Below are 57,671 nucleotides of genomic sequence, written 5' to 3'. Positions count from 1 at the left end.
TGGTCTTCGTGCAACTGGCGCGCGCCAGCCCAGTCGCCCTGCCCAGCCACGATATCGGCCAGCATGTCACGCGTGGCCAGCGTGGCGGCATGGTCACCGCCCAGGCGACGCTCCTGCACCTGCAGCACGGCAGCGAGCAGGCGCCGCGCGCCTTCCAGGTCGCCTTCACGCCCCAGCGCCTGCGCCAGGGCCAGCTTGCTGCGCAAGGTGTCGCCATGCTCGGCGCCAAACAGGCGCTCGCGCGCCGCCACCACCGTGCCCAGCACTTGCTGCACCTGCGCCAGCAGGCCCATGCGCAGCAAGGTGGCGGCGCGGCCATCCATCGCCTCCAGGGTCAGCGGATGCTCGCCGCCCAGCTGGCGCGCGTACGTTGCCAGCACCGTATCCTGCAGCAGCAGCGCCGCCGCCAGCTCTCCCTGCAGCAACAGGGTTTGCGCCAGACAGGCCCGGGCGGCCAGGGTATCAGGATGCTCGCTGCCCAGCACGCGCTCGCGCACATCGAGCACGTCCTCTTCCAGAAAGCGGGCTTCATCGAGCTTGCCCAGCTGGCGCAGCAGGCGCGCCATGCCGCTCTTGCTCTCCAGGCTGTCGGGATGCTCTTCGCCCAGCAGCCGTACGCGGATATCGACGCTCTGGCGAAAGGCATCGAGCGCCTGCGCGCTGCGCCCGTCCTTGCGATACAGCTCGCCCAGGCGGGCCAGGTCGCGCGCCAGCGGCAGGGCCACGGCGCGGCCAGGTTCGAACAGCAAGGCCTGGCGCGCTTCGCCGATGGCGCCCAGCAAGGCGATTTCACGGCTCGATTGCCATGGGAAATAGCCGCCCGTCAGCCAGTGCAAGAAGGCTTCGAAGGTGCGCGTGAGGGAAAAACGGTCGCCGCCCTGGTCGATGCGCACGGCCAGTTGTTCGCCATAGGCGAAGGTTTTCGTCTGCTGCAGCTGGACTTCGTCGAAATAGCTGTCGAGGGCAATCTGCGACAAACCGTAAGAGGTGCGCAGCAGGCGCTCGAACATGGGCTGGAAGCCGGCGATGCCCTTGTGCGCGTCGCCGCGACGCCACTCGGCGCGCTGCGCCCCGTCGCCCATTTCTATACGCGAGGGCAAGGGGTACATCAGCAGCGGACGCTGTTCATCTTCATGGCTGCGGCGGTACTCGATCGCCCGCGTAACGAGTGCATCGACGCCTTCCAGGCTTTGCCGGTTAGGCGTAAAGACCACCACCAGCTTTTTCGGCAGCAAGGTGGTGCAGATGCCGGCGCTGTCCGTGCGGCCCGTGCGCGAATCGACCAGCACATAGCGGAAATGCTGGGCCAGGGTATCGGCGAAGCAGCGGAACAGGGCCGGACAGGCGTCGAACAACTGGTCCCAGCGCATCTGCGCCAGACGTTCGCTGTAGCTGGCATCGAAGCGCCCCGCGCGCATCAGGTACAGCGGGCTGCCCTGATCGACGCGCACCACGTATTGCTGCCAGTCGATGGCGTCGAGCACGCGCTGCGCCAGCGCCGCATCCTCGCGCCCAGCGTCCTGCCCGCCGGCGCGCGCGCCCGCCGTTTCCAGGCTGATGCGCTCGATCTGCTGGCGGCACGCCTCGAAGAACTCGAGCACGCCCGGTCGTTCCTCGTGCTGCTCGAAGTAATGGTGCAGGCCAGGCGCCTCCATGTCCCAGTCCAGCATCAGCACGGGCACGCTGGCGTTCTCGCGCCGCGCCAGCAGGACGGCGATGTTCGACAAGGCCATCGTGCGGCCAGTGCCGCCCTTGTAGGAATAGAAGGTGACGACTTCGCCAGGGGCGCTCAAAGGTGGCAGGGAGAGGCGTTGGCATTCCATGTCAGGACCTTTTACATGATTAACGTGGAAAGTGGGGAGGCGGAATGGCGCGCCATTCCGGTGGAATATCGGGTAACACGAAACGGCTGCAATCGTGGCCGGGCGGCGTGGATCGCTTCAGCAGGTGGTAATGCGTGGCGATGCGCTGCACGATGCGTTCGATGTCGGGCAGGTATTGCGGATTCGACTTCAGGTCGCCGCTGGCCAGCGTATAGCCGGAGAAATCGACGTACAGGCCCGACTCCGTGATTTGCGGCGGCAGGCCGTCCGGATGGCGCGTCATGATGATGGGGATGATAAGGTGGCTGGGCAGTTCATACCAGGCGCGCCGCTCCTGTTCAATTAGTTGCATGGCGGCAAACTCGCACCGCGTGTAGCCGTGCGCTTCATATTTGGGCGTGTACAGCACGATCATGCAGACGCTCTGGCACATGGCACGCGCCACGCGCAAGTCGATATCGTCACCGCCGCCCAGTTGCTCGCTGTCGATGAACAGCACTTCCTCACGGTCGAGGTGAGGCTCCAGATAGCAAGCCAGCGCCTCGATGAGATCATTCTTGAACTTGTTCATGAACGCATATTGGCCGTGTGCATAGCTCAAGAAACAGCCGTAGCGGATCTCCATGGCATCCCCCTGTTCCCCGTGCGGCCCTGCCATCGCCGCGCCTTCATCCTGCAAGGCATGCGCTCACTGTAGACCGCCCGGCAACAAGCCTGTTTGCGCTGGCGCAAAACTATGTCTGGCGTCCTGGACATATGGAAAAAGCCAGAAACTGGCGCGATCACGCCCATTATTAGCATGGCAGGCGCGCAGGCAAGCGCCGCGCAAGAAACGCCAGAGGCTTGATAACAAAGGAAAATAAGCCGGCGCGCTGATGGCGCCGGCAAGCAGGACTTAAGCGCCCTTGGCGGGCAGGTTGCGGAAGAACTCCACCACTTCGGCGGTATCGCGCGTGCGCTTGAACGGTGGCAGGCTTTGCCAGATGCGCTTGCCGTACGGCTTGGAAATGAGGCGTGGATCGCAAATCATCAGCACGCCCCGGTCACCCTCGTCGCGGATCAGACGGCCTGCGCCCTGCTTCAGGTTGATGATGGCTTCTGGCAGGGAATGATGCATGAAGCCGTTCTTGCCCTGCTTTTCCATTACTTCGATGCGCGCGGCCAGCACGGGATCGTCGGGCGGCGCGAACGGCAGCTTGTCGATGATCACGAGCGACAAGGCATCGCCGCGCACGTCGACGCCTTCCCAGAAACTCTGGCTGCCGATCAGCACGCCATTGCCGGCGGCGCGGAACTGGTCCAGCAATTCCGTGCGGCCCTTGTCGCCCTGCACGAACAGGGGAAAGTTCAGACCCCGCTGCTTGAATTCATCGGCCAGACGCTCGGCTGCGCGCTTGACGGCGCGCAAGGTGGTGCACAGGAAGAAGGTGCGTCCGCCCGCCGCCTCGATGATGGGCAGGGCGCAGTCGATGACGGCATCCGTGTAGCCCAGCGAATTGGGCTGCGGCAGGTTTTGCGGCACGAACAGCAAGCCCTGCTGGCCATAGTCGAAGGGGCTCGGCCAGGTGTGCGACGGTTCGCCCGTCAAGCCCATCTGTTCCGAAAAATGCTTGAAATCGTTCTTCACGGCCAGGGTGGCGGACGTGAAAATCCAGCTGCGCGGCGTGCCTTCGCGCTGGTTGTTGAAGATCGGTGCGATCGACAATGGTGTTTTATGCAACTGCAAGGAGCTGGAAAACGCTTCCACCCAAAACACGGCCTCTTCTCCAGCCGCCACTTTCGCCTTCGGATCGAACTTCCAGCCGCTCAGCTGCTGCGCCAGCTCGACGCCCCGCACCCGGCACTGCTCCAGGGTTTCTGCCCGTTCCGCCTGGGTTTCCAGCACGGCCACCATGCCGTCGAGCTCATCTTTGAGAGTGTCGAGCGCGGGAAAGAAGTCGCTCGACGGGGCGATCTGCGGCAGGGACAGGCGAACGATATCCTGCGGAAACGTCAGGCGCAGGTCGCGCGCCGCTTTTTCCACCACCGTGACGGTCTTGGCCCAGTCGATGCCGCGCGCATGCGCCAGGCCCTCGGCCAGCACGTCGCGGCACAGTTCCAATATTTGCGACGTCGACACCGTGTTGCCAAAGAACAAAGTGGCCGTATCGGGCAGCTGGTGTGCTTCATCGAAGATGATGGTGTTGGCCGACGGCAGCAATTCGGCCACGCCCGTGTCCTTCAGGGCCACGTCGGCGAAGAACAAGTGATGGTTGACCACCACCACGTCGGCCTGCTGCGCTTCCTTGCGGGCCTTCATGACAAAACAATCCTGGTAATACTGGCACTCGGCGCCCATGCAGGTGTCGCGCGTGGACGTCACCAGATTCCAGATCATGGCGTTTTCCGGCACCTTGGCCAGTTCGGCCTTGTCGCCGGAGCTGGTCATCTTGATGAAGCGCGAGATTTCGCGCAAATGCCCCACGTCGTCGCGCGAAGTCATGCGCCCGTTCTGCAGGGTGCGTTCCAAATGATAGTGACAGACGTAGTTCGAGCGGCCCTTCAGCAAGGCCACGGAGACGGGCGCCTGCAGCGCGGCGCGCACGGTGGGGATATCGCGCAGAAATAACTGGTCCTGCAAGTTCTTCGTACCGGTAGACACGATGGTCTTGCCGCCCCACATCAGGGCCGGCACCAGGTAGGCGAAGGTTTTACCGGTACCCGTGCCCGCCTCGGCGATCAGGGTGGTCTGGCTGTCGATAGCGTGGGCGATCGCCTTGGCCATTTCGGTTTGCGAACGGCGCGGCTTGTAGCTGCCCACGGCGGGACCGAGCGGGCCGCCGGCGCCGAACAGGCGCTCGATGTCGGCATCGTGCTTGCCAGGCGCGGCCTGGACTTCGGCTGGCAGACTGGCTTGCAGATCGGCAGGCTGGCCATCTGGGCTTGCGGGCAATAAATTGTGATCGGTCAAAATATACTTAGGTGAAGGCTGGACTGGACGCTACTGGCGCCCCTCAGGCGGGAACGTCGGGCACCAACTGCATTTTCAGCAAGGTGATGTGATCCTTCAATTGCAATTTGCGCTTTTTCAGGCGGCGTAACTGCAGTTCGTCATGGTGACCATCGAGTATCAGCAACTCGATGACGGCATCGAGGTCACGGTGCTCCACGTTGAGTTCAATCAGGCGCCGCTCTATATGCTGTGCATCGCTCATGTGTTGCGTTCCAGGCAGTGTTAGTAACAGGCGCGCGCAGCGTACGCAGGCAGCCATTGACGCCGGCATCACCGGCAAGTGTGTAGTTTAACCTGCCGCGCGCGTTAGGGCACGCCATTTCCGGCATCCCCATGCACGGCGGTCTTAATTGGCAGGCGGCACAGGCACAGCAGCGGCCGGCTTGCTGGCAGCATCCGCGGCTGCCTTGGCAGCCTTGGCCTGCGCTTCGGCCTGGCGCTCGGCCAGGCGTTGCGCTACGCGTTTCTGGCGCGCCACGGCGTCAGCCTGCTTGCGCGCATAGTCTGCCTCGCGGGCCGCGCGGCGTGGCGCTTCGGCGGCGTCGGCGGCAGCCTGTCTCGCCACCTTCGCCGCTTGCTCAGCCTCGCGCTCGGCAACACTCTTGCCTTCCGGCTTGGGCGGCGCCGGCTCGGGTGCGACGACCCTCACAGGCTTGGGCATGGCCGCAGCCCGCTTCTCGGCGTCGAGACGCGCATCTTCCTGCGTCCTGGCCAGGTCGATATCGCGCAGGCGCACGGACTCGGCCCGCTTGAAGTAGTTCGCTTCCGCGTCGACGGCGCGCAAGCGCACCAGGATCAGGCGGCGCTTTTCCTTCGCCTTGTCCAGGCAGTTATTCACGAAAAACTTGTCGTAGCACTCCAATTCGCGCACGGCAAACTCAGCTTCCGCCGCCTCGCGCTCGCTGGCTGACTGCTTCAGCTTGGCGTCCGCTTCTTCCACCGACAGGGTGGCGGGCACCTGCGGTGCGCCGACCTCATCCAATGCCGCAGCACCCTGGTGCGCGCAGGCGGACAATGCCAGCACCAGGCCCAGCGCCGCTCCCAGCTTGTATAGTGTATTTGCCATCATGTTCATTATCCCTGCCTCAGACGATCGCGTCGGCCGCGCCGCGCTGTTCTTTTTCCATGTATTCGCGCGATTGCATCTCGATGATACGCGAAACGGTGCGGTGAAACTCGTTGGCCAGCATGCCGTTCGTGTACAGCTCATCAGGCGCCACTTCGGCCGACATGATCAGCTTAACTTTTTGATCATAAAACACGTCGATCAGCCAGGTAAAGCGGCGCGCTTCGGACGACTGCGCCGCCGACATGGCCGGTATGCCGGACAGTATCACCGTATGGAAGCGGCTGGCGATTTCCAGGTAATCATTTTGCGAGCGGGGGCCGCCGCACAGTGTAGCGAAATCGAACCAGATGATGCCGCCGGCGCGGCGCAGGCAGTGGATTTCGCGGCTTTCGATGCGGATGCGCGCGTCTTCGTCGGCCGTCTCGGCGATGCGCGCATAGGCATCGCGCAAAGCCTTGTCGGTGGCCGCACCCAGCGGCGTATAGTAACTTTCCACCTGCTCCAGCGCGCGGCCGCGGTAATCGACGCCCGCGTCGACGTTCATCACGTCGAGCTTGTCCTTGAGCAGCGCGATGGTCGGCAGCATGCGGTCGCGGTGCAGGCCGTCCGGATACAGCAGGTCCGGATCGTAATTCGAGGTCATGATGAAGGACACGCCATTGGCGAACAGGGCCGACAGCAGGTTGTACAGGATCATCGCGTCGGCGATGTCGGAAACGTGGAATTCATCGAAACAGATCAAGCGGTATTTCTTGGCGATGCGCTTGGCCACCTCATCCAACGGGTCGGCCACGCCTTTCAATTCATCGAGCTGCTGGTGCACGCCGCGCATGAATTCGTGGAAGTGCAAGCGCGTCTTGCGCACCAGGGGCACGACCGAATAAAAACTGTCCATCAGGAACGATTTGCCGCGCCCCACCCCACCCCACATGTACACGCCTTTCGGCACGGCAGGACGGTTGAGCAGGCGCTTGAAGGTACTCGAGCGCTGGCCCTTGTAAGCCACCCACTCGTCATAGCACAGCTGCAGGCGGTCGACCGCGCGCCGCTGGGCGGCATCGGCCTTGAAATCGCGCTTCTGCAACGCGTGCTGGTAAAACTCTTCAACGTTCATGGGATTCGATTCAACAGGGATTCTTGACATAGCGCAAACGGGCCGGCAAGGCAGAAACTGCTTTGCCGGCCCGCTGCGAAGTACCGTAGCGCTTAGAAGTTCAGCGTACGCTTATCGACCGCCAGTGCCGCTTCCTTGGTCGCTTCCGACAAGGATGGGTGAGCGTGGCAGATGCGCGCGATGTCTTCGGCCGACGCCTTGAATTCCATCGCCACGACGGCTTCGGAAATCAGTTCGGACGCCATCGGGCCGACGATGTGCACGCCGAGGATTTCATCGGTGGTCGCATCGGCCAGGAATTTCACCATACCCGATGTGTCGCCCAGTGCGCGCGCACGGCCGTTGGCCATGAACGGGAAGGTGCCGGCCTTGTAGGCGATACCTTCCGCCTTCAGGGTTTGCTCGGTCTTGCCGACCCACGCGATTTCCGGCGAGGTGTAAATCACCCACGGAATCGTGTTGAAGTTGGTGTGACCGTGCTGGCCAGCGATACGCTCGGCCACGGCAACGCCTTCTTCTTCCGCCTTGTGCGCCAGCATCGGGCCGCGTACGACGTCGCCCACTGCCCACACGTTCGGCAGGTTGGTCTTGCAATCGCCGTCGACGGCGATGAAGCCGCGTTCGTCGAGCTGCAGGCCTACCTTATCGGCACCCAGGCCATTCGTGTTCGGCGTACGGCCGATCGAAATGATCAGTTTGTCGAACACGGCTTTTTGCGCTTCGCCCTTGGCGTCCACGAATTCCACGGTGACGTCTTTCTTGCCTGGCGTGATCGCACCGATCTTGCAACCGAGGTTGATCTTCAAGCCTTGCTTGGTGAACAGCTTCGACGCTTCCTTGGCGATCTGCTCGTCGACGGCACCCAGGAAGACCGGCAGGCCTTCCAGCACGGTGACGTCGGAACCCAGGCGGCGCCAGACGCTGCCCATTTCCAGACCGATCACACCGGCACCGATGACGCCCAGCTTGGCTGGTACGGCGTCGATGGCCAGTGCGCCCGTGTTCGACAGGATCAGTTTCTCGTCGAATGGTGCGCCCGGCAGTTCGCGTGCGTTCGAACCCGTGGCGATGACCACGTGCTTGGCCGTCAAGGTTTCGTTGGCTTCGCCCGTCACGCTGATGTCATACGTGCCAGCGGCGGCGGCAGCGAAAGCGGCGCGGCCGTGGAAGAAGGCGATCTTGTTCTTCTTGAACAGGTACAGGATGCCGTCGTTGTTTTGCTTGACGACGGTGTCCTTGCGCTTGAGCATCTGGCCCAGGTTCAGTTTCAGGCCGGCGACGTCGATGCCGTGCTCGGCGAAGCTGTGGCCCGCATGTTCGAAATGCTCGGACGATTGCAGCAGCGCTTTCGAAGGGATGCAGCCGACGTTGGTGCAGGTACCGCCAGGAGCGGCGCCGCCCTTGGCGTTCGACCACTCGTCGACGCAGGCGACGGAAAAGCCCAGCTGGGCTGCGCGGATGGCGGCGATGTAGCCGCCAGGGCCCGCACCGATGACAACTACGTCAAATTGTTTAGTACTCATGTTTTGTTATTCCAATCTCTTCGTCTGGTACGAAAATCCACAATAGAAGGTAAATCACCACGCCGAAGCCGAAGGTCAATGTAAACAGGACGAAGACGAGGCGCCAGATCCACGCTTCCATGCCGGAAGCGCGGCCCAGGCCACCACAGACGCCACCGAGCCAGCGGTCGTTGCGCGAGCGGCGCAGGCGGCTGAATTCCTGCACCAGGTCGTTCGCCGGACCGGAGCCGGATGGGCTGTCCGATTTATCCAGGTTGATATTGCCCAGGAGCTTGGCTTTCGCTTGCGCGAATTCCGCGTCGCTCAGGGCGCCCGCCAGGTGCAACTCGTGCAGACGCTTGATTTCTTCAGAGACGTTCATAGGAATCCTCTTTCATTGAGATCAGCCAGCTGCGTCTTCTGGCAAGGGTTATCAGCTACATTGCCCCGGCGGCGACGCCGGGGTGCTACAGTGCTTACAGGTCCAGCAGCAGGCGTGCAGGATCTTCCAGCGCTTCTTTCATCGCCACCAGACCCAGGACAGCTTCGCGGCCGTCGATGATGCGGTGGTCGTAGGACATGGCCAGGTAGTTCATCGGACGTACCACGATCTGGCCGTTTTCGACAACAGCGCGGTCCTTGGTCGCATGCACGCCCAGGATGGCCGATTGTGGCGGGTTGATGATCGGGGTCGACAGCATGGAGCCGAAGGTGCCGCCGTTCGAGATGGAGAACGTGCCGCCCGTCAGGTCGTCCAGGGTCAGCTTGCCTTCCTTGGCTTTCGCACCGAATTCACCGATTTTTTTCTCGATGTCGGCGATCGACAGCTGGTCCGCATTGCGGATGATAGGCACGACCAGGCCACGTGGCGAACCGACAGCGATACCGATATCGAAGTAGCCGTGGTAGACGATGTCGTTGCCATCAACGGAGGCATTGATGATCGGGTATTTTTTCAGGGCGGCGACGGCGGCCTTGACGAAGAAGGACATGAAGCCCAGCTTGACGCCGTGCTCTTTCTCGAACTTGTCCTTGTACTTGTTGCGCAGGTCGATGACCGGCTGCATGTTCACTTCATTGAACGTGGTCAGGATGGCGTTCGTCGATTGCGATTGCAGCAGGCGCTCGGCGATACGCGCGCGCAGGCGGCTCATCGGCACGCGCTCTTCCGGACGGTCGCCCAGGCTCGCAGCCGATGGCGTGGCAACTTGCTGCAGCGCTGGCTTGGCAGCGGCTGGCGCCAGTGGCGCGACAGCTGGCTTGGCGGAAGCGGCCAGGGCGTCGCCCTTGGTCACGCGGCCATCTTTGCCGGAACCGGCGACGTCGCCAGCGGACAGGCCTTTTTCCGACAGGATCTTGGCGGCGGCAGGCATGGCGACATCGCCTTTGCTTGCAGCAGCTGGGGCGGACGCGGTAGCGGCGTCTTGCGCGGCGGCAGCCAGGGCTGGCGCAGGAACAGCGGATACTTCCATCGGGCTGACCTTGGCCGAGCCGTCGGTGTCGATGATGGCGATGACTTCGCCGGCGACGACGGTAGCGCCGTCAGCCTTGATGATCTGCACGATCACGCCAGCGGCGGGCGCCGGCAGTTCCAGCACCACTTTGTCGGTTTCGATATCGATCATGTTTTCGTCGCGCGCGACTGGCTCGCCGACTTTCTTGTGCCATGCGAGCAGGGTCGCTTCTGCTACCGATTCCGACAACTGGGGAACTTTGACTTCGATTTGTGCCATGTAAAACTCCGTTTATTTTGTTATTGCGGCGCCGCCTCTGCGTAGCAAGGGCGGCGCTCCGTCACGATGTATGCGAACAAGCGCCATGCATAGACATGGCGCCCGCTATCCTGCCAATTACTTGGTCAGGATAAAACCCTTCAGCTTCGAGAATGCCGTTTCCAGCAGATCTTTTTGCTGGGCGTAGTGCTTGTCATAGTAACCGACAGCAGGCGACGCCGAAGCAGGACGGCCGGCGTAAGCCAGACGCTGACCCGATTCCAGGCCTTCGAAGATGTTGTGCTGGATCTGGAACCAGGCGCCCTGGTTTTGCGGCTCGTCCTGCGTCCAGACGACTTCGACCAGGTTCGGGAACTTCTTCAGTTCAGCAGCGAACGACTTGTGCGGGAACGGATACAGCTGTTCCAGGCGCACGATGGCCGTGTCGGTCTGGCCACGGGTCTTGCGTGCGTTGACCAGGTCGTAGTAGACCTTGCCCGAGCAGGCGACGACGCGCTTGACTTTCTTGGCGTCGATTTTGTCGTCGACTTCGCCGATGACGGTCTGGAAACCGCCCTTGGCCAGGTCGGTCAGCGGCGAACCGGCATCCTTGTTGCGCAACAGCGACTTCGGCGTCAGGATGACCAGCGGCTTGCGGAACTGGCGCACCATCTGGCGGCGCAGCAAATGGAAGATCTGCGAAGCCGTCGTCGGCTGCACCACTTGCATGTTGTTGTCTGCGCACAGCTGCAGGAAACGCTCGGGACGCGCGGACGAGTGCTCAGGACCCTGGCCTTCGTAACCGTGCGGCAGCATCATGACCAGGCCCGAAGCGCGGCCCCACTTCACTTCGCCGGAGCTGATGAATTGGTCGATCACCACTTGCGCGCCGTTGGCGAAGTCGCCGAACTGGGCTTCCCAGATCGTCAAGGTGTTCGGTTCAGCGGTCGAGTAGCCGTATTCGAAGGCCAGTACGGCTTCTTCGGACAGCACCGAGTCGATGACGGTGAACGGCGCCTGGTTGTCCGAGACGTTTTGCAGCGGAATGTAGGTACCTGCATCCCAGCGCTCGCGGTTCTGGTCATGCAACACGGCGTGGCGGTGCACGAAGGTGCCGCGGCCGGCGTCCTGGCCCGTCAGGCGGATGGCGTAGCCGGACGATACCAGCGATGCGTAGGCCAGGTGTTCGCCCATGCCCCAGTCCAGATTCATTTCGCCACGGCCCATGGTGCCACGGTCGCCCAGCACTTTTTCAACCAGCGAGTGGACCTTGAAGTCTTCCGGCACGGTGGTGATGCGGGTAGCCAGACGTTTCAGTTCCGTCATCGGCACGGCGGTGTCGGCCGAATCGGTCCATTTCTTGTTCAGGAACGGCAGCCAGTCGACGGCGTACTTGTTCTTGAAGTTCGAGATGACCGGATCGACGGTATGCTTGCCGGCGTCCATGGCGTCGCGGAAAGCGGCCACCATCTTGTCGCCGCCATCGGCAGGGATCACGCCTTGCGCTACCAGCTTGTCCGCGTACAGCTTGCGGGTACCTGGATGCTGGCCGATCTTCTTGTACATCAGTGGCTGCGTCAGTGCCGGCGTATCTTGCTCGTTGTGGCCAAGTTTACGGTAGCAGATGATGTCGAGGACGATGTCCTTCTTGAATTCCATGCGGTAGTCGAGCGCAATCTGCGTCGCCAGCACCACGGCTTCGGGATCATCGGCATTGATGTGCAGGACCGGTGCTTCGATCATCTTGACGACGTCCGAGCAGTACAGGGTCGAGCGTGCATCGCGCGGGTCCGAGGTGGTGAAACCGATCTGGTTGTTGATCACGATATGCACAGTGCCGCCCGTATGGTAGCCACGGGTTTGCGCCAGATTCAGCGTTTCCATCACGACACCCTGGCCGGCGAAAGCAGCATCGCCGTGCACCAGGATAGGCAGCACTTGCGCGCCCTGCGCGTCGCCGCGGCGATCCATGCGGGCCTTGACGGAACCTTCGACCACAGGGTTGACGATTTCCAGGTGCGACGGATTGAACGCCAGCGACAGGTGGACCGGGCCGCCTGCGGTGGAGATGTCCGACGAGAAGCCTTGATGGTACTTCACGTCGCCGGCAGGCAGGTCGTCGCCATGCTTGCCTTCGAATTCTTCGAACAGTTCCTGCGGCGCCTTGCCCAGGGTGTTCACCAGCACGTTCAGGCGGCCGCGGTGGGCCATGCCGATAACGATTTCCTGCACGCCTTTTTCGCCGGCGCGCTGAATGGTTTCATCCATCGAGGCGATGAAGGTTTCGCCGCCTTCCAGGGAGAAGCGCTTCTGGCCCACGTAACGGGTGTGCAGATAGCGTTCCAGGCCTTCCGCCGCGGTCAGGCGGTCGAGGATGTGGATTTTTTTCTCTGGGGTGAAATTCGGGGTGGAGCGGATCGATTCCAGCTTCTCTTGCAACCAGCGCTTTTCGGCCGGATCGGAGATGTACATGAATTCGGCACCGATCGAACGCGTGTAGGTGTCGCGCAGATAGTTCAGCAGATCGCGCAGGGTGGCGGTCTCGGGGCCAAAATAGGTATTGCTGATGTTGAACACGGTGTCCATGTCCGCGTCGGTGAAACCGTAGAAGCTCGGCTCGAGCTCAGGGATCATCGGACGTTCCTGGCGTTGCAGTGGATCCAGATTGGCCCAGTGCGAACCGAGGTAGCGGTAAGCGGCGATCAGTTGCGTTGCAGCAACACGTTTGCGGCCCATTTCAGCATCGAAGGAAGCGGTCACCGTACGGATCGGACCTGCTTTTGCGCGCTCGGCGAACGAGGCGACGACGGAGGCATGCGCCACGTCAGGCTTGTTGCTGCCATCGACTGCAGGCACATGCTGCATAGCGTCGAAATAGGCGCGCCAGTTATCCGGCACCGAGCCTGGATTGTTCAGATACGCCTCGTACAGGTCTTCCACGTACGGAGCATTCCCACCGAACAGGTAGGAGTTGGTCGTTAATTGCTGCATATATTGCTCACCTTTCTTCGCGCTTCGCGAGGAATTAGCGGGTTAATCTAACCTTCCGCGACACGGCCTGACCGGTTAGCGGATTGCACATCAAGTTGTGGGGAAGGGCTTTTTTATTGCACCAGCATTCTGCATACCGTCATTTAGAATAGCACGCGGTATTGTAACGCAACAACCACTAGTTGAATTTTATTTGGCAAGCAAATGTAAGCCGTGTTGTTGATTTTCCCGGGCTTGCAGCCCGTTTCTGTTGCGCTTAAGCGATTCCGCCGCCAGCACCGGCGCGACGCTGGCGCGCAAGTGGTCTGACTGATAACGGCGGCGCCCCGATGGCCGCCAGCCAATCGGCATCGCCCGCAAACCACTCCACCAGGAAGTCGAGCATGGTGCGCAGCAGGGGCGACATGTGCTGGCGCGAGGTATAGATGCCGTAGATACCCATATCTTGCGGCACATAAGCAGGCAGCAGCTCCACCAGCTGTCCGCTGGCGATCAGCGGTGCGGCCGAATAGCGCGGCTGCATGGCGATGCCCGCCCCCGCCACCGTCGCCACCAGCAGGACCAGCGATTCATTTGCCGACAGGCGGCCACTGACGGGGACAGTGAGCGCTTCCCCGTCGTGCGTGAATTGCCACAGGCTCTTGCCAAAATACGTATACGTCAGACAATTATGCAGGGCCAGGTCTTCCGCCCGGCGCGGCGTGCCGTGCGCAGCCAGATACGATGGTGCGGCGCACACCACCGACGCGCAACTGGCCAGCTGGCGCGCGATCAGATTCGGCTCGAGCGCGTTCGTGATGCGGATCGCCAGGTCGATGCGCTGCTCCACCAGGTTGACGGCGCGGTTCTCCATCTGCAGGTCGACGGCGGCGCGCGGGTAGCGCCGCAGGTAAGCGGTCACTGCGCCAGCGAGCGCCGTCTGCGCCAGCGATTGCGAACAGGTGATGCGCAGCAAGCCATGTGGCGTATCGAGGCCTTCGGGCGAGGTGACGGCCATGGCGCCGGCCACTTCCAGAATCTGCCGGCAGCGCGCCAGGGTAGCCTCGCCTGCGTCCGTCAAGCTCAAACGGCGTGTGGTGCGATGCAGCAGACGCGCTCCCGCCCACTGCTCCATCTCGGCCAGGTAGCGCGTCACCATGGCGCGCGACATATCGAGCGCCTCGCTGGCGGCCACCATGCTGCCCCGTTCGGCGATAGCGACAAATACTTGTGCGGCGGTGATGCGGTCCATGCGGGCACTCCCTTGATTCGTTCGATCCATGCAACTAAGTATTGCAATCTACCCTATTTCTCGCGCCTGGTCGAAAGGATAATATGCGGGAGAGTATCCAATGCAGAAAGAACAATATGCTTGCACGTGCAGCCCTCTCCTTCCGCGCGCTGGACACCTTCCAGCTGGAGGTGCTTGGATGCGCACCGTCCACTTCCCTGCTGCTGAGTGGCGCGGACGACGCCATCCTCGTCAACACCCAGTTCCTGCGCGACGATGCGGCGCAGTTAGCGCACACCATCGCCGCCAGCGGCAAGCGCCTCACCACCATCTATATCAGCACCGCCGACCCGCAAGCCTATTTCGGCCTGGGCGTGCTGCAGGCAGCCTTTCCGGATGCCCACATCCTCGCCAGCGGCACCACGGTCGAGGCGATCCGCCGCCAGGCCGGTGCCAGGGTCGCCCACTGGGGCGGCATCCTCAAGCACAATGCGCCGCGCTGCATCGTCCTGCCCCGGCCCTATGATGGCACCAGCCTGCAACTCGAAGGGCGGCAAGTCGCACTGCACCACCTGGAAGCAGCGCTGGACTGAGCCTGGACCAGCTGCCTTACAAGGCAGCCAGGAAGCGCTCATACTCTTGCGCGCTGCGCGCCAGCCGCTCGCCATAGCCCGCTTCCTTCGGTCCGTCTTCCGCACCGTAGAAGGCAAAGAAGCGGCGGTTGTCGGCGCCGATATACGCCAGGGTGACATCGAACGGCGCCAGCAACTGCGCCAGGGTAACGTTCCACTTGCCTTGCTGCGTAAAGTCTTCCTGCCGGATGCCAGCCGTGACGGCCAGCGCCACCTTGCGGCCCTGGAAGGCATCGCCGCCGGTGCCGTAGGCCCAGCCATACGCCAGCACGTCATCGAGCCACCGCTTCAGCAAGGGCGGGCAGTTGAACCAGTACAGGGGAAACTGCAAGACCACATGGGCGTGCGCTTCCACCAGCGCCTGCTCCCGCGCCACATCGATATTCCCGTCCGGATAAGCCTGCTGCACGTCGTGGATGGTGTAGCGGTCGGGATACTGCGCCAACTCCTGCAGCCAGCGCTTGTTCGCCACCGAAGTATCGATGGAAGGATGGAAGACGATAACGAGGGTTTTCTTCATGCTGCTTTCCTGAGTAAGGGATGGATGCACCGGCCCTGCCTTCCAAGGAAAGCAGGCAAGCCGGTACCCTGCCCCGTGGCGCGCAGCATGTGGCCGCGCGCCTCCAGAGGCAGAAACAGCATAGCCATAGTGAGTACTTATAACAAGTACGCACATTAACTGCCTATACAGTAAGAAAAGTAAGTAACGTAGACGTTAGAAAGTAGCCTGCCATCCACATCCGGATCAGACTGGCTGGTGCCGCTCACCCCACTCGCACAAGGTATGGAGCACGGGGATCAGCGAGGCGCCCTTGCTTGAGAGGGAGTATTCGACCTTGGGCGGCACTTGGGGATACTCCTTGCGGATGATCAGCGCATCGGCCTCGAGCTCCTTCAGGACGACGCTGAGGGTCTTGAAGGCGATGCCACCGAGATGGCGCTTGAGTTCGTTATGCCGCAGCACCGTGTTTTCCGCGAGCGCGTACAGGATCAGCATTTTGTATTTGCCACCGATCAGCGACAAAGTGTAGCCAAATGCCGTATCGCCCAGGGCAACGCCGCTGGGGGCGCATGTTTCTTCGTTCATCGCGTTGTGCTTCTCGGTTCTCAGGGTTGAGCCTCACAGCCTAGCAGCTTTGCGTTGCGTCAGCCATGCCAGGCGCATATAAAAAAAAGCGAGCCATCAGGCTCGCTTTTTTGCGCCGGGCAGCAAAGCCCGGCAGGAACAATACGCGGTAACTTAAGCGCGCTTGTCCAGTGGCAGTACTTCGCGGGTCGTCGAACCGACGAACAGCTGACGCGGACGGCCGATTTTCTGTTCCGGATCGGCGATCATTTCGTTCCACTGGGCGATCCAGCCGATGGTGCGGGCCATGGCGAAGATACCGGTGAACAGCGACACAGGGATGCCCAGCGCCGATTGCACGATACCCGAGTAGAAGTCGACGTTCGGGTACAGTTTGCGCGAAACGAAGTAGTCGTCGTTCAGTGCAATCTTTTCCAGTTCCATCGCCAGCTTGAACAGCGGGTCGTCTTGCAGGCCCAGCTCTTGCAGCACTTCGTAGCAGGTTTCACGCATCAGCTTGGCGCGTGGATCGAAGTTCTTGTACACGCGGTGGCCAAAGCCCATCAGCTTGACGCCGGAGTTCTTGTCCTTGACTTGCTCGATGAAGGCAGGGATGTTCTCGACGGTGCCGATTTCCTTCAGCATGTTGAGTGCCGCTTCGTTGGCGCCGCCGTGAGCAGGGCCCCACAGGCAGGCGATACCGGCAGCGATACAGGCGAACGGATTGGCGCCCGACGAACCGGCCAGGCGGACGGTCGAGGTCGATGCGTTTTGCTCGTGATCTGCATGCAGGATCAGGATGCGGTCCAGGGCGCGCACCAGCACGTCGTTGACCTTGTACTCTTCGCACGGGTTGGCGAACATCATGTGCATGAAGTTGGCGCTGTACGACAGGTCGTTGCGTGGGTACACAAACGGCTGGCCGACCGAGTACTTGTAGGTCATGGCGACCAGGGTTGGCATCTTGGCGATCAGGCGAATGGCCGACACTTCGCGGTGACGCGGGTCGTTGATGTCCAGCGAATCATGGTAGAACGATGCCAGCGCGCCGACGGTGCCCACCAGGACCGACATCGGATGCGCATCGCGGCGGAAGCCACGGAAGAAGAATTGCATCTGTTCGTGCACCATCGTGTGCTTGGTGACGGTGTCGACGAACTTGGCTTTCTGCGCCGCGTTCGGCAGTTCGCCGTTCAGCAGGAGGTAGCACGATTCCATGAAGTCGGCGTTGACGGCCAACTGTTCGATCGGGTAACCACGGTACAGCAGCTCGCCCTTGTCGCCGTCGATATAGGTGATCGACGAGTTGCAGGCGGCCGTCGACATAAAGCCTGGGTCGTAGGTGAACTTGCCGCTACCGGCGTACAGTTTGCGGATGTCGATGACGTCCGGGCCAACCGTGCCTTTGTAGATTGGAAATTCAAGCGATGGGCTGCCATCGGAGAACGACAGGGTAGCTTTTGTGTCAGAGATATTCATGGGCTCTTCCTTCTCGGGAGTGAGTCGAAATTAAAATCAAAAATTCTGGCTGCAATTCGCACAGCAATTCGGCAGTGCTACAGCGCGCCACTCGCACCGTTTGCAATATATCGCCCAGGCGTCTAGGCAATGCGCAGTCGTTGCAGCAGTGCGCGCACATGCGGCAGATCGACTTCGCCTTCCGGCTCTTTACGGGCCAGTACCAGATCCATTAACGCATTGTCCGATAAATCCAGCAAACGCGTCAGCGCGTCAACTTCTTCATCGGTCAATTCGGTTTCATACGCATCGAGAAAACGGGTCAGGATAATGTCGTTTTCCAGCAGGCCACGGCGTGAACGCCAGCGCAGGCGGGCGCGGTTGGCCGGGTCGGCCTGATGCGAGGACAAAATTGATTCTGTCATTTGGTTTACCACTTTACGTGTGCCTTGCGGCACGGTGCTGCTATGCAGGCGCCGCCCGCAGGCAAGAGAGGATACCCTCTTCCCGCAAACGGCGCCCGGCGGACGCGATCAGACGAATCAGATCGCGCGGCGGACCATCAATTCCTTGATCTTGCCGATCGCCTTGTTCGGGTTCAACCCTTTCGGGCAGACGTCGACGCAGTTCATGATCGAATGGCAGCGGAACAGGCGGTACGGGTCTTCCAGGTTGTCCAGACGCGCACCGGTGGCTTCGTCGCGCGAATCGGCGATGAAGCGGTAGGCTTGCAGCAGACCGGCCGGGCCGACGAATTTGTCCGGATTCCACCAGAACGACGGGCACGACGTGGAGCAGCAAGCGCACAGGATGCACTCGTACAGGCCATCGAGTTCTTCGCGCTGTTCCGGCGACTGCAGGCGCTCTTTTTCAGGCGGGATCGAATCGTTGATCAGGAAAGGCTTGATCGAATCGTATTGCTTGAAAAATTGCGTCATGTCGACGATCAAATCGCGAATGACTGGCAGACCTGGCAACGGACGCAGCACGATAGGCTCGGACAGCTCGTTCAGGTTGGTGGTGCATGCCAGGCCGTTCTTGCCGTTGATGTTCATCGCGTCCGAACCGCACACGCCTTCGCGGCACGAGCGGCGCAGGGCCAGCGAGTCATCGACGTCCGCCTTGATGCGCTGCAGTGCGTCGAGCAGCATCTTGTCGGTGTCTTTCAGTTCGACCGTCAGGTCTTGCATGTACGGCTTGGCATCCTGGTCAGGATCGTAGCGGTAGATTTTGAATTTAAGAGTGCGTGCCATGGTATAGCCTTAGAAAGTACGTGGTTTCGGTTTGAAGGTATCAACCGTCAGCGGCTTGGTCACGACAGGCTTGTATTCCAGTCGGTTGCCTTCCGAATACCACAGAGTGTGCTTCATCCAGTTGTCGTCGTCACGTTGCGGATAGTCATCCTGGGCGTGGGCGCCGCGCGATTCCTTGCGGGCTGCTGCCGAAACGATGGTCGCTTTCGCCGTTTCGATCAGGTTGTCCAGTTCCAGCGCTTCCACACGAGCCGTGTTGAAGACCATCGATTTATCCTTGAAGGAGACGTGCTTGCGGCGCTCGTCGAGCTTCATGATTTCTTCGACGCCCTTGTTCAGCATCTCGTCGGTACGGAACACGCCACAGTACTTCTGCATCGTTGCGCGGATGTCGTTCGCCACGCCCTGCACGGTTTCCGTGCCGGTCGAGTTTTCCAGGCGCGCCAGGCGGCCCATGGCAAATTCGGCAGCATCGGCTGGCAAAGGCTTGTTTTCCTTGGCTTTCAGGCCACTGTTGACGATGTGGTTGCCGGCCGCGCGGCCGAAGACCACCAGGTCGAGCAGCGAGTTCGTGCCCAGGCGGTTGGCGCCGTGCACCGACACGCAGGCGCATTCGCCGATTGCGTACAGGCCGTTGACGACCTTGGCCGAATTATCCGGACCGGTCGGGGTGACGACCTGGCCGTGGATGTTCGTTGGAATGCCGCCCATCTGGTAGTGAATCGTCGGCACGACAGGAATCGGTTCTTTGGTGGCATCGACGTTGGCGAACTTGTGGCCGATTTCCAGGATCGACGGCAGGCGCTTGGCGATGGTATCGGCGCCGATATGGCGCAGGTCCAGCATCACGTGGTCCTTGTTCGGACCGCAGCCGCGGCCTTCTTTGATTTCCTGGTCCATCGACCGCGATACGAAGTCGCGCGGCGCCAGATCCTTCAGGGTCGGCGCATAGCGCTCCATGAAGCGTTCGCCTTCGCTATTGATCAGGATGCCGCCTTCGCCGCGCACGCCTTCGGTGATCAATACGCCCGCGCCGGCCACGCCGGTCGGGTGGAACTGCCAGAATTCCATGTCTTGCAGTGGCAGGCCGGCACGTGCCGCCATGCCCATGCCGTCACCGGTGTTGATGAAGGCATTCGTCGACGCGGCGAAGATACGGCCTGCGCCGCCCGTTGCCATGACCGTCGTCTTTGCTTCCAGGATCATGCATTCGCCGGTTTCCATTTCCAGCGCGACTACACCGATCACGTCGCCTTCGGCGTCGCGGATCAGGTCGAGTGCCATCCATTCGACGAAGAAGTGCGTACGGGCGCGCACGTTGCGCTGGTACAGGGTGTGCAACAGGGCGTGACCGGTACGGTCGGCCGCTGCGCAAGCGCGCTGCACCGGCTTTTCGCCGAAGTGGGCCGTGTGGCCGCCGAAAGGACGCTGATAGATGGTGCCGTCAGGGTTGCGGTCGAATGGCATGCCGAAGTGTTCCAGTTCGTACACGACCTTCGGTGCTTCGCGGCACATGAATTCGATGGCATCCTGGTCGCCCAGATAGTCGCCACCCTTGACGGTGTCGAACATGTGCCAGAACCAGTTGTCTTCCGCCATGTTGCCGAGCGACGCGCCGATACCGCCCTGCGCCGCAACGGTGTGCGAGCGGGTCGGGAAAACTTTCGACAGGACTGCGACGTTCAGGCCGGCTTCAGCCAGCTGCAACGACGCGCGCATGCCGGAACCGCCGGCGCCAACGATTACCGCATCAAAGCGGCGGGTAGGAATTGCAGATTTATATGCTGCCACGATTACACACTCCAGAGTATCTGCACCGTCCAAGCGGCACAAGCGATCAACCACAGCATGGTGGCAATTTGCAGCGTCAAACGGAGGCCAGCGCTTTTCACGTAGTCCATCCAGATATCGCGTACGCCAACCCATGCGTGGTAAAACAGGGCAACGAAAGTCACCAGGCTGAACAATTTAAACCACTGCTGTGCGAACAGACCGGCCCAGCCTTCATAGCTGAAGTTACTACCGGTAAGGAAGGAAATCAGCAGGATGGCCACATAGGCCACCATGACGATGGCGGTGACGCGTTGCGCCAGCCAGTCGCGCAAGCCGTAATGGGCACCAACGACGAGGCGTTTCGGTCCGATGTTATTGTCTGCCATTAAAATACTCCAAACAGTTTCAAAGCGACCAGGGCCGTCAGCACCAGGCTGACAACCAGCACGGACGTCGCGGTCTTGCGTGCCGAATCTTTTTCGATAGCAACGTGGACATCCATGAACAGGTGGCGGATGCCGGCGCAGAAGTGGTGCAGGAAGGCCCAGACCAGAGCCAGGGTGATCAGCTTGACGAACCAGTGCGATGCGATGCCCTGGAAGTAAGCGTAGGACATCTCGGAACGCAAGCTCTGTTCCAGCATGTACAGGATGCAGGGCAGCAGGGCGAAAATGATAAAGCCGCTGATGCGATGCAGGATCGAGACGATGGCGCCGACAGCCATGCGGTAGTTCGACAATTCGGTAACATGAATGTTACGGAATTCCGGCCGTTCTTTTTTTGGTACTTCTCTTACGGCTTCAGACATAACAAAAACCTCCCCTTGATAACTTAAATATTGAAGCGAAGCCGCGATTTTCGCCTATTTTCGCAACCCACACCAATATCTATTGTTGCATATAACCAAAATGGTTTTTTACTACAAAATATCGCGCTACTTTCCGTAGTTCATGTAATTTAATTACAGAATCGCCGGCAAAGCACGGCCCGCCGAGGCGGGCCGTGCTTTAGCTGCGCTTTCTGCTGTCTCCGTTGCCCGCCTTGCGGCAGGCATCTTGCAAGCGATGCACTTCAGCCCTGCTGCTTGTGCGGACGCCCGCGGGCGCCCCGCCGCTTCAGCTGAGTTCATTCTGATAATGATGACGACTGGTCAGGTACAAGCCCCGGCGCAGTTCGACCGGCTTGTCGCCGTAGGTAAACGACACGCGCTCGGAACTGAGCAAAGGCGTGCCAAGGTCGATATTCAAGAGCTGCGCGGCACCGGCATCGGCGCACACGGCGCGGATCTGCTCGGACGCGCGTATCATGCGCGTGCCAAATTCCGTTTCAAACAGGCCATACATCGGGCCCTTGTATTCCACCAGGCGCTCGGCCGTCAGACCTTTGAAGATCAGGCCGGGCAACCACAGCTCCTCGACGATGGTCGGCACGCCGTCGAAATACTGCACGCGCTTGATGAAGATGACGGCATCGCCGGACTTCAGATCCATCAGGCGCGCCACGTCGGCGGGCGCGCGCACGCGCTTGACTTCGATGAACTTGCTTTCGGGATAGTGCGGCACGCCTTCGTCCGGCACCAGGCGCAGGAAGCGGAAATGCGCGCGCGCCTCATGGTGGGTGGAAACAAAAGTGCCCTTGCCCTGGCGACGCATGACGAGGTTCTCGGCCGCCAGTTCGTCGATGGCCTTGCGCACCGTACCCTGGCTGACCTTGAAACGCCCTGCCAGCTCGACTTCGCTGGGAATCAGCTCGCCCGGCTTCCATTCGCCAGATTGCAGGCTCTGCGTAATGAGCGCCTTGATCTGCTGGTACAGGGGGCTGAAGGTGGGAGAAGGGCTGGCAACGGGCATCGCCGTCGCAGTGGTATTGCTGCTGGCCACTACGGTGACTGGCGTGCCGGCAGGTACGGCGCCGGGCGTGGCCGGGGAGCTCGCGGTCGGACTGACCGCCCCGCTTGCAGCAGTGGCATTGTTGGTCAGATTGGACGAGGCGGAATTCATAGTCCGACATTTCAACACAAATCACTGCCCGCGTCCAGTAAAACACTCGTAGTTATCTGTCTTATATAAGACATAAGATATGATTGACAGATGCAGATCAGGGGCCTAAACTGCCTTCGATAAAACTTGTGAACCACCGTTTTATGTTGTCGGCCAGCCACTCTGGCCTCGTGCAGCACGAGCGTGACGGCAGCGTACACCAGCAATTCGGTGGCGCGTGCCGGTTTTGGTATCATTATAGTTTTTCCGGATAAGCGTAAGCCCAGCTTCAAGCCCGTTTTCTTTCCCATTTTTGGAGATTCATCATGGCTAAAACCCCAATGCGTGTTGCAGTGACCGGCGCCGCCGGCCAGATCGGCTACGCCCTGTTGTTCCGCATCGCCAATGGCGACATGCTCGGCAAAGACCAGCCTGTCATCTTGCAACTGCTTGAAATCCCGGACGAAAAAGCCCAGAAGGCGCTCAAGGGCGTAATGATGGAAATCGACGACTGCGCCTTCCCGCTGCTGACGGAAATGACCGCCCACTCCGATCCGCTGACCGCATTCAAGGATGTCGACGTAGCCGTACTGGTTGGCGCGCGTCCACGCGGCCCAGGCATGGAACGCAAGGACCTGCTGGAAGCGAACGCACAGATCTTCACGGTGCAAGGCAAGGCGCTCGACGCCGTCGCCTCGCGCAATGTCAAAGTCCTGGTGGTCGGCAACCCTGCCAACACCAACGCTTACATCGCCATGAAATCGGCACCGTCGCTGCCGGCGAAAAACTTCACCGCCATGCTGCGCCTGGACCACAACCGCGCGCTGTCGCAAGTCGCTGCCAAGACCGGCACCGCCGTGAAAGACATCGAGAAGCTGACCGTATGGGGCAACCACTCGCCAACCATGTACGCCGACTACCGCTTCGCCACTGTGAACGGCAAGGCCGTCAAGGACCTGATCAACGACCAGGAATGGAACGCCAACACCTTCCTGCCGACCGTCGGCAAGCGCGGCGCAGCCATCATCGAAGCGCGTGGCCTGTCGTCGGCAGCGTCGGCAGCGAACGCAGCTATCGACCACATCCATGACTGGATGCTGGGCACGGCTGGCAAGTGGACCACCATGGGCGTTCCTTCGGATGGCTCGTATGGCATCCCTGAAGGCACCGTGTTCGGCTTCCCGGTCACCACCGACAACGGTGAGTACACCATCGTTCAAGGCCTGGAAATCGATGCATTCTCGCAAGAGCGCATCAACCTGACCCTGAAAGAACTGACCGAAGAGCGCGAAGGCGTGAAACACCTGCTGGCATAAATCCAGTATTGGCGGCGCGGCCTGAGCGCCGCCCGCCAAGAAGGCCGCCCCGCGAGATTCGCGGCGCGGCTGTTTTATCAAGTAGTTTTTACCTGCAGAAATGCCTTAAGCATGCACCCTTCCGAGGTTTTATTCCAAGGCAAACGCCAGCCGCTGTTGCTCGCCGCTTGCGACCACTACGCCGGCTCTGAAAAGCTGATGCGTAAATCGATTGCTTTGCAACAAGAGCTTGGCCCCCTGTTCGACATCACGTTCGACTGCGAAGACGGCGCCAGCGCCGGCAATGAAGAAACCCACGCCCACATGATCGCCGGCCTGCTGGCCAGCGACGAGAACCAGTTCAACCGCATCGGCGTACGCGTGCACGACGTCGACAGCCCGTTTTTCACGCGCGACGTGGAAATCATCTGCACCGCAGCGGCCCGCCTGGCCTACATCGCCGTGCCCAAGGTGGGCGGCGTGCAGGATGCCATGCTGGCCATCGACCTGATCAACCTGCACGCACGCCGCGCCGGCCGCGACAACCTGCCCGTGCATATCCTGATCGAGACGCATGGGGCGCTGCGCGACGCCTACGCCATCGCGGCCCTGCCCCAAGTCGAATGCCTGTCGTTTGGCATCATGGATTTCGTCTCGGCCCATTACGGCGCCATTCCCGCCGCCGCCATGCGTACGCCGGGCCAGTTCACGCACCCGCTGGTGGTGCGCGCCAAGCTGGAAGTGGCGGCCGCCTGCCACGCGCACGGCAAGGTGCCGTCGCACAATGTGACGACGGACGTGCGCGATTCGGCCGTGGTGGCGAATGACGCCCAGCGCGCAACGGCCGAGTTCGGCTTCACGCGCATGTGGAGCATCCATCCGGACCAGATCAAGCCCATCATCAAGGCCTTCACGCCGCGCCTGTCCGAAGTCAACGAGGCCAGCAACATTCTGAATGAAGCGCTGCGCGCCAACTGGGGACCGATTGCGCAAAATGGCCGCTTGCACGACCGCGCCAGCTACCGATATTATTGGACCGTTTTGCAACGCGCCAAACTGGCAGGCCTGGGCCTGCCCGAGGCGGCCGCTGCATTACTCAACGCGCTGCCTACCAGCACCACTGAAAACTGACAGGAATTACACGATGTCCATCTCCAAATTAGCAATTGCCTGCAGCGTCGCGCTGGGCGCCATGACCCTCACGCTGGCGCCAGCCAGCTTCGCCGCCACGGCAGAGGCAAATGCCAAGGCAGTCAAGGCCAAGCCGAAAGCCAAGGCCACCAAGGCCAAGGCGGCCGCCAAGGAAGCCCATCCGCTCGCCATGTCGGTCGCCGACAAGGAAGAAGCCGATGAACCGAACACCGCAGGCTCGGCCTCCACCGATTTCAATTGTGAACTTGGTAATAAAATTACCATCTACACCAATGCTACTGACGACAAACACATCGCCCTGCGCTGGAAGAAGCGCCTGCACCGCCTGAGCCGCGTTGGCACCACCACCGGCGCCAACCGCTTCGAGAACCGCTTGTACGGCCTGGTCTGGATCGGTATCCCCGCCAAAGGCATGCTGCTCGATTCCAAGCAAGGCCGCCAGCTGGCCAATGAATGCAAGGATGCGGAGCAAGCCAAACCGGCGGCAGTGGTGGAAGCCCCGCCATCGCTGGGCGTCTTGCCAGTTACCGGCGGCTGATGTGCGCAGCAAGGGCCTCTTCGGGGGCTCAGTCATGTTTTTTAATTTGAATAATCAATAAATAGACGATACCCAACAAGGAGAGGTCATGTCCCGCAACACTCTGAACACGCTCAAGGACTTTAGTATTTCGGATAGCAAGAAGGGCAAGCTGTATTCCCTGCCTGCGCTGGAAAAAAGCCTGGGCATCAATGTCTCCCGCCTGCCAGTATCGATTCGCATCGTGCTCGAATCGGTACTGCGCAACTGCGACGGCAAAAAAGTCACCGAAGAACACGTCAAGCAATTGGCGAGCTGGGGCCCGACCGCCGAGCGCACCGACGAGATCCCGTTCGTAGTAGCGCGCGTCGTGCTGCAAGACTTCACCGGCGTACCTCTGCTGGCCGACCTGGCAGCGATGCGCAACGTGGCCGCCAAGATGGGTATCAACGCCAAGAAAATCGAACCGCTGGTGCCGGTCGACCTGGTGGTCGACCACTCGGTGACCATCGATCACTACCGCGAAAAGAAAGCGCTGGACCTGAACATGAAACTGGAATTCTCGCGTAACAACGAGCGTTACCAGTTCATGAAATGGGGCATGCAGGCATTCGACACCTTCGGCGTCGTGCCACCAGGCTTCGGCATCGTCCACCAGGTCAACCTGGAATACCTGGCGCGCGGCGTGCACCACGCAGGCAAGAAAGCCGGCGATGTGTACTACCCTGACACCCTGGTCGGCACCGACTCGCACACCACCATGATCAACGGCATCGGCGTGGTCGGCTGGGGCGTGGGCGGCATCGAGGCGGAAGCCGGCATGCTGGGCCAGCCAGTCTACTTCCTGACGCCAGACGTCATCGGCGTGAACCTGACCGGCGCCCTGCGCGAAGGCTGTACCGCCACCGACCTGGTGCTGACCATCACCGAATTGCTGCGCAAAGAGAAAGTCGTCGGCAAGTTCGTCGAATTCTTCGGCGAAGGCACCGAATCGCTGACCCTGACGGACCGCGCGACGATCGCCAACATGGCACCGGAATACGGCGCGACCATGGGCTTCTTCCCGGTCGACGACGCGACCATCGATTACTTCAAGGGCACCGGCCGCAGCAAGGCTGAAATCGCCGCGTTCGAAGGCTACTTCAAGGCGCAAAATCTGTACGGCATTCCAAAAGCGGGCGACATCGACTACACCCGCGTGGTGGAACTGAACCTGGCGTCGGTCGCTCCGTCGCTGGCCGGCCCGAAACGCCCTCAGGATCGTATCGAAATCGGCAACGTCAAGGCGAACTTCGCCGAGCTGTTCGCCAAGCCAACCACGGAAAACGGCTTCAACAAGAATCCGGCCGACCTGGCTGCCGTGTATGAAACAACGAACGGCGTGAAAGTGTCGAACGGCGACGTGCTGATTGCCGCGATCACCTCGTGCACCAATACCTCGAACCCGAGCGTGATGCTGGCTGCCGGCCTGCTGGCCAAGAAAGCCGTGGAAGCCGGCCTGAAAGTCGCACCGCACATCAAGACCTCGCTGGCTCCCGGCTCGCGCGTCGTGACCGAGTACCTGACCGCTGCCGGCCTGCTGCCATACCTGGAAAAACTGGGCTTCGGCGTAACCGCCTACGGCTGCACCACCTGTATCGGCAATGCGGGCGACCTGACGCCTGAGCTGAACGCAGCCATCGCCACGCACGACATCGTCGCCTCGGCCGTGCTGTCGGGCAACCGCAACTTCGAAGCGCGTATTCATCCGAACATCCGCTCGAACTTCCTGGCTTCGCCACCGCTGGTCGTCGCCTACGCAATCGCCGGCAACATGACGCGCGACCTGATGACCGAGCCAGTCGGCAAGGGCAAGGGCGGCAAGGACATCTACCTGGGCGACATCTGGCCAAGCTCGGCTGAAGTGTCGGCCATGATGAAGTTCGCCATGAACGCCAAGGTGTTCAAGGACAACTACGCCGACGTCAAGGGCGCACCAGGCAAGCTGTGGGAAAAAGTCACCACCGTGTCCGGTCAAGTCTACAACTGGCCGAAATCGACCTACATCGCGGAACCACCGTTCTTCGACAACTTCTCGATGACGCCAGCAGCTGTCGCCACCGGCATCGAAGGCGCGCGCGCACTGGGCGTGTTCGGCGATTCCATCACCACCGACCACATCTCGCCAGCCGGCTCGATCCAGGAAAACGGCCCTGCAGGCAAGTGGCTGAAGGAAAACGGCGTCCTGAAAGCGGACTTCAACTCCTATGGCTCGCGTCGCGGCAACCATGAAATCATGATGCGCGGCACGTTTGCCAACGTGCGTATCAAAAACCGCATGATCCCTGCCAAGGCAGACGGTTCGGCAGTCGAAGGCGGCATCACGATTCACCAGCCTTCCGGCGAACAGATGTCGATCTACGACGCAGCGATGAAGTATGTTGCTGAAGGTACGCCAACCATGGTCTTCGGCGGCGAAGAGTACGGTACGGGCTCGTCGCGCGACTGGGCCGCCAAGGGCACCCAACTGCTGGGCGTGAAAGCCGTGATCACCCGTTCGTTCGAACGCATCCACCGCTCGAACCTGGTGGGCATGGGCGTACTGCCACTGCAATTCATCGGCGACGACAGCGTGCAAACCCTGGGTATCACCGGCAATGAAACCTTCGACCTGAAAGGCCTCGAAGGCGAAATCAAGCCACAGCAACTGGCTACCCTGGTGATCCACCGCGCCGACGGCACCAGCGTCGACGTGAAAGTGCTGCTGCGCATCGATACGCCTATCGAAGTCGATTACTACAAGCATGGCGGTATCCTGCCATTCGTGTTGCGTCAACTGCTGGCCGAGTAATCAGCCCAGCTGTAAGGCAAGATAAGAGCGCCGGTTTCGACCGGCGCTTTTTTTCGTCCCTGCACCCCGTTTTTCCTTGAAATTTCGACTATTGGCATGATCTGAGGAGAGCTTACGTATTGCGTGCGGCCGAATCCTCTACAATACGGTTATAAGGGTTTATCATTGTTTGACTGATCCATTTTTTTCACTTTCCGAGACTCTTATCCCGCTATGCGTCGTCCTTCCAAAGATTCATCCCATAAACTGACTGCCGACAGCCAGCGCCTGGTCACCTTTGCCCAGGCGATCGTACAGGCAGCCAGCCGTCTCGAAGAGCGGTCCTGGGAACACAGCCTGGATACGCAGCTCCAGAAATTACTCAAAACCGGCCACCAGGACACCATCGACAACACCCTGGGCAGCCTGTTCAAGGAAGACTTGAACGCCTACGACGTGCTGATGGACTGCGTTGAAGCCATCAGTGAATCGACCGTCATCACGCATGAAGACGTGCGCTACGACGCCCTGCTGGTCGCCGTGCCCATCCTCGCGTGGACGCGCTTTTCCATCGCTTCCGGCGCCATGGCCGGCGACGCGCACGGCGTATTGTCCGCACACTTTGCGGCCCACCTGCTGGCCGATGGCACTAAGATGGCCATGGCGCCAACCCTGTACTCGATCGACCAGCTGCCGCGCAGCCACGTCGAGACCTATGCCAAGACGCAGAAGCTGGCACTGGCCGCTCTGAAAGGCACGGCCGTCAAGCCATCAAGCAAAGAAGCGGAAACGGCGCCCTTCCTGGCCGATACGCGCTACCTGCTGGTGGCCGTGGTGGCGCCAAGCGGCGCACCGCTGTTCCGCTGGCAGACGCCGTCGAACCAGCTCGACTTCATCGCCGAGCGCAGCGCCGCCCTGGAACAATGGCGCACGCAGGCAACGCCGACGATTGCCCGCCTGCTGCCCGGCTGCGGCCTGGAACTGCTGCTGCCGGAAGCGTACTACGTGGCCTGCCGCGAAGCGGACAAGCTGATACGCCCCGTTTCCGTGCGCGCTGCCGTGCACTACCTGACGCACACGCTGGCCATCGAGCCGTCGGAACTGCGCGCCGTCATCGCCGGTTTCGGCGAGGAAGCGGCCGATGGGCAGGTGGATGAGTACCGCATCGCCTTCACCCTGCGCCAGGCGCCGGACGTCATCTACGGCATCGTCTGGCCTTTATATGGCCAGGAAGACGAGGATGGCACGCCGATCGAAGGCCTGATCCAGGTCGGCATCGCCGCGCTGGACAAGCAAAAGACGCCCGTCGATGAAATCATCGAACACCTGAACGCGGCCGGTGTGACGCAGATCAAGCGCCACGCGGAACGTTTTGTCGGTGAGTACTGCGACGATTGCGGCGCACCTTTGTTTGCCGATCCCGTCGGCGAGCTGGCGCATGCGGAAATGCCGGAAGATACGCCGCAAGGTACCGAGCATTTCCACTGATGCTGTAACGGTGTTGTCGGATTACGCCGTACCGGCTAATCCGACCTACGATGCCGGTACGGGCTGCAGGTCGGATTCGCGCGCAGCGCGTAATCCGACAACACCACCAGCGCATGCAAAAAAGGCGGAACCTCGGTTCCGCCTTTTTCATTGCAACAAGCTTTTTAACGCGCCATCACCACTGTGAAAACGGGTGGCGGATCAGGTTCGCGTTGTAGTAGCGCGCATCGCCCGACACTTCCGCGCCGACCCAGTCGGGTTTCTCGAAGGGCTGGTCTTCCGAAGCCAGTTCGATCTCGGCCACGATCAAACCCGCATTCGCGCCCAGGAACTCGTCGACTTCCCACACCATGCCCGCATGTTCGATGCGATGGCGATACTTTTCGATCAGCGGCTGTTCACACAGGCCGTCGAGCAGTTCGGCCGCATCGGCCAGCGGAATCGGATACTCCCACTCGCCGCGCGTCGCGCCCACGTTCGCGCCCTTGATGGTCAGCATCGCCTGCACGCCCTCGATGCGCACGCGCACCACGCGCTCGCGCGCCGACGATAAATAGCCCTGGCGCAGCAATACAGCCTGCCCCAGGCCGCGCCAGGCGTCGCCTTGCAACAGGAATTTACGCTCGATCTCGACGCCCATGATCAACGCCGTTCAATCCAGCGACAGCAGGATGGGCTGCAGCATGGCCGCGCCCAGTGCCGCGCTGCGCGCGCCATTCCAGCCCACGGCCGGATCGGGCAAGTCGGCGTTTTCCTTGAACGGCATTTCCAGGGTCAGCGCCAGGCAGCCGAAGTGGTGGCCGATGTACTTCGATGCCAGGGTCAGCATGTCCGACTTGTACTTGCTGGCCGCATAGCCGAACTTGTCCTGGAAGTCAGGGCTGGCCTGCTTGTAGCGCTCAATGAAGGCTTTCTGGTGCGCCGCTTGCGCCGGCGTGAAGTTTTCCAGCATTTCATTGCCGGCCACGAAGTTGTACGGCAACGCTTCATCGCCGTGGATGTCGAAGAACATGTCGACGCCCGTTTCGTGGATCTTGTTTTTCACGCACAGCACTTCCGGGCTGGACTCCAGCGATGGCGTCATCCATTCACGGTTCAGGTTGGCGCCTGCCGCATTCGTGCGCAGGTTGCCGCGGATGGAACCGTCCGGGTTCATGTTCGGCACGATGTGGAACACGGCCCGCTGCAACAGCTTGCGCGCGATCGGGTTGGCGTCGTCCAGCAGGGAATCGATCAGGCCTTCGACGAACCATTCGGCCATCGATTCGCCCGGATGCTGGCGCGCGATGACCCAGATTTTCTTTTCCGCCTGCGGGTTGCCAATGGTGACCATATTCATGTCGCGGCCGTCGACCGTGCTGCCCAGGTCGGAGACGCGCGCCAGCGGATGCTCGGCCACTTCGCCCAGCAGGCGCAAATGGCGCTCCCACGAATACGGTTCGAAATAGGCGTAGTACACGCTGTCGAGTTCCGGCGTATGCGAAATCGTCATGACCTGGCCGTCGAACGAGGTCGGCACGCGGAACCAGTTTTCGCTGTCGTAGCTGGCTACGGCCTGGTAGCCTTCATAGCCGGCAGGATAGGTGGCCTGGCCCGCGTTCAGGATACGCATCGTGCATGCCTGGTCCCGGGCGCCCTGCAGGCGGAAGTGGAACCACTGGTGGATGTCCGCGTGGCTATCCTTGCGCAAGTTCAGGTCGATGGCAGCAAAGCTCGTGGCGCTTACTACGTCGATGGCGCCCGAGTCGAAGTTCTGGCTGATTTTAATGGTCATGTAATGATCCCGTCCGAATGTAAGTGTTCCGGCGTTGCCTCGTGGGCCAGCGCCGTTGCGCGAAAAACCGCAGTGTAAGCTATCCCGCTATTTTCCGCCCTTTGGTCCCGTTAGCAAAGCCTGGGCGGGCGCTTTATGCACCAATCCGGGGCATCGATGGCAAAGCGCCGGGCAAAAGGGCGAAAAATCGGTTCACTGTCCCATCCACCGGAGAAAAAACTGAATTGTAACAATGCCAGACACATTGGCAGGCCATCGCCACCCTATAATTCCTGCTTTCATAGAGTCGCCAGGAAAGAATCGTGGACAAGAAGTTGACCAATATTCAGGAAAGAAAGCTACGCGAGGCTCAGGCGCGGCGCGAGCACATCATCGACGTCGTCAAAGACCTCATCAAAAAGGGAGGCGCGCGCGCCGTCTCCATCCGCAAAGTGGCCGAGGCGGCCGGTTTTTCCACCACCGTCGTGTACGCCCTGTTCCGCGACAAGGCCACCTTGATCGCCCAGGCCATGGACAAGGACTTGCTTGAACTGGTGCGCGCCATGCGCAGTGCCTGCGCCAACAGCATAGACCCATGGGATCGCATCCGCCTGGTCGGTCGCGCGTACATCGAGTACGGTTTCCAGCATCCCGACGAGTATTCGCTGATCTTCATGGAATTGCGCCCGCATGCGGAAATCGACGCTGTGGAAGTGGAACACGGCAATATCGAACAGGATCCATACGCCTACGCGTTGCACCTGTTCGGCGAACTGGCGCAGGCGGGCAAGGTGCGCCAGGACGAACCGGCGCTGCACACGATGACGCAAATCTTCTGGCAATCGCTGCACGGCCTCGTTTCGCTGCGCATCGTCATGGATGCGGGCGACCCATGGACGCCGCACCCGGAAATGAATGCGCATATCGACGACTTGCTGGCCGTCGTCACGGCAGGCATCCGCCTGCGCTTTGCGCCAGCGGTCTGACCCTTGATCTGGCGCAACATGCGCCAGGCAAAAAAAGTGGGCAGGCGCGGTGCTGCACCGCCCTGCCCTGTTTCGAGCTTAAGCAAGCTTACTGCGCTGCCAGCATGCTCTGCGTTTCCTGGTAGCGCGTATGCCATGACAGCGCCTGCTCCAATATGTGCGGCGTGTGACCGCCGCGCTGGCATGCCGCGTCGTAATACGCGCGCAATTGATCGCGGTAATCGGGGTGCGTGCAGCGCTCGATGATCAACGGCGCCCGTTCGCGCGGCGCCAGTCCGCGCAAGTCCGCATAGCCCCACTCCGTCACCAGCACATCGACGTCATGCTCCGTATGATCCACATGCGAGACCATCGGCACGACGCTGGAAATACGTCCACCCTTGGCCGCCGATTTCGACACGAACATCGACACTTGCCCGTTGCGCGCAAAGTCGCCCGAGCCACCGATGCCGTTCATCATGTGCGTGCCGCACACGTGCGTGGAGTTGACGTTGCCGTAGATATCAAATTCCAGCGCCGTGTTCAGGGCGATGATGCCCAGGCGGCGCACGATTTCCGGGTGGTTGCTGATCTCTTGCGGGCGCAGCACGATTTTTGACCGGTAATGGTCGATATTGTCCATCAGCTTTTGATGCACGGCGGCCGACAGGGTGATCGACGAGGCCGAGGCGAACGCCAGCTGACCCGAATCGAGCAATTCGATGGCGCTATCCTGCAGCACTTCCGAATACATGGTCATGTTCCGGAAGGGCGAGCCGATCAGGCCATGCAGCACGGCGTTGGCGATGGTGCCGATGCCCGCCTGCAGGGGCAGCAATTCCGGCCCCATGCGCCCGGCCGCCACTTCGCCTTCCAGGAAGGCGATCACGTGGCTGGCGATGGCCTGCGTTTCCGCGTCGGGCGGCAAGGCGTTCGACGGGCTGTCGGGGCTATCCGTGATGACGATGGCGGCGATGCGGGCCGGATCGATGGCAATGGCCGTGCTGCCCAGGCGCTGGTCGACGCGCGTGAGCGGAATCGGCTCGCGGCCCGGCAGGGCTTGCGGAATATAAATGTCGTGCAAGCCTTCCAGCGCCAGCGGCGTGGACAGGTTGATTTCGATGATGACTTGCGTTGCCTGCTGGGCGAAGGCGGCGGAATTGCCCACCGACATGGTCGGGATGATGGCGCCGGCCGCCGTGATGGCCGTCGCTTCGATGACGGCGATATCGACGGCCGCCAGGTTGCCCGAACGCAACTGCTCGGCCGTTTCCGACAGATGCTGGTCGATGAACATGACCTCGCCCTTGTTGATCTTGCCGCGCAAGACCGGGTCGACCTGGAATGGCATGCGGCGCGCCAGCACGCCCGCCTCGGCCATCAGGCCGTCGCTGCCATTGCCCAGCGAAGCGCCCGTGATCAGGGTCAGGCTCAAGGGATCTTGCAGGGCGCGCTCGGCCAGCGCGCGCGGCAGGGCCTTGGCGTCGCCGGCACGGGTGAACCCGCTCATGCCGACACGCATGCCGTTGTGGAACAATTTGGCTGCCTCATCGGCGCTCATGATTTTGCCGAGCAAGCCTGGGTGGCGGATACGGTCCTCGTACATCGTGATGCTCCTGATATTCTTAATATTCTCAAACTGGATGGCTGTCATACACCAACCCCATAAGTGGATTCAGTATAAAATCCCGGCTACATGCATGGCATGAATTAATTTCGCCAAACCCAGTCGATATTTTCATGCTTCGCCGAGGCGAGCCCTATCTTGGATATCCGTTCCCTGCGCTATTTTGTCGAAACCGTGCGCCTGTCGAGCTTTACGCAGGCGGCCGAATCGCTGCACCTGACCCAGTCGACCATCAGCAAGATGGTGCGCCAGCTGGAAGAAGAAGTGGGCGCGCAGCTGCTGGTGCGCGACGGGCGCAAGCTGACCCTGACGGACACGGGCCGCATCGTCTACCAGCACGGCCAGGAAATGCTGGCCAATATGCGCCAGCTGACCCTCGAAGTGCGCGACACGCAGACCTTGCAGCGCGGCAGCCTGACGGTCGGCATCCCGCCCATGATCAATGTGCTGTTCACGCCCGTATTGAAGGCCTTCCGCGCGCGCCACCCGAACATCAGCCTGACCCTGCAGGAAGACACGGGCCAGCAGATCGAGCGCAAAGTGGCGGCCGGCGAGCTGGAAATCGGCATGACGGTGCTGCCGGCCGACCCGGAACTCGATCTCGTGGCGGTGACCATCGCCAGCTACCCGATCTGGGCCCTGGCCGAGCCGGGCACGTTCCAGAAAAAACGCACCAGCTTGCCCTTCAAGGCGCTGGCCGAGCTGCCGCTGGTGCTGTTGAAAGATGATTTCGCCCTCACCCGCAGCCTGCGCCAGCATTTCGCGCAGGCGGGCTTCACGCCGACCATCGCGGCGCAGAGCGGACAGTGGGACTGGCTGGTGGCGATGGCCTCGGCCGGCCTGGGCGTGGCCCTGCTGCCTGAGCCCTTCATCCACCGCCTGGCCGGCGAACCGCTTGAGGCGGTGCGCATCATCGAACCGGAGGTGGCGTGGCAGGTGGCGCACGTCTGGAGCGGGCGCTATCTGTCGCACGCGGCGCGCGCCTGGCTCGAGGTCTGCCAGGACGTGCTGGGCACGCAGTTCGCGCACTGACGTAAAAAAGGGTGGCCGAGGCCACCCTTTTGATTGATCGCGACAGCGCGGCTTATTTGGCGGCGGCGTCGTTGTACATGCTGGCGTATTTCCAGCCGAAGTACAAAATGAAGGTGTAGCACAGGGCTGGCACGAGAAAGGACAGCTGCAGGTTGATGTGGTCGGCCAGGAAGCCCTGGATGAACGGCACGATGGCGCCGCCGACGATAGCCATGCACAGGATGCCCGAACCTTGCCCCGTTTGCGCGCCCAGCTTGTTCAGGGCCATGCTGAAGATGGTCGGGAACATGATGGAGTTGAACAGGCCGACGGCGATCAATGCCCACATGGCCGTATGACCGCTGGAGAACACGGCAACGAGGATCAGCGCGATGACGACGGCGGCGTTGAAGGCCAGGGTCTTGCCCGGGCTGACATAGCGCATCACGGCAAAGCCGACGAAGCGGCCCAGCATCGCGCCACCCCAGTAATAGCTGACGAAATAGGCGGCGTCGGCGTGGCTGAGGCCAGCGATATGGCTCTCGCCCAGGAAGTTGATCAGGAAGCTGCCGATGCTGACTTCACCGCCCACATACAGGAAGATGGCCAGCGCGCCCAGCACCAGGTGGCGGTGCGACCAGATCGAGACCTTGTCGCCAGCCTGCGCCAGGGCAGCCGCATCGTCGGCATGCGAAATCTTCGGCAATTTTGCCAGCGCGAACAGCACGGCCAGGATCACCAGCGTAGCGGCCAGCACCAGGTAAGGACCTTGCACGGAGGCCGCCTCCTTGGCGCGGTAAGCCAGCTGCTCGGCCGCCGGCAACAGGTCGAACTGCTGCACCGTCAGCACAGTGCCGGACAAGATCAGCATGCCGCCCAGGGCAGGCGCCACGGTGGTACCCAGCGCATTGAAGGCTTGTGTCAGGGTCAAACGGCTGGACGCCGTCTGCGGGTCGCCCAGTTCCGTCACGTAGGGATTGGCCGCCACTTGCAGCACGGTGATGCCGGCCGCCAGGATGAAGAAGGACAAGAGGAACAGCGCGTAGCTGCCGGTCGATGCCGGGTAGAACATGGCGCAGCCGGCGGCCGCGATCAGCAAGCCGGCGACGACGCCGCGCTGGTAGCCGATTTTCTTGATCAGCATGCCCGCTGGCAGTGAAACGATGGCGTAGGCGCCAAAGAAGCAGAACTGCACCAGCATCGCCTGGACATAGGTCAAGGTGTAGATCGAGCGCAGATGGGGAATCAGCACATCATTGAGCGATGTCAGCAGCCCCCACATGAAAAACAGCACCGTGACAATGATCAGGGCGCCCGTATTGTTTTGCGTGCCGGCCTGTGCGGACTGTACGCTCTGGCCTTGCTTTACGTATTCCATACCTTCTCCATTTTTCAATTCCAAGTTGATCTTGCCAGGCATGGAAGCGTTTCCACCCGGGCAGCACCAGGACGCGCAAGCGCCACGCAGATATCAGCGTGGGCCATGACTGCCATCAGCGAAATGGGGGCAGGCAGGGCGACTCTTGCGCGCGACAGGCGCACGGCCGACCGTTTCTCGTCAGAATGATGTTTTGTGGACGCGGCATGCCTGCGGGCTGCGTCTGAAAACAACATTCAGAACAAAACAGTCTTGTAGTAAAACTACGATACTGCGCCGGCATTATGCCTTAAAGCCCCGTATTGCGCAGCTTTCCCGCCTGTTATTTGAAAAATGAATAGCTGACATTTGAAATCAAAAGTAGCCTTATAACTTGGAATCGCTATACTTATATTGCAGTGCAGCACAACGCGGCACGCCACTCAAGGAGTCTGCCATGTCTACCGCATTTACTTACCACACCACGCAAAACAGCAATATCGTCGCCACCCTGATCCACGCCGCCAAACGTGTGGGCGCCTGGCTGAACCAAAGCAGCGACCGCCGCGAACGTGCTTACGAAGAAGCCTACCTGGCCGAATCGACCGACCGCTACGATCTGGAATACCGCATGCGCGAACTGGCCCGTGCCAACCCGCAGCCAAGCTGGATGAGCGGCCTCAGCCGTTAAGAGTGACGCAGTACCCAGCCACGCATCGCAGCCCGTCATCGGCTGTAACAACATCGATAGCACCATCCTGCTCGCCTTGCGCTTGAGCACAGGATGGGCTATACAGGCGGAATGCAAACGCCCATGACCATCCTCGCCATCGCCGGCAGCCTGCGCGCCGCCTCTCTGAACACCGCCCTGCTGCACGCCATCGCCCGGCTTGCCCCGGCGGACTATGCAATCCGCATCTATCAGGGACTGGGAGACTTACCCCTGTTCAATCCCGACCTCGACGCCGACAGCCTGCCGGCCGTGACGGGCCTGCGCGACGCCATCCTGGCAGCCGACGTGCTGATGCTGGCCAGCCCCGAATACGCGCACGGCGTGAGCGGCCCCATGAAAAACGCGCTGGACTGGATGGTGGGAAATGAATCATTCATCGACAAGCCGCTGGTGCTGCTGAACACCTCGCCGCGCGCCACGCATGCGCAGGCGGCCTTGCGCGAAACGGTGCGCACCATGTCGGCGCGCGTGATCGACGAGGCCTGCATCAGCCTGCCTTTGCTGGGGTCGGGTCTCGATGCGGACGGCATCGCTGCAGACCCGGCATTGCGCCGGGCCATCCTCGATATGCTGCAGTGCATCAGGTCATTTTCATGACCCTCTGCACGTTTCGCTATCAGTTTATCTAGTTTTACTACGTACTTCTACGGACCGCTCAGTGTGGGATCATGCCGGTGAAGACGTACGCCTGCAGCATGGTAATGATGCCGATGATCACGGCAAATAGCAGACTGTGCTTCAAGGTAAAGCGGAACAGGTCCGATTCCTTGCCCACCAGGCCCGTTGCCGCGCAGGCGACAGCGATCGATTGGGGCGAAATCATCTTCGCCGTCACGCCACCCGTCGTATTGGCCGCCACCAGCAAGGTGTCGGACACGCCGATCTGGTGCGCCGTGGTGTTTTGCAAGGAGCAGAACAAGGCGTTCGAGGAAGTGTCGGAACCCGTCAGGAAGACGCCCAGCCAGCCCAGGAATGGGGAGAAGAACGGGAAGGCAGCGCCGCTGCCGGCTAGCAACAGGGCCAGGGTGGACGACATGCCCGAGTAATTGGCAACGAAGGCAAACGCCAGCACCAGGCCAATCGACAGCACGGGACGGCGCAATTCCACCACGGTTTCCACGAAGGCCTTGAGGCCATCGCGCGGCTTCATGCGCAGCATCAGCATGGACAGCACGGCCGTCAGCAAAATCGCCGTGCCCACAGCCGACAGCAAGTCCAGCTTGAACACGGCGTCATACGCCTTCGGCGCGGCCACGATGGGCATGGTCTTGATCACCAGCTGGTCCAGGTAGGGCACGTGGATCTTGATGACCAGGCTCGATAGCGCCCCGCCGGCGGCAAACAGGGCCTTGAAGCCGGGCAGGCTCCACACGGTGACGATGGCCGTCAACAGGCCAAACGGCGCCCAGGCGCGCATGGTCTGCGCCGTCGTATAGGGCGAGGCGGCGCGGCTGCCGCTGCCGCGCAGGTCCGTCTTGCCGGCGCCACCGCCAAAACCGGACAGCGCGGCCGTGCCACCGCCGACGGCATGGGCCACTTTCGCATTCTTCGGCTGCCACACTTTCAGGAACAAGGTCAGCGACACCAGGCTGACGAGGGCCGAGGTGATGTCCGGCAGTTCAGGGCCGATATGGTTGGAAGTGAAGTACTGGGTGACGGCAAAGCTCAAGCCCGTCACCAGCGCGGCCGGCCACACTTCGCGCACGCCGCGGAAGCCATCCATCATGAACACCAGCCAGAAAGGCACCAGCAGCGACAACAGTGGCAGCTGGCGGCCCGCCATGGCGCCGATCAGGAACGGGTCGATGCCTGTCACCTGGCCCGCCACGATGATGGGGATGCCCATGGCGCCAAAGGCCACGGGCGCCGTGTTGGCGATCAGGCACAGGCCCGCCGCGTACAGCGGGTTGAAGCCCAGGCCCACCAGCAGCGCCGACGTGATGGCCACGGGCGCGCCGAAACCGGCAGCCCCTTCCAGGAAGGCGCCGAAGGCAAAGCCGATCAGCAGCACCTGCAGGCGCTGGTCGTCCGTGACCGACAGCACGGAGGCGCGGATGATCTCGATCTGCCCCGTTTTCACGACGATCTTGTACAGGAAGACGGCCGTGACGATGATCCACGCGATGGGCCACAAGCCGTAAGCAAAACCGTAACCGGCCGCCGCCAGCGCCTGCGGCACGGGCATGCCGTAAGCGAAAATCGCCACAGCCAGCGCCAGCGCCAGGGTGACGGCGGCCGCCACGTGGCCCTTGATGCGCAGCGCCGCCAGGGCGATAAAGAAGAAAATGATGGGAACGGCTGCCGCCAGCGACGACAGCCACAAGCTGCCGAGCGGGGTATAAAGTTGGGTCCAGGTTTGCATGTCGGGTCTCCTCCGGTGGATGCGGGTTGAGTAAAAAAAACGGCTTTTGATGTCATTGTGTGTAGCGTGTTTTTTGCGGTGCTTCGGTGCTGCCGGGCGGGGCTATTCTTCCTGCCCCCGTGCGTTGAGCAGGTCGGCCAGGCTGCGCGGCGCCGGCGTCAAAGGCTTGCGGTGCTGCGTCCAGCCCAGTTGCGCGCGCGGCGTCAGCAGCCGCAGGCGCGTGGCGGCCCAGCGGAACAGGCGGTAGCTGGCGGGGCGCGCAAAGGCGCCGCTCCAGAAACGCCAGATCAGGCTTTCGCCGCGGCTGAACTTGGCGCCCTGGCCGCGCAGCGGATGGGCCACCTGTTCGCCGGGATTGCGGTTCGCCTCCGTGCGCAGGCGCACGAGCAGTTGCGGAATCGGGATGCGCACGGGGCACACTTCGCCGCAGGCGCCGCACAGGCTGGAAGCGGTGGCCAGGTCGGCCGTCGCGGCGAGCCCCAGCAAGTGGGGCGAGATGATCTTGCCGATCGGCCCCGGATACGTGGTGCCGTAGGCGTGGCCGCCGATGCGCGTATAAACGGGGCAGTGGTTCATGCAGGCGCCGCAGCGGATGCACTGCAAGGTGGCGCGCAGCTGCTCGTCCGCGTAGGCCTGGCTGCGGCCGTTATCGAGCAGCACCAGGTGCACTTCGCGCGGCCCATCCTTTTCACCCGCGCGGCGCGGGCCGGAAATCAGGTTGAAATAGGTGGTGATCGCCTGCCCCGTCGCGGAGCGCGTCAGGAGACTCGCCAGCGGCACGATATGTTCCAGCTTGGCCACCACCTTTTCCATGCCCATGATGGCGATGTGCACCTCCGGCACGGACGTCGTCAGGCGGCCATTGCCCTCGTTTTCCACCAGCCACAGGGTGCCCGTGTCGGCCGCCGCGAAGTTCACGCCCGACAGGCCGATATCGGCCTCGACGAAGGCGTGGCGCAGGGCGCGCCGGCCCGTCTGGATCAGGCTATCGACGTCTTCCGTGTAGGGCGCATCGGGGATATGCTCGGCGAACAGGCCGGCGATGTCCGCGCGGGTCTTGTGAATCGCCGGCATGACGATGTGCGACGGCTTCTCGCCGGCCAGCTGCACGATGTACTCGCCCATGTCCGATTCCAGGCAGGTCATGCCGCGCGCTTCCAGGTAGTGATTGAGCTCGATTTCCTCGCTGGCCATCGACTTGCCCTTGATGAAGCGCGTCGCCTGATTGCGCTGGGCGATGGCGTGGATGATGGCGTTGGCCTGCTCGCCATCCTCGGCCCAGTGCACCTGCACGCCGGCCGCCGTCAGCTTGTCTTCCAGCTGCACCAGCAGATCGGGCAGGCGCGCCAGCGCGTGCTGGCGCACAGCTTCGCCGATGTCGCGCAGGCGCTCCAGCTCATCGCCATCGGGGAATTGGGCGCTGCGTTTGTCCTGTAAAAAATCCATGGCGCCGCGAAAGCTCTGGCGCAGCTTCGGGTCCTCCAGCGCGGCGCGCGCGCGCGCGTGGAAGTCTGCCGGTTTGACGAATTGCAAGGGCTTGGCGTTCATGGCTGGCCTCCTTCATGGGCTGACAAGTCATCGATGATCAGCACCCACAGCCAGCGCGGGCCGTGCGCGCCATAGGCCAGGGTTTGCTGGATATCGGACGTTTTCGAGGGGCCAGACACCAGCACCAGGTTGGCCGGCATGCCGTCCGCCCAGCGCTCGGCGCGCGCCGCCGCGTGCAAGTCCGCGTGCAGGGTGCTCGCATACACGAGGCAAATGTGCAGCGGTGGCGCCAGCGACACCGTGCGCGGCGTGGCTGCGTCAGGTGCGATGACCAGGGTGCCGCTGGCGGCGATACCCGAACGGGCGACCGTGAAACCCGCGTCGACGCTATCGAACAACTCGCCCTTCCATTGCGCCAGGGGACGCTCAAAAGACAGCGCTTCTACGCCGGTCGGCAAGGCGGCGTTCAATGCCTGCCCTTCGGCGCTGCCGGCATCGAACAGCAGACGGTGCACGCCGTGCGCGCCCAGGCGCTGCGCCAGCATGGCGGGCCAGGCGTCTGCGCTCACGCAATCGACTTGCGCATGCGCGGCACGCAAGGCGGCCTGCATGGCGGCCATCTGCTGGTGCGGCGACTGCGGCGCTTGCGCGCGGCGTGCCTGGTAGTGGCTGTCGATGGCGGCGTCGATGGTGCCCACCGCCACAGGCGAGGCGGGCTTGGCTGCGCGCAGCCGTCCCAGCATGCGTTCGCGGGCAGTCAGGGCCGCGCTCATGCCGCGCCTCCCGTGCGGCGCCACAAAAAACTGGCCAGGTGCTCGACGGGCAGCGGCGCGCCCTGGTGCTGCGCGGCGTGGCCGATATTGAGCAGGCAGCCGCAGTCGGCCGAGACGAGCCGGTCGCAGCCCGTGGCACAGGCCGAAGCGATCTTGTCGCTGACCATGGCGCCGGAAATGTCCGGGTGCTTCAATGAAAACGTGCCGCCAAAGCCGCAGCATTCCGATTCGCGCTGATGTTCGATGCGCGTCACGCCGGGCAAGGCGTCGACCAGGGCCACGCCGTGCTGGCGCGTGCCCATTTCGCGGCGCGCGCCGCACGAGGTATGCAGCACCACGTTTTCATCCGCCTGCCCGGGGTCGGCCAGGGCCAGGCTGGCCAGGTCGAGTTTCAGCACGCAGAGGAGAAATTCGCTCAGTTCATACACGCGTTCGGCCAGCTCCAACGCCTTGGGACCAGCGACCGGATCGTCCTGGAACAGCTGCGGCCAGTGGTGGCGCATCATGCCGGCGCAGGAACCGGACGGCACGATCACGGGCCAGGGCTGCGCAAACAGGTCGAGCTGGGCGCGGGCCACGGCACGCGCCTGCTCCGGGTTGCCGCTGCTGTAGGCAGGCTGGCCGCAGCAGCTCTGCCCGCGCGGATAATGCACCATCAAGCCTTCCCGCTCCAGCAGGCGCACCGCGTCGAGCCCCGCCTGCGGCACGAACAGGTCGACCAGGCAGGTGGCGAACAGGTACACCTGGAGCGGTGCGGGCGGATACTGGCGTGGCTGGCGCGGGTCTGGCTGCATGAGTGTGTCTCCCCGGCGCTCTGTATGTTGCTGCGGCGCCGCTGTGTGTTGTTAAGAATGACCGGTTCACGCATAATTCCAGCTTCCGCGAGCCACTTCAAATTGCTCGGACCACTTTAAAACAACACCGAGAGACAGCGATGGCGACAGGCATGCAAGCGCGGGGCAGGGTCGAAATGGTGATGCGCAGGCTGGAGACCGCCCTGCTGGACGGCAGCCTGCCGGCGGGTGCGCAGCTGCCGGCCGAGCGCCTGCTGGCGCTGCAATATGGGGTCTCGCGCAATACCGTGCGCGAAGCGGTGCAGCGCCTGGCCGCGCGGGGACTGGTGCGCAGCCGGCGCGGCGCGGGTGTATTTGTGACAGATCAATTGCGCACCGGCATAGCCTCGCCGTGGAGCCAGCTGGTGGCCGACCACCCCGCCCTGCGCGACGACATCCTGGAATTTCGCCGCGTGCTGGAAGGAGCGACGGCCTATTTTGCGGCGCAACGGGCCAGCACCGGCGAGCGCGCGCAGATCATGGCGCTGCTGGCCGAACTGGAACAGGCGCGCGCCAGCGACGACAAGCACGGCGAGGCGCAGGCCGATGCGCGGCTGCATGAAGTCATCGCGCAAGCGTCGCACAACACCATGTTCCTGCACTTGCACACCAGCATCATCGGCATGCTGCGCGAACATATCACCATCAATGGCACGGGCTTGCGCCAGCAGGACGACGCCACCTCGCTGCAACTGCTGTCGCAGCACCGCACCCTGTGCGAGGCCATCTGCGCCAGCCAGCCCGAGGAGGCGCGCACGGCCATGCAAAGCCACATCGATTTCGTCCGTACGCGCGTCACCAGCGAAGACGATGGAGGCCACTGGTAGGACCAGTACATGAACTCAAAGGCGGCAAAAACTGCTACCATCGCGCGCCGCCACTCACTTCACTCTCGCATGACCGTCCTTAGCCACACCCATCCGCTGGTACTCCAGCTGGAAAACGACTTGCTGCCCTTGTTCCGCGCCGCCCTGCCGCCACTCGTGGCCGCTGCTCCTCAGGTGCTCGCCTCCGTGTTCGCCTTTTCCAGCGGTACGGCCAGCGCGTTCGAGGATTATCATTTCGGCATTTCCTGCCTGCTCGGGGAAGTGCCCGAGGATGCACCGGAAGAAGTCGCCCTGCTGGTCAGCGTCACGGGACTCGACGCCAGCGCCCGGCTGAGCGCAAAAATCGTCTGGGGCCAGCCATCGGGCCTGGTGGAGGCGCAGACCGAGCTACTGGATGGCGAGCTGCCTGCCCTGCATGCGGCCCTGCCCGGCTTGCTGGCCAGCTTGCAACAGGCAGTCTGCCGTGGCAGGCCGAATGTGACAGGAGCATGAAAAAGTTCCAGGAAACAACAACTTACGATTTCCGTAGCGCAACTTTATTGACTTCCACTAGCCCTAGCCCCTATCCTTTCGGTTACGTTTGGTGAGAATGTGTGCATGTTCCTGCGAACATGCACACGGCGTCGCCTTGCTTGCGCAAAGTCCATTCCGCATTTATTTATTGCAACCATCAGGGCAACGTGCCTGGACGGCCGCTGCCGGCAAATACGGAGCCGACTGCCATGCCATCGAACCGCCATTTTCGTGGAACATCCTTGCTGGGCTGTGTCTTCCTGCTCGCCGCCATGCCCGTGCAGGCGCAGACCACGGACAGCGCTGCCGCCACCCTCAGCGCCAATGCCAGCCTCACCTCGCAATACATTTCACGCGGCTTTCGCCAGACCTGGGGCAAACCTGCGCTGCAAGCGGGTGCCGACTACGCGCACCCCAGCGGCTGGTCGCTGGGCACCTGGGTTTCCAGCGTCAGCGACCGTTATATCGAGGACGCGACCATCGAATGGGACCTGTATGGCGGCTACAGCGGCACGGTAGGCGAACTGGGCTACAGCGTGCTGACGTACTATTACAAGTATCCGGGCGCCGTCTACCGCGCCACAGGCGTCAAGTACGACTATGGCGAACTGTCGCTGGGCCTCAGCTACAAGATGCTGTATGCCAAGTACAACCATACCGTCACGCGGGATTTTTTTGGCATCACGAATGCGCGCGGCACGGGCTACCTGGACGTGGGCGCGAATGTCGACCTGGGCAATGCCTGGACCTTGAACCTGCACGCCGGCAATGGCCGGGTGGCGGGCACGGGTAATGCCATCTGGAACTGGCATGACGCCAAGGTCGGCGTCACCAGGGCCTTCGACGGCGGCTGGAGCGCCAGCGCCGCCATCACGCGCGCCTGGGGCGCCACCGATGCCTACGACCATTACACCCTGGGCATCCCGAATGCGGCCGGCCAGTTTGACACGTCCAACCCCGCCGCCGCCACGCTGGTCGTGGCCATCAGCAAGACGTTCTAGGCGCGCCACACGCGCCGCCCAAGATACCGATACACATCCCCATCAAGGAACAGCATCATGCAACTTTCTCTCAACAGCAAAATCTGCGTCGCCGCTACCGCGCTCGCCATCCTCAGCCTGGGCGTCACGGCGGCGGTGATCGGCTACAAGAGCAGCGCCAGCGCCGAGGCGGCCGCTTTGGCACTGGCGCACACGTCGGCGCGCGAAGTGGCGGGCGCTCTGCAGGCGCGCATCGCCAGCAACCTGGCCAGCGTCAGCAGCCTGGCCGGCGCCATGCGCGGCACGAAAAGCGCGAACCTGCCCCTGCAGCGCGAGCAGATCAATGAACTGACCAAGGCCACCCTGAGCAGCTCGGAAGACTTGCTGGGCGCGGCCGTGACGTGGGAACCGAACGCGCTCGACGGCAAGGATGCGGAATTTGCCAACCAAAAACCGAACTACGACGCCAGCGGCCGCTTCATGCCCTACTGGACACGGGGCGCCGGCGGCAAGCTGCAAGTCGAACCCATCGTCTTCGATCCGAAACCGGGCGCCAACGACTGGTATGACGTACCCAAGCGCACGGGTAAAACCTTCTTTACGGAACCGTATATCTACCCCGTCGATGGCAAGAATGTCCTGATGGCCTCGCTGGTGACGCCCATCATGATCGACGGCAGCTTCAAGGGCACGGCCAGCGCCGACTTCATGCTCACGCGCCTGGCGAAAATCCTGGCCGACCTGAAAGTAATCGAGGGCGGCAAGCTGGCGCTGATCTCGAACGGCGGCCTGTACGCCAGCCACCCCGTGCCTGAGCGGCTGGGCAAGAAGGCCGACGACGTGCCGGCCGCCGGTCTGGAAAAGGTACGCCAGGGCCAGGCGTATGAATACGAGGATGACCAAGGCTACATCCATTTGCTGCAGCCGCTGCAGATCCACCCCGACATCGCGCCCTGGAGCGTGGAACTGAACTTCCCGAAAAGCGTGGCCACCGCCTCGGCGCGCGAGCTGATGACCTACACCCTGATCGTCGCCCTGCTGTGCGCGGCAGCCACGGCCGGTATCCTGATCCTCGTCGTCAACCAGCTGACGCGTCCCCTGCGCACCCTGGGCCGCACCATGACGGATCTGTCCAGCGGCGATGCCGACCTGCGCGTCAAACTGGAAGTCAAGGGCACCGACGAGCTGGCCGTCATCGGCAAGGGTTTCAACGCCTTCGTGGAAAAGATCCACGCCGTGCTGCTGCAAGTGCAAGCCAGCGCTGACAATGTGGCCCGCGCCAGCGCGGAAATTGCACAAGGCAATAACGACCTGTCGGCCCGCACGGAACAGCAAGCCAGTTCGCTGGAAGAGACGGCCGCCTCGGTAGAAGAGCTGACGGGCACCGTCAAGGAAAACGCCGACCATGCGCGCCAGGCGAATCAATTGGCAGCTTCCGCGTCCAGCGTGGCACAAAAGAGCGGCGAAGTGGTCGGCAAGGTGATAGCCACCATGACCTCGATCAATGACTCGTCGAACAAGATCGTCGACATCATCAGTGTGATTGACGGCATCGCCTTCCAGACGAATATCCTGGCGCTGAACGCCGCCGTGGAAGCGGCGCGCGCGGGCGAACAGGGGCGCGGTTTCGCCGTCGTCGCCACGGAAGTGCGCAACCTGGCACAGCGCTCGGCCGCGGCGGCCAAGGAAATCAAGCTGCTGATCGACGATTCCGTGGGCAAGGTGGCGGCAGGCAGCAAACTCGTCGATGAAGCGGGCGCCACCATGGAGCAGGTGGTCGACAGCGTGCGCAAGGTCACCGCCATCATGGCTGACATCAGCGTCGCCACCACCGAGCAAAGCGACGGCATCGCCCAGGTCAACCAGGCGCTGGCGCAGATGGATGGCGTGACGCAGCAAAACGCGGCCCTGGTCGAGGAAGCGGCGGCGGCCGCCGAAAGCTTGCAAGACCAGGCCAGCCATCTGGCCGAGGTGGTCAGCGTGTTCAAGCTGGGCGAGCAGGTGCGCCAGACGGCACCAGCAGCAAGCGCGGCGACGCCGCGGGCCGCCACGCCAACAACACCGGCGCCCGCCAAGCGCCTGAGCGTCGCCAAGCCGCAAGCAGCACAGCGTGCGCCCGCCAAGGCACCGGCAGGGGATGACTGGGAAGAGTTTTAAGCCTGCCATCTCTGGCGGCGGCCGGCGCCATTATCAGGCGCCGGCATTATCTTCACCTGCTGCATTCGCAAGACAATGGCGCTCTGTATATGCGGCCCTATCCTATCAATACGTGCTTCATTCATGATTATGCGCGGCACTCCACCCGTTTCTTCTCGCCGTCATTTAATGGCAGCACTTGAGATTGCATTTATATCCCGCCACAAAGATGGGCTTTGTTAATGGTATCTGCCACAGTGGTCTTGACTGGCTGTGGTGGTGGTGGTGGCCGTGCCGGTAGTGTTGACGTCGCTGTCCCGCCAGTGGTGCTCGCGCCCCTTCCTGCACTGGCCGCTTATGTTGATACTTGGCAACCCGCTTGTGAAAACCAGTACCGCCAGCTCCCGATTGCAACGGCCCCGTGCAGTTCAGCGCGTCACCGCGACATGATCCAAATCAAGTCAGCGATAGATTCGGCGAGAATTGCCGCTGATTAATAATCCTATAATCAGGCCGCGTTGACGGCACGCCCTGCTGCCGGATGAAAAAGGATGATGAATGAAAAAATTATTGGCTGTATTGGCTGGCTCGGCCGCAACACTCCTGGCTGGCTGCGGTGGTGGTGGCAGCGGTACGGCGCAACAGCTTGCCGGCGAGTCCGGCAGCACTTCGCCGCTGGCCGCGTATGTCGGCACCTGGCAGTCGGCCTGCGACCATCACGACCGCCAATTGCTCGTCATCGCGTTGAAGAGCGACGGCAGCGGTTCGCTGGAACTGACGCCGACCGGCGAAACGTACTTCAAGGCCGATTGCTCCGGCCCCGTGGTAGCGACAGACGGCATGAGCGCGACGATCACCGGCAAGCCGGACGGCACAGCCGACATGCTGATCAAGCTGGCGGAAAACGCCACAGCAACGAGCTTGCGCGTCGACAAGATCACCTCGTCGGTCCCGGCCTATACGTTCCTGAGGAGCGGTACTACCGTGAAATATGTACAGATGGATGGCAAGAACAACTGGTGCGTTGACGTGGACAATGGCGCTTCCTGCATGCAGGACGACGGCATGCAGCCGGCATTAAGCGTCCCCGGCGGCCTGTCTTTGCGCGCTAACGACCTGTACACGGTGATGCTGGACAAGGGCGTGTATGTGCTGGACATGCACTACGTCAAAAAATAAACGCTAGATATGCTGTGGGGCCGCCCGGCCCTGCAGCTTGCCGCAGCCGCGCCATCCCGCCCGCCGCCGCATCGACTTGAGGCCATTAGCGAGTGTATGTGCAGAATCGAACATACATTGCGAAAATACAAAGCTATTCTGTTGAAAAACAGGAGCTTGCCATGCCGCCCAATGCCTTTCCCCTACCGTCCAACGCTGCACTGGCCGCCCTGCTGCAGCCACAGGACAGCGCTTTCCACCCCATCGAAGGCTTGCAGCGTCTGCGCGACGCGGGGCTGGATCAATTACCCCTGCCCGGCCACGGCTCCACGCTGCAGCGCTGGCAAATGCTGGCCGCCATCGCCGCCATCGACCTTTCTCTGCTCAAGCTGTACGAGGGCCATACCGATGCACTGGCCATCCTGGCGGAGATCGACGGGCCCGGCGCACCGACCGGCAGCAGCTGGGGCGTATGGTGCGCGGAAATGCCGGGCGCGCGCGTACAGTTGCAGCAGGCGGCCGATGGCCGCTATGTGCTCGATGGCCGCAAGGCCTGGTGCTCGGGGGCGAATGGACTCAGCCACGCCTTGGTCAGTTGCTGGAATGAGGAAGGCCAGGCCTGCCTGGCCTCCGTGGCGCTGTCGCAGCCGGGAGTGCACGTCACGGATGAAGGCTGGCAAGCCGTCGGCATGCTAGCCTGCGCCAGCGTCGACGTGACCTTTTCCGGCGCGCGGGCCTTTCCCGTGGGCCCGCCGGGCGCCTACCTGGAGCGTCCCGGCTTCTGGCATGGCGGCGCCGGCATCGCAGCCGCCTGGTATGGCGCGGCCTGCGCCGTCGCCAGTCACCTGCATGCGCGCGCGCAGCACGCTGCCCCCGATCCCGTGCGCCTGGCGCAACTGGGCCAGATCGACTGCGCATTGCGCGCCACCGGCGCCCTGCTGCGCGAAGGCGCCGCCGAAATCGACGCACAGCCGCAGCGCGACGCCATGGGCCTGGCCCTGCGTCTGCGCCTGGCGGTGGAAGACGCCGCCACCCAAGTCCTGCACCTGGCCACGCGTGCACTGGGCGCCGGCCCCCTGTGCCGCGATGCCCGCTTTGCACGCCTGGCGGCCGACCTGCCCGTCTTTCTGCGCCAGAGCCACGCCGAACGCGATCAGGCCGCGCTGGGCGGTATCGTCGCCGGCGCCGAAGACCACCCATGGGCGCTTTGACATGCTCGCCCATCCCGATACGCATGCGCGCCGCATCGAAGGCAGCGGCACGCCGGACCATGTGTGGCTATCCTGGCGGGGGTTGAACGACCTGCCCACCATCAGCGCGCACGCACTGGTGCCGCCAGGGACGCGCGCCGTCATCGTCGCGCCCCATCCCGACGATGAAATCCTCGCCTGCGGCGGCTTGCTGCAACTGCTGGCGGCGCAGGGCAGCGAACTGCTGTTGATCGCCGTCACCGATGGCGACGCCAGCCACCCGGGCTCGCCGGTCTGGCCACAGGATCGCCTGCGCCAGGTACGCCCGCAAGAGTCCGCGCAGGCGCTGGCCACACTGGGACTGGCGTCGCCCGCATGGCTGCGCCTGCACCTGCCCGATGGCGGCGTGGCCGGCATGACACCACACCTGAGCACCACATTGGCAGCGCAGCTGCGTCCCGGCGACAGAGTCTTCACCACCTGGCGCCTGGACGGCCACCCGGACCATGAAGCATGCGGCCGGGCTTGCGCTTCGGCATGCGCGGCCAGCGGCGTCCCCCTGGTGGAAATGCCCATCTGGGGCTGGCACTGGGCCGCACCGGGCGACATGCGCGTACCGTGGCATCGCGCACACCGCCTGCCCTTGCCCGCCCCCATCCTGCAGCGCAAGCGCGACGCCCTGCACTGCTTCGCCAGCCAGATGCAGGACGATCCGTCGACGGGCCGCCCCGCCATCGTCGCCGGCGACGCCTTGCGGCGCCTGCTGCATGCCTGGGAGGTGTATTTTCTATGAACGCATCTTTCATGCCGGACGAGCAGCGCGGCAGCTATTTCGAACAACTGTATCGCCAGGATGCCGACCCGTGGCGGGTGCGCCAGCGCTGGTACGAAGAGCGCAAGCGCGCCCTGCTGCTGGCCAGCCTGCCACAGCGGCGCTACCGCCACGCCTATGAACCAGGCTGCGGCAATGGTGAACTAACGCTCGAACTGGCGCGGCGCTGCGACCGCGTGCTGGCAGCCGACCTTTCGGCCGAAGCGCTGCGGCTGGCGCAGCAGCGCCTGCTGGACGCGGGATGCGGCGGCAACGTCGTCCTCGCGCAGCACCGGCTGCCGCAGGACTGGCCGCGCATCCTGCCCGGCGCCGACAAATTCGACCTGATCGTCCTGAGCGAGATCGCCTATTACCTGTCCCCGGAAGAACTGGCACGCGTGGTCGAACACAGCATTGCCAGCCTGGCGCCGGGCGGCAGCATCGTCTTGTGCCACTGGCGCGCGCCGTTTGCGCAGCGCATCATCTCAACCGTGCGCGTGCATGCGGCGTTCCAGGATGCGCCCGGCCTGCACCGCGTGCTGCGCCACGAAGAAACCGACTTTCTGCTGGGGATCTGGTCGAACGATATGCGCTCGGTGGCGCAATGCGAGGGCTTCGCATGATAGGCGTCGTCGTACCCGTGCATAACGAGGAAGCGTGCCTGGGCGCCTGCCTGGAAGCGTTACGCCTTGCCGCCACCTGTCCCTTGCTGCATGGCGAGGCGGTGTGCATCGTCATCGTGCTCGATACCTGCAGTGACCAGTCGCAGCGCATCGTGCTGGAGCATGCCATGCAGGCGGACCTGCGCTGGCGTCTCGACTGCATCGCCATCAATGCGCAGAACGTGGGCACCGCGCGCGCGGCCGGCGCGCAGCAACTGCTGCAGCGCGGTGCCCGCTGGCTGGCCTTTACGGATGCGGATACGCGCGTATCGCCCTCCTGGCTGAGCGCCCAACTGGGCCTGGACGCCGATGCCGTCTGCGGCACTGTGGCGGTGGACGACTGGTCGCCGCATGGGCCAAACGCCGCTGCGCTGCGCCAGCACTTCGCGCACACCTACACCAATGCCGACGGCCACCGCCACATCCATGGCGCCAACTTCGGCGTACGCGCCAGTGCCTACCTGCGCGCTGGCGGCTTTGCGCCATTGGCCTGCAGCGAGGACGTGGCCATGGTCGCCGCGCTGCAAGAATGCGGCGCGCACATCGCCTGGAGCGCCGCACCGCGCGTCACCACCAGTGCCCGCCGCCATGCGCGGGCAAGGGGCGGCTTCGGCGATACTTTGCTGCAGGTGGTGGCGGCGATGGAATCGTCACCACTCCTGACGCTGACATAGCCTCAAAAAAGATCGCCGGGCCGGTTTTTTTCCGGTCCGGCGATCAGGTTTGTCCTTGCTACTTGATTACTTCAGCGGCATGGCGATACCGAACATCACCGATTGGGTACGCCCACTATCGATATTCAGATTGCTGTTGTAGTCCAGCGTGAGGGTCATGCCGTTCGACAGCAGCAGCTTCACGCCCAGCCCCGCCGTCCAGTTACCCGTCTGCTGCGGCAAGGTGCGGATCACATACACGGGACCGTCCGCCGCCAGGTCGGCATACGCCAGGCGCGCATCATCGGCGCCCTGGAACTGGTGGCGGTACTCGAGCCGCGCACGCGGGAACCACGTGCCCAGGCCTCCCACGTACAAGCCCTCGGCCCGCACACCCAGCGCGCCGATGCGCGAACGCACGGTTTGCTTGAAGTAGCTCAAGGCATTGATGCCCGTCGCCTTCTCCGTGTACGGATCGAGCTTGGCCGACATCAGTTCCACCCGGCCATATGGGGACCACATCCATGTTTCATGGCGCATCTCGATACCGCCGACGACTGCACCGAACACTTGCTTGCCGTCGCGTTCACCCGTGGCGAAACCGCTGCCATCGCTCAGGTAGCGCGAGGCGTCGTATTGCAAGGTGCCATAGCCGAGCACACCGTCGAGGAAGACGCCCTTGCTTGGGCGCAGGGTGCCATACACGGCCGCCACGGCGCTGTCGGCCGTGCTGCGGCTGCCGTTCTGGCCCACGTCGCTGCGGTCATGGCTGAAGCCGGCACCCACGCCCAGGGTGGCCAGGTCGCTGAGACGGTAATCGCCGCCCACGCTGACGCCATTGGTGCGGAAACGGAAGCCCGTCTCGCGGCCATTCACATAGTGCTGGCCGAAATCGACCGCGCCACCAAGCCACAGCGATAAGGCCTGCTTCTGCCTGTCCGGCTTCTGCGGCATGTCCGGCAAGCCATTTGTAGCCTGGCCGACATCCACACCGCCCGCCTGTCTGTCGCTACTGAAACCAGTATCAGTTTGGCGCAAGGCTGCCTTGCGCATATATGGTTTCACGGCCGTACCAAACACGCGGTCTGCTTCCTGCTCCTGCCAGCGCGCCAGCGCCGCCGTCGGGTTGCCACTGTCGTTCGGCGGCGTCATGCTCAGGCCGAAGTTGGAACGTCCCCAGCCGTCACCATGCAGGCTTTCCAGGCGCTGCGTGAAGTTCGACAGCTGCGCGCTGGCGAAACGCCGCGCCGCATCGGCTTGCGCCGCCTGCAAGCCGATCACTTCCGGATCGACCGACGGATCGCGACGCGCCGTCACGGTCACGTTGACCACGCCCGGTTTCGAGGTGGCAAAGGCATTGCTCAGGGTGTAGCTGACGACAGCCGCGCCGGCAAACTTGCCCGACGCAGCAAAGCTCAGCTGGTACGACGGCTTGCCGGCCGTGCCCACGTCGCGCACCTCCGCCTTGCCCGCCTCCGCCGGCGTGACGCTGAGCACATTGGCCGCCGTGAACGGACCGCCCGTGGCGCCCGCAGTGAGATCGACGGTCACCGTCAGGCCGGCCACCACCGTGGCGCTCTGGTTGAGCACTTGCGGCATAGGATTGACCCTGATCGTCGATTTCACCGGCGCCGAAGTGCCGAACACGTTCGACACTGTGTAGCCGATGCTGATGTCGCCGCTGGTATTGATGCCTGGCGTGTAGACGATGTCCAGGCCATTGACCGTCGCCGTGCCGCTGGCGGGCTGCGTGGTGATGGCCACTGCCGTGAACGGCCCACCGGTCGCGCCTTGCGTCACGTTCAAGGTCACCGGCGTGCCGGCCAGCACCGTCGCCGTCTTGGCGACCGGCACCGGCACCGGCTGCGGCGCCACCGTCACGCTGACCGTGGCCGGCGCGGACGTGCCGCCAGGGCCCGTGACCGTGTAGCTGAAGGCGTCAGGACCAAAGTAGTCGGCATTCGGCACGTACGTCAACTTGAAGCTCGCGCCCACGGCGCGCGCCATGCGCGCCAGCGCCCCCGTCGACACCACCGTGACGCGCCCATGCCGCGGCGGCGTGACGATGGTGACGTCGGTGATCGGGCTGCCATCGGTGGAAGCGATGGTCAGGCTCAACTCCTGGTTGACCGAGGTCGTCGCCGTTTCATTGGCAATCGGTGGCGGCGCCTGGTTCACCTGCAGGGTCAACGCTTGCTGCACCGTGAACTGGTGCGCATCCCTGGCCTGCAAGGTGAAGTTGTAACTGCCCGCCACCGTCGGCGTGCCGCTGACGATGCCGGTCGCCGCATCAAGCACCAGGCCGGTTGGCAAGGTCCCGCTGCTCAGGGAATATGCATAGGGCGCGATGCCGCCGGCGGCCGTGAACTGCTGGCTGTAGGCGTCGCCGGCGCGAATGCCAGCCAGGCTGGAGGGCGTGAGCGTCAAGGCTGGCGCGGCCACCGTCAGCGTATAGTTTTTGCTGACGCTGAATGGTGCCCCTACACCCGTGCTGCTATCCGTGACTTTGATGCTGAACGGGAAACTGCCGGCCACATTCGTCGTGCCGGAGAGTAGGCCCGTCGCTGCGTTCAGGCTCAGGCCGACAGGCAAGCTACCAACCACGGCATAGCTATATGGCGCCGTGCCGCCCGTGCCCGTCAAGGTGGTGCTGTAGGCCGCTTCCGCCGTCGGATTGGGCAGGCTGGCTGGCATCAGAGCGAGCGTTGCCGAAGCTACAGTCAAGGTATAGTTTTTCGTCGCCGTGAACTGACGTGCATCCGTCACTTGAACGGTCAGCGCAAAACTACCGGCTGCCGTTGGCGTACCGCTCAGCACACCGCTTGCGCTCAGCGCCAGGCCGGCTGGCACGCTACCGGAAACCGTAAAAGCGTATGATTCGATACCGCCGGTGGCCGTCAATTGCTGGCTGTAAGCGGTACCAACTGTGGCGGCCGGCAAGCTGGCTGGCGTGATGTCCATCGCGGATGTCACCGTCAAGGCATAGCTTTGCGCTGCCTGGGCATTCACGCCAGCCACTGCGGCCTGCGTCGCGGTGATGCTGCTGGTACCAGCGGCAACGGGCGTGATGACGCCGGAGCTGCTGACGGTCGCCACGCCCGCATTCGAACTGGTATAGCTGATGGCGCCATAGCTGCCGCCCGCGAGGCTGGAAGTAGCCGCATTGGTAAAGCTATTCCCCAATGGAACGGAAGCCGCAGTCGGTGTCGCAAACGTGATGACACCGGTCGGGATATACGTGAATTGATCCGCCACGCTGCTGGCACTGGTGCCGCCAACCGTAGTGACCTTCACGTCCACCACGCCCAGGCTGCCCGATGGACTGGTGGCCGTGATCTGCGTAGCACTGTTGACCGTGAAGCTGGTGGCATTGGCGCTGCCGAATCGCACCGCCGTGGCGCCGGCAAAGCCCGTGCCGGTGACGACGACGCTGGTGCCGCCGGTGATGGCGCCGGAAGCGGGCGCAATGCCGGTGACAGCCGGTACCACCACATAGGTGAACTGATCTGACGCGCTGGTAGCGCTGGTGCCGCCTGTCGTGGTGATGCGCACATCGATCGTGCCGGTGCCAGCCGGCGCCGTCGCTGTAATCTGCGAGGCACTGTTGACCGTGAAGCTGCTCGCCGCCGTGGCACCAAACGTCACCGCCGTGGCGCCGGAAAAGCCTGAGCCGTTGATCGTGACGCTGGTGCCGCCCGTCGTTGGACCGGACGCTGGCGACAGGCCGCTCACCACTGGCGCGCCCACATACGTGAATTGGTCCGCTGCAACCGCGGCACTGGTACCGCCCGTGGTGGTGATGCGCACATCGACCGTGCCGGAACCCGCCGGCGCCGTCGCCGTGATCTGCGTGGCGCTGTTGACCGTGAAACCGGTCGCCGCCGTGGCGCCGAAGGTCACAGCTGCCGCGCCCGAAAAATTAGTACCGGTGATGATGACCGTCGTGCCCCCGGTCGCCGGACCGGAGGTGGGCAAAATGCTGGTGACCACCGGTGCCGCCACATAGGTAAATTGATCGGCCCCGCTGGTAGCGCTGGTGCCCCCCGCCGTGGTGACGCGTACGTCGACCGTGCCGGAACCCACTGGCGCCGTCGCCGTGATCTGCGTGGCGCTGTTGACCGTGAAACCGGTGGCCGCCGTGGCGCCGAACGTCACCGCCGTCGCACCGCCAAAATTCGAGCCAGTGACGATGACCGTGGTGCCGCCCGTCGACGGACCGGAGGTGGGCGAAATGCCACTCACCACGGGCCGTGCCACATAGGTAAATTGATCGGCAACACTGGTGGCGCTGGTGCCGCCTGGCGTGGTGATGCGCACGTCTACCGTGCCACTGCCCGCTGGCGCCGTCGCCGTGATCTGCGTGGCGCTATTAACCGTGAAACCGGTCGCCGCCGTAGCGCCGAAGGTGACAGCTACCGCGCCCGAAAAATTAGTGCCGGTGATGATGACCGTCGTGCCGCCGGTCGCCGGACCGGAGGTGGGTGAAATGCTGGTGACCACAGGTGCCGCCACATAGGTAAATTGATCGGCCCCGCTGGTAGCGCTGGTGCCCCCCGCCGTGGTGACGCGTACGTCGACCGTGCCGGAACCCGCTGGCGCCGTCGCCGTGATCTGCGTGGCGCTGTTGACCGTGAAACCGGTGGCCGCCGTGGCGCCGAACGTCACCGCCGTCGCGCCGCCAAAATTCGAGCCGGTGACGATGACCGTGGTGCCGCCCGTCGACGGACCGGAGGTGGGCGAAATGCTGGTGAGTACCGGTGCCGCCAAGTAGGTAAATTGATCGGCCCCGCTGGTGGCGCTGGTGCCGTTTGGCGTGGTGACGCGTACATCGACCGTGCCTGAGCCCGCGGGCGCCGTCGCCGTGATCTGCGTGGCGCTGTTGACCGTGAAACCGGTCGCCGCCGTGGCGCCGAACGTCACCGCCGTCGCGCCGCCAAAATTCGAGCCAGTGATGATGACCGTCGTGCCGCCCGTCGACGGACCGGATGTGGGTGAAATGCTGGTGACCCCCGGTGCCGCCACATAGGTGAACTGGTCTGCACCGCTGGTAGCGCTGGTGCCACCGCCGGTAGTGACGGTGATATCCACCGTACCAGTGCCAGCAGGCGAAGTGGCTGTAATTTGTGTGGGGCTATTGACTGTAAAGCTGCTGGCATTGCTGGCGCCAAACTTCACAGCCCCTGCACCCGTCAGGTTGGTACCGGTGATGACCACGCTGGTGCCACCCGCAGTGGAGCCAGTGGAGGGCGAAATACTGCCCACCGTAGGGATAGGTGCGGCATTGATCGTCAGGCTGATGCTGATTGTCTTGGAATAAGGACCACCGCCAGCCGTGCTGTCCGTGGATTTCAAGACAAAATTAGAAGTGCCTGTGGCAGTAGGCGTCCCCGACAACAGGCCGCTGCCTGACAAACTCAAGCCTGTCGGCAAGGCGCCGGACTCCACCACATAAGTGTAACCAGAGGTACCGCCGCTGGTACTGAACTGCTGGCTATAAGTCTGTGACACGGCTCCTGCGGGCGGACTTGCTGGCGTAATCGCCAGCACAGGTGCGGCCACCGTAAATGAATAATTCTTGGTGGTAGTGAGCGCTGTAGGCATGGTCGAATCCGCGATCTGCACCCCAAATACAAACACCCCGCTCTCCCTCGGTGTGCCGGAAATAATGCCGGTGGACGACAAACTCATCCCTGCCGGCAAGGCGGAAGAGAGAGTGTAGGAATAAGGAGCGATGCCACCGGTTGAACTAATATTTTGGTTATAGCTCACACTAATCACAGGAGCGGCCAAGCTTGCAGGCGTCACCGTGATGGGGCTAGATGGTGGCAAAATAGTCACTACAAAAATGATATCACCAGCAATGTCATCCCTCAGAGTAAAGGTATCGGAAGTAGCTCCGTCACCATTATTGGTGTAATACACGATGCCGTCGCCATTACCCGCGACGTTAGGGATACTGCCATGCGAAGGCGGCACGGGCATACCCGTAAAGCCGAACGGCGTA

The 57,671-nt window shown here is 62.6% G+C and carries 48 protein-coding genes (1 of these 48 only partly in view); 19 read left to right on the top strand and 29 right to left on the bottom strand.

Features of this window, described 5'->3' with window-relative positions; genetic code table 11:
• The 11 genes from C8C89_RS11875 to C8C89_RS11825 all read right to left on the bottom strand — a co-directional run.
• Positions 1-1,823, bottom strand: partial view of a tetratricopeptide repeat protein gene (locus tag C8C89_RS11875; RefSeq protein ID WP_166674716.1) — the 5' portion only. Its footprint begins 643 nt before the window's first position; the window shows 1,823 of its 2,466 coding nt (coding positions 1-1,823); its start codon is at positions 1,821-1,823; its stop codon lies off the left edge, out of view.
• Between the two features lie 19 nt (positions 1,824-1,842).
• Complete coding sequence (locus C8C89_RS11870; RefSeq protein WP_133990050.1) at positions 1,843-2,448, bottom strand: toll/interleukin-1 receptor domain-containing protein; 606 nt, start codon at positions 2,446-2,448, stop codon at positions 1,843-1,845.
• Positions 2,449-2,718: 270 nt separating this feature from the next.
• Positions 2,719-4,665: an ATP-dependent DNA helicase gene (locus tag C8C89_RS11865; protein WP_243858298.1), complete on the bottom strand. Its 1,947-nt coding sequence runs from the start codon at positions 4,663-4,665 to the stop codon at positions 2,719-2,721.
• Positions 4,666-4,816: 151 nt separating this feature from the next.
• Positions 4,817-5,017, bottom strand: a complete 201-nt coding sequence (locus C8C89_RS11860) for a DUF465 domain-containing protein (RefSeq protein ID WP_010399897.1) — start codon at positions 5,015-5,017, stop codon at positions 4,817-4,819.
• A gap of 144 nt (positions 5,018-5,161) precedes the next feature.
• Positions 5,162-5,884: a hypothetical protein gene (locus C8C89_RS11855; protein ID WP_133990048.1), complete on the bottom strand. Its 723-nt coding sequence runs from the start codon at positions 5,882-5,884 to the stop codon at positions 5,162-5,164.
• 16 nt (positions 5,885-5,900) lie between these two features.
• Positions 5,901-6,998, bottom strand: coding sequence for a cell division protein ZapE (gene zapE, locus C8C89_RS11850; protein WP_101482182.1), 1,098 nt, complete (start codon positions 6,996-6,998; stop codon positions 5,901-5,903).
• A gap of 92 nt (positions 6,999-7,090) precedes the next feature.
• Positions 7,091-8,521: a dihydrolipoyl dehydrogenase gene (gene lpdA / locus C8C89_RS11845; protein ID WP_034752057.1), complete on the bottom strand. Its 1,431-nt coding sequence runs from the start codon at positions 8,519-8,521 to the stop codon at positions 7,091-7,093.
• Positions 8,511-8,882 (bottom strand): PspC domain-containing protein, encoded by a 372-nt coding sequence (locus C8C89_RS11840; RefSeq protein ID WP_101482183.1) that lies wholly within the window; start codon positions 8,880-8,882, stop codon positions 8,511-8,513. The genes lpdA and C8C89_RS11840 overlap by 11 nt, the downstream gene beginning before the upstream one ends.
• Before the next feature lie 94 nt (positions 8,883-8,976).
• Positions 8,977-10,233, bottom strand: a complete 1,257-nt coding sequence (odhB, locus tag C8C89_RS11835) for a 2-oxoglutarate dehydrogenase complex dihydrolipoyllysine-residue succinyltransferase (protein ID WP_101482184.1) — start codon at positions 10,231-10,233, stop codon at positions 8,977-8,979.
• A 117-nt stretch (positions 10,234-10,350) separates the two neighbouring features.
• Positions 10,351-13,203 carry a 2-oxoglutarate dehydrogenase E1 component gene (locus tag C8C89_RS11830; protein WP_133990046.1) on the bottom strand — a complete coding sequence of 951 codons (2,853 nt, stop codon included), beginning with the start codon at positions 13,201-13,203 and terminating at the stop codon, positions 10,351-10,353.
• A gap of 256 nt (positions 13,204-13,459) precedes the next feature.
• Positions 13,460-14,434 (bottom strand): LysR family transcriptional regulator, encoded by a 975-nt coding sequence (locus C8C89_RS11825; RefSeq protein WP_243857984.1) that lies wholly within the window; start codon positions 14,432-14,434, stop codon positions 13,460-13,462.
• 116 nt (positions 14,435-14,550) lie between these two features.
• Here C8C89_RS11825 and C8C89_RS11820 point away from each other — a divergent pair, with 116 nt between their 5' ends.
• On the top strand, positions 14,551-15,006 hold the full coding sequence (locus C8C89_RS11820) for a hypothetical protein (protein ID WP_101482186.1): 456 nt from the start codon (positions 14,551-14,553) through the stop codon (positions 15,004-15,006).
• Positions 15,007-15,022: 16 nt separating this feature from the next.
• On the opposite strand, the gene C8C89_RS11815 is transcribed toward C8C89_RS11820, so the two are convergent.
• The 9 genes from C8C89_RS11815 to C8C89_RS11775 form a co-directional block, all read right to left on the bottom strand.
• Positions 15,023-15,565, bottom strand: coding sequence for an NAD(P)H-dependent oxidoreductase (locus tag C8C89_RS11815; RefSeq protein WP_133990044.1), 543 nt, complete (start codon positions 15,563-15,565; stop codon positions 15,023-15,025).
• A 225-nt stretch (positions 15,566-15,790) separates the two neighbouring features.
• Complete coding sequence (locus C8C89_RS11810; RefSeq protein ID WP_133990042.1) at positions 15,791-16,132, bottom strand: helix-turn-helix domain-containing protein; 342 nt, start codon at positions 16,130-16,132, stop codon at positions 15,791-15,793.
• Positions 16,133-16,285: 153 nt separating this feature from the next.
• Positions 16,286-17,590, bottom strand: coding sequence for a citrate synthase (gene gltA / locus C8C89_RS11805; protein ID WP_101482189.1), 1,305 nt, complete (start codon positions 17,588-17,590; stop codon positions 16,286-16,288).
• 122 nt (positions 17,591-17,712) lie between these two features.
• Positions 17,713-17,994 carry a succinate dehydrogenase assembly factor 2 gene (locus C8C89_RS11800; protein WP_034752073.1) on the bottom strand — a complete coding sequence of 94 codons (282 nt, stop codon included), beginning with the start codon at positions 17,992-17,994 and terminating at the stop codon, positions 17,713-17,715.
• A gap of 117 nt (positions 17,995-18,111) precedes the next feature.
• The gene (locus tag C8C89_RS11795) at positions 18,112-18,822 is read right to left on the bottom strand and encodes a succinate dehydrogenase iron-sulfur subunit (RefSeq protein WP_034752075.1); all 711 of its coding nucleotides are present in this window, start codon (positions 18,820-18,822) and stop codon (positions 18,112-18,114) included.
• A 9-nt stretch (positions 18,823-18,831) separates the two neighbouring features.
• Positions 18,832-20,613 carry a succinate dehydrogenase flavoprotein subunit gene (gene sdhA, locus C8C89_RS11790; protein WP_101482190.1) on the bottom strand — a complete coding sequence of 594 codons (1,782 nt, stop codon included), beginning with the start codon at positions 20,611-20,613 and terminating at the stop codon, positions 18,832-18,834.
• A gap of 2 nt (positions 20,614-20,615) precedes the next feature.
• Entirely contained in the window at positions 20,616-20,981 is a 366-nt protein-coding gene (gene sdhD, locus C8C89_RS11785; protein ID WP_071076254.1) for a succinate dehydrogenase, hydrophobic membrane anchor protein, read from the bottom strand.
• Complete coding sequence (sdhC, locus tag C8C89_RS11780; protein WP_101482191.1) at positions 20,981-21,403, bottom strand: succinate dehydrogenase, cytochrome b556 subunit; 423 nt, start codon at positions 21,401-21,403, stop codon at positions 20,981-20,983. The genes sdhD and sdhC overlap by 1 nt, the downstream gene beginning before the upstream one ends.
• 307 nt (positions 21,404-21,710) lie before the next feature.
• Positions 21,711-22,445: a GntR family transcriptional regulator gene (locus C8C89_RS11775; protein WP_243858296.1), complete on the bottom strand. Its 735-nt coding sequence runs from the start codon at positions 22,443-22,445 to the stop codon at positions 21,711-21,713.
• Positions 22,446-22,900: 455 nt separating this feature from the next.
• On the opposite strand from C8C89_RS11775, the gene C8C89_RS11770 reads away from it, so the two are divergent.
• The 5 genes from C8C89_RS11770 to C8C89_RS11750 all read left to right on the top strand — a co-directional run bounded on the left by C8C89_RS11770 (position 22,901) and on the right by C8C89_RS11750 (position 29,835).
• Positions 22,901-23,890, top strand: a complete 990-nt coding sequence (locus tag C8C89_RS11770; RefSeq protein WP_034789110.1) for a malate dehydrogenase — start codon at positions 22,901-22,903, stop codon at positions 23,888-23,890.
• A 111-nt stretch (positions 23,891-24,001) separates the two neighbouring features.
• The gene (locus tag C8C89_RS11765) at positions 24,002-25,000 is read left to right on the top strand and encodes an aldolase/citrate lyase family protein (protein WP_133990040.1); all 999 of its coding nucleotides are present in this window, start codon (positions 24,002-24,004) and stop codon (positions 24,998-25,000) included.
• Between the two features lie 13 nt (positions 25,001-25,013).
• Positions 25,014-25,559, top strand: a complete 546-nt coding sequence (locus C8C89_RS11760) for a hypothetical protein (RefSeq protein WP_101482195.1) — start codon at positions 25,014-25,016, stop codon at positions 25,557-25,559.
• Between the two features lie 88 nt (positions 25,560-25,647).
• Positions 25,648-28,368: an aconitate hydratase AcnA gene (gene acnA, locus C8C89_RS11755; protein ID WP_133990038.1), complete on the top strand. Its 2,721-nt coding sequence runs from the start codon at positions 25,648-25,650 to the stop codon at positions 28,366-28,368.
• A gap of 213 nt (positions 28,369-28,581) precedes the next feature.
• Positions 28,582-29,835, top strand: coding sequence for a DUF2863 family protein (locus C8C89_RS11750; RefSeq protein ID WP_101482197.1), 1,254 nt, complete (start codon positions 28,582-28,584; stop codon positions 29,833-29,835).
• Between the two features lie 175 nt (positions 29,836-30,010).
• Here the strand turns inward: C8C89_RS11750 and C8C89_RS11745 are convergent, their stop codons facing one another.
• Positions 30,011-30,475 (bottom strand): CYTH domain-containing protein, encoded by a 465-nt coding sequence (locus C8C89_RS11745; protein WP_133990036.1) that lies wholly within the window; start codon positions 30,473-30,475, stop codon positions 30,011-30,013.
• A gap of 12 nt (positions 30,476-30,487) precedes the next feature.
• Positions 30,488-31,609: a M14-type cytosolic carboxypeptidase gene (locus tag C8C89_RS11740; RefSeq protein ID WP_133990034.1), complete on the bottom strand. Its 1,122-nt coding sequence runs from the start codon at positions 31,607-31,609 to the stop codon at positions 30,488-30,490.
• Positions 31,610-31,911: 302 nt separating this feature from the next.
• On the opposite strand from C8C89_RS11740, the gene C8C89_RS11735 reads away from it, so the two are divergent.
• The gene (locus tag C8C89_RS11735) at positions 31,912-32,574 is read left to right on the top strand and encodes a TetR/AcrR family transcriptional regulator (protein ID WP_133990032.1); all 663 of its coding nucleotides are present in this window, start codon (positions 31,912-31,914) and stop codon (positions 32,572-32,574) included.
• Positions 32,575-32,662: 88 nt separating this feature from the next.
• On the opposite strand, the gene C8C89_RS11730 is transcribed toward C8C89_RS11735, so the two are convergent.
• The gene (locus C8C89_RS11730) at positions 32,663-34,159 is read right to left on the bottom strand and encodes an acetyl-CoA hydrolase/transferase family protein (RefSeq protein ID WP_133990030.1); all 1,497 of its coding nucleotides are present in this window, start codon (positions 34,157-34,159) and stop codon (positions 32,663-32,665) included.
• Positions 34,160-34,318: 159 nt separating this feature from the next.
• On the opposite strand from C8C89_RS11730, the gene C8C89_RS11725 reads away from it, so the two are divergent.
• Complete coding sequence (locus C8C89_RS11725; protein WP_133990028.1) at positions 34,319-35,212, top strand: LysR substrate-binding domain-containing protein; 894 nt, start codon at positions 34,319-34,321, stop codon at positions 35,210-35,212.
• Between the two features lie 52 nt (positions 35,213-35,264).
• Here the strand turns inward: C8C89_RS11725 and fucP are convergent, their stop codons facing one another.
• Positions 35,265-36,569: an L-fucose:H+ symporter permease gene (gene fucP / locus C8C89_RS11720; RefSeq protein WP_133990026.1), complete on the bottom strand. Its 1,305-nt coding sequence runs from the start codon at positions 36,567-36,569 to the stop codon at positions 35,265-35,267.
• Between the two features lie 436 nt (positions 36,570-37,005).
• Between fucP and C8C89_RS11715 the strand changes: the two genes are divergently transcribed.
• Together C8C89_RS11715 and C8C89_RS11710 are read left to right on the top strand one after the other, a co-directional pair.
• The gene (locus tag C8C89_RS11715) at positions 37,006-37,239 is read left to right on the top strand and encodes a DUF3563 family protein (RefSeq protein ID WP_101482201.1); all 234 of its coding nucleotides are present in this window, start codon (positions 37,006-37,008) and stop codon (positions 37,237-37,239) included.
• Positions 37,240-37,362: 123 nt separating this feature from the next.
• Positions 37,363-37,878 carry an NADPH-dependent FMN reductase gene (locus tag C8C89_RS11710; RefSeq protein ID WP_101482202.1) on the top strand — a complete coding sequence of 172 codons (516 nt, stop codon included), beginning with the start codon at positions 37,363-37,365 and terminating at the stop codon, positions 37,876-37,878.
• Between the two features lie 58 nt (positions 37,879-37,936).
• Here the strand turns inward: C8C89_RS11710 and C8C89_RS11705 are convergent, their stop codons facing one another.
• From C8C89_RS11705 to C8C89_RS11690, 4 genes are all read right to left on the bottom strand, one after another.
• A complete protein-coding gene (locus C8C89_RS11705; protein ID WP_133990024.1) occupies positions 37,937-39,643 on the bottom strand; it encodes a lactate permease LctP family transporter in 1,707 nt (568 codons plus the stop codon).
• Between the two features lie 102 nt (positions 39,644-39,745).
• On the bottom strand, positions 39,746-41,191 hold the full coding sequence (locus tag C8C89_RS11700) for a LutB/LldF family L-lactate oxidation iron-sulfur protein (RefSeq protein ID WP_101482204.1): 1,446 nt from the start codon (positions 41,189-41,191) through the stop codon (positions 39,746-39,748).
• Complete coding sequence (locus tag C8C89_RS11695; RefSeq protein WP_133990022.1) at positions 41,188-41,904, bottom strand: LUD domain-containing protein; 717 nt, start codon at positions 41,902-41,904, stop codon at positions 41,188-41,190. Before C8C89_RS11695 ends, C8C89_RS11700 begins: the two co-directional genes overlap by 4 nt.
• On the bottom strand, positions 41,901-42,698 hold the full coding sequence (locus tag C8C89_RS11690) for a (Fe-S)-binding protein (protein WP_133990020.1): 798 nt from the start codon (positions 42,696-42,698) through the stop codon (positions 41,901-41,903). Before C8C89_RS11690 ends, C8C89_RS11695 begins: the two co-directional genes overlap by 4 nt.
• Before the next feature lie 140 nt (positions 42,699-42,838).
• Here C8C89_RS11690 and C8C89_RS11685 point away from each other — a divergent pair, with 140 nt between their 5' ends.
• The 9 genes from C8C89_RS11685 (at position 42,839) to C8C89_RS11645 (ending at position 51,688) form a co-directional block, all read left to right on the top strand.
• On the top strand, positions 42,839-43,564 hold the full coding sequence (locus C8C89_RS11685) for a FadR/GntR family transcriptional regulator (protein ID WP_243857983.1): 726 nt from the start codon (positions 42,839-42,841) through the stop codon (positions 43,562-43,564).
• Positions 43,565-43,633: 69 nt separating this feature from the next.
• Positions 43,634-44,056, top strand: a complete 423-nt coding sequence (locus C8C89_RS11680) for a hypothetical protein (protein WP_133990018.1) — start codon at positions 43,634-43,636, stop codon at positions 44,054-44,056.
• Between the two features lie 230 nt (positions 44,057-44,286).
• A complete protein-coding gene (locus C8C89_RS11675) occupies positions 44,287-45,078 on the top strand; it encodes a TorF family putative porin (RefSeq protein ID WP_243857982.1) in 792 nt (263 codons plus the stop codon).
• 57 nt (positions 45,079-45,135) lie between these two features.
• Positions 45,136-47,214: a methyl-accepting chemotaxis protein gene (locus C8C89_RS11670; RefSeq protein WP_133990016.1), complete on the top strand. Its 2,079-nt coding sequence runs from the start codon at positions 45,136-45,138 to the stop codon at positions 47,212-47,214.
• Positions 47,215-47,751: 537 nt separating this feature from the next.
• Positions 47,752-48,372 (top strand): hypothetical protein, encoded by a 621-nt coding sequence (locus C8C89_RS11665; protein WP_133990014.1) that lies wholly within the window; start codon positions 47,752-47,754, stop codon positions 48,370-48,372.
• A gap of 161 nt (positions 48,373-48,533) precedes the next feature.
• Positions 48,534-49,562: an acyl-CoA dehydrogenase gene (locus C8C89_RS11660; protein WP_133990012.1), complete on the top strand. Its 1,029-nt coding sequence runs from the start codon at positions 48,534-48,536 to the stop codon at positions 49,560-49,562.
• A 1-nt stretch (position 49,563) separates the two neighbouring features.
• Positions 49,564-50,334 (top strand): PIG-L family deacetylase, encoded by a 771-nt coding sequence (locus C8C89_RS11655; protein ID WP_133990010.1) that lies wholly within the window; start codon positions 49,564-49,566, stop codon positions 50,332-50,334.
• A complete protein-coding gene (locus C8C89_RS11650; RefSeq protein ID WP_243857981.1) occupies positions 50,331-50,975 on the top strand; it encodes a class I SAM-dependent methyltransferase in 645 nt (214 codons plus the stop codon). Before C8C89_RS11655 ends, C8C89_RS11650 begins: the two co-directional genes overlap by 4 nt.
• A complete protein-coding gene (locus C8C89_RS11645) occupies positions 50,972-51,688 on the top strand; it encodes a glycosyltransferase family 2 protein (protein ID WP_133990008.1) in 717 nt (238 codons plus the stop codon). Before C8C89_RS11650 ends, C8C89_RS11645 begins: the two co-directional genes overlap by 4 nt.
• 66 nt (positions 51,689-51,754) lie before the next feature.
• Here the strand turns inward: C8C89_RS11645 and C8C89_RS27310 are convergent, their stop codons facing one another.
• On the bottom strand, positions 51,755-57,649 hold the full coding sequence (locus C8C89_RS27310) for an IPT/TIG domain-containing protein (RefSeq protein WP_279587411.1): 5,895 nt from the start codon (positions 57,647-57,649) through the stop codon (positions 51,755-51,757).
• Between the last annotated feature and the right edge of the window lie 22 nt (positions 57,650-57,671).

This window comes from Janthinobacterium sp. 75 (genome assembly GCF_004365495.1).
Lineage (GTDB): Bacteria > Pseudomonadota > Gammaproteobacteria > Burkholderiales > Burkholderiaceae_D > Janthinobacterium.
The sequence above is the reverse complement of the archived record's forward strand: the minus strand, read 5'-3'. Positions and strand labels throughout refer to the sequence as shown.

Bases quoted from the DNA above. Each gene is read 5' to 3' on its own strand.
- C8C89_RS11700 (WP_101482204.1), bottom strand. From the start codon at position 41,191: ATGAACGCCAAGCCCTTGCAATTCGTCAAACCGGCAGACTTCCACGCG.
- C8C89_RS11870 (WP_133990050.1), bottom strand. From the start codon at position 2,448: ATGGAGATCCGCTACGGCTGTTTCTTGAGCTATGCACACGGCCAATAT.
- C8C89_RS11760 (WP_101482195.1), top strand. From the start codon at position 25,014: ATGTCCATCTCCAAATTAGCAATTGCCTGCAGCGTCGCGCTGGGCGCC.
- C8C89_RS11830 (WP_133990046.1), bottom strand. From the start codon at position 13,203: ATGCAGCAATTAACGACCAACTCCTACCTGTTCGGTGGGAATGCTCCG.
- C8C89_RS11685 (WP_243857983.1), top strand. From the start codon at position 42,839: ATGGCGACAGGCATGCAAGCGCGGGGCAGGGTCGAAATGGTGATGCGC.
- C8C89_RS11825 (WP_243857984.1), bottom strand. From the start codon at position 14,434: ATGGACCGCATCACCGCCGCACAAGTATTTGTCGCTATCGCCGAACGG.
- C8C89_RS11800 (WP_034752073.1), bottom strand. From the start codon at position 17,994: ATGACAGAATCAATTTTGTCCTCGCATCAGGCCGACCCGGCCAACCGC.
- acnA (WP_133990038.1), top strand. From the start codon at position 25,648: ATGTCCCGCAACACTCTGAACACGCTCAAGGACTTTAGTATTTCGGAT.
- C8C89_RS11670 (WP_133990016.1), top strand. From the start codon at position 45,136: ATGCAACTTTCTCTCAACAGCAAAATCTGCGTCGCCGCTACCGCGCTC.
- C8C89_RS11745 (WP_133990036.1), bottom strand. From the start codon at position 30,475: ATGGGCGTCGAGATCGAGCGTAAATTCCTGTTGCAAGGCGACGCCTGG.
- C8C89_RS11710 (WP_101482202.1), top strand. From the start codon at position 37,363: ATGACCATCCTCGCCATCGCCGGCAGCCTGCGCGCCGCCTCTCTGAAC.
- C8C89_RS11815 (WP_133990044.1), bottom strand. From the start codon at position 15,565: ATGAAGAAAACCCTCGTTATCGTCTTCCATCCTTCCATCGATACTTCG.
- C8C89_RS11765 (WP_133990040.1), top strand. From the start codon at position 24,002: ATGCACCCTTCCGAGGTTTTATTCCAAGGCAAACGCCAGCCGCTGTTG.
- zapE (WP_101482182.1), bottom strand. From the start codon at position 6,998: ATGAACGTTGAAGAGTTTTACCAGCACGCGTTGCAGAAGCGCGATTTC.
- C8C89_RS11655 (WP_133990010.1), top strand. From the start codon at position 49,564: ATGCTCGCCCATCCCGATACGCATGCGCGCCGCATCGAAGGCAGCGGC.
- C8C89_RS11665 (WP_133990014.1), top strand. From the start codon at position 47,752: ATGAAAAAATTATTGGCTGTATTGGCTGGCTCGGCCGCAACACTCCTG.
- fucP (WP_133990026.1), bottom strand. From the start codon at position 36,569: ATGGAATACGTAAAGCAAGGCCAGAGCGTACAGTCCGCACAGGCCGGC.
- C8C89_RS11680 (WP_133990018.1), top strand. From the start codon at position 43,634: ATGACCGTCCTTAGCCACACCCATCCGCTGGTACTCCAGCTGGAAAAC.
- C8C89_RS11690 (WP_133990020.1), bottom strand. From the start codon at position 42,698: ATGCAGCCAGACCCGCGCCAGCCACGCCAGTATCCGCCCGCACCGCTC.
- C8C89_RS11795 (WP_034752075.1), bottom strand. From the start codon at position 18,822: ATGGCACGCACTCTTAAATTCAAAATCTACCGCTACGATCCTGACCAG.
- C8C89_RS11660 (WP_133990012.1), top strand. From the start codon at position 48,534: ATGCCGCCCAATGCCTTTCCCCTACCGTCCAACGCTGCACTGGCCGCC.
- C8C89_RS11650 (WP_243857981.1), top strand. From the start codon at position 50,331: ATGAACGCATCTTTCATGCCGGACGAGCAGCGCGGCAGCTATTTCGAA.
- gltA (WP_101482189.1), bottom strand. From the start codon at position 17,590: ATGAATATCTCTGACACAAAAGCTACCCTGTCGTTCTCCGATGGCAGC.
- C8C89_RS11820 (WP_101482186.1), top strand. From the start codon at position 14,551: ATGCTTGCACGTGCAGCCCTCTCCTTCCGCGCGCTGGACACCTTCCAG.
- C8C89_RS11770 (WP_034789110.1), top strand. From the start codon at position 22,901: ATGGCTAAAACCCCAATGCGTGTTGCAGTGACCGGCGCCGCCGGCCAG.
- C8C89_RS11645 (WP_133990008.1), top strand. From the start codon at position 50,972: ATGATAGGCGTCGTCGTACCCGTGCATAACGAGGAAGCGTGCCTGGGC.
- C8C89_RS11855 (WP_133990048.1), bottom strand. From the start codon at position 5,884: ATGATGGCAAATACACTATACAAGCTGGGAGCGGCGCTGGGCCTGGTG.
- odhB (WP_101482184.1), bottom strand. From the start codon at position 10,233: ATGGCACAAATCGAAGTCAAAGTTCCCCAGTTGTCGGAATCGGTAGCA.
- C8C89_RS11715 (WP_101482201.1), top strand. From the start codon at position 37,006: ATGTCTACCGCATTTACTTACCACACCACGCAAAACAGCAATATCGTC.
- lpdA (WP_034752057.1), bottom strand. From the start codon at position 8,521: ATGAGTACTAAACAATTTGACGTAGTTGTCATCGGTGCGGGCCCTGGC.
- C8C89_RS11695 (WP_133990022.1), bottom strand. From the start codon at position 41,904: ATGAGCGCGGCCCTGACTGCCCGCGAACGCATGCTGGGACGGCTGCGC.
- C8C89_RS11860 (WP_010399897.1), bottom strand. From the start codon at position 5,017: ATGAGCGATGCACAGCATATAGAGCGGCGCCTGATTGAACTCAACGTG.
- C8C89_RS11775 (WP_243858296.1), bottom strand. From the start codon at position 22,445: ATGCCCGTTGCCAGCCCTTCTCCCACCTTCAGCCCCCTGTACCAGCAG.
- sdhD (WP_071076254.1), bottom strand. From the start codon at position 20,981: ATGGCAGACAATAACATCGGACCGAAACGCCTCGTCGTTGGTGCCCAT.
- C8C89_RS11730 (WP_133990030.1), bottom strand. From the start codon at position 34,159: ATGTACGAGGACCGTATCCGCCACCCAGGCTTGCTCGGCAAAATCATG.
- C8C89_RS11810 (WP_133990042.1), bottom strand. From the start codon at position 16,132: ATGAACGAAGAAACATGCGCCCCCAGCGGCGTTGCCCTGGGCGATACG.
- C8C89_RS11740 (WP_133990034.1), bottom strand. From the start codon at position 31,609: ATGACCATTAAAATCAGCCAGAACTTCGACTCGGGCGCCATCGACGTA.
- C8C89_RS11675 (WP_243857982.1), top strand. From the start codon at position 44,287: ATGCCATCGAACCGCCATTTTCGTGGAACATCCTTGCTGGGCTGTGTC.
- C8C89_RS11750 (WP_101482197.1), top strand. From the start codon at position 28,582: ATGCGTCGTCCTTCCAAAGATTCATCCCATAAACTGACTGCCGACAGC.
- C8C89_RS11840 (WP_101482183.1), bottom strand. From the start codon at position 8,882: ATGAACGTCTCTGAAGAAATCAAGCGTCTGCACGAGTTGCACCTGGCG.
- C8C89_RS27310 (WP_279587411.1), bottom strand. From the start codon at position 57,649: ATGCCCGTGCCGCCTTCGCATGGCAGTATCCCTAACGTCGCGGGTAAT.
- C8C89_RS11705 (WP_133990024.1), bottom strand. From the start codon at position 39,643: ATGCAAACCTGGACCCAACTTTATACCCCGCTCGGCAGCTTGTGGCTG.
- sdhC (WP_101482191.1), bottom strand. From the start codon at position 21,403: ATGTCTGAAGCCGTAAGAGAAGTACCAAAAAAAGAACGGCCGGAATTC.